The sequence below is a fragment of the Thioclava sp. DLFJ5-1 genome, assembly GCF_002020115.1.
Lineage (GTDB): Bacteria > Pseudomonadota > Alphaproteobacteria > Rhodobacterales > Rhodobacteraceae > Thioclava > Thioclava sediminum.
Genome location: NZ_MPZU01000001.1, coordinates 223,344 through 279,905, shown reverse-complemented (window position 1 = coordinate 279,905; position 56,562 = coordinate 223,344). Strand labels below are relative to the sequence as shown.

The following is a 56,562-nucleotide window of genomic DNA, read 5'->3' as shown; positions in this document are numbered from 1 at the left end:
TCGCTCTACGACGCGATGGACAACCACGCGACGCTGCTGGCGATCCCGTTCTTCATCCTCGCCTCGAGCTTCATGTCGACGGGCGGCGTGGCGCAGCGCATCATCCGCTTCGCAATCGCCGTGGTGGGCCACCTGCCGGGCGGTCTGGCCATCGCAGGCGTCTTCGCCTGTATGCTGTTCGCGGCACTCTCGGGCTCGTCGCCTGCAACCGTGGTCGCCATCGGCTCCATCGTCATCGCGGCGATGCGGCAGGTGGGCTATTCGAAGGATTTCGCTGCCGGTGTGATCTGTAACGCGGGCACCTTGGGCATCCTGATCCCGCCGTCGATCGTGATGGTGGTCTATGCCTCGGCGACCGACGTGTCGGTGGGCCGGATGTTCCTCGCGGGCGTCATTCCGGGCCTGATGGCGGGCGTGATGCTGATGGCCACGATCCTGTTCTTCGCGATCAAGCGCAACCTGCCGAAAGGCGAGTGGCAGGGCTGGGGCGAGGTCGCCGCAAGCTTCATCGACGCGTTCTGGGGCCTGATGCTGATCGCGATCATCATGGTCGGACTCTACGGCATCCCCGGCATCACCGGCGGCATCTTTACCCCCACCGAGGCCGCCGCCGTGGCCGCCGTCTATGCGTGGTTCGTCGCGAACTTCATCTATCGCGACATGGGCCCGCTCGATGAGGGCGAGCAGAAAACTTCGCTTCTGAAGAAGCCGCAGGCAATCTTCACCGCGATCTGGCACAAGGGCACGCGCGACACGCTGTTCGAGGCGGGCAAGCTGACGATCACGCTGATGTTCATCATCGCCAACGCGCTGATCCTCAAGCACGTGCTGACCGACGAGCAGATCCCGCAGAAGATCACCGAGGCCCTGCTCGGCGCGGGTCTGGGCAAGATCATGTTCCTCGTGATCGTCAACATCATCCTGCTGATCGGCGGCCAGTTCATGGAACCCTCGGGCCTGATCCTGATCGTCGCGCCGCTGGTCTTCCCGATCGCGATCGAGCTGGGCGTCGATCCGATCCATCTCGGCATCATTATGGTGGTGAACATGGAGATCGGGATGATCACGCCACCGGTGGGGCTGAACCTCTTCGTGACCTCCGGGGTGGCGGGGATGCCGATCATGCGGGTCGTGAAGGCGGCCGCGCCCTTCCTCGCCGTGCTCTTCGTCTTCCTGATCCTGGTCACCTATGTGCCATTCCTGTCGACATGGCTGCCGACGATGGCGATGGGGCCGGAGACGGTCGTGAAATAAGCCGAGCGGGGCAGGGACCGAACCCGGTCTCATGCCCCGCCTTTCCAACCTGGCGCGCCCGTGGCACCCCCACGCGGCGCGCTTTTCTATGGGGGCAGGTCTAGGGGGCTCTGCCCCCGCGCTGCGGGCCCCCCGGGATATTTCCACCAAGGCGAAAACGCAGGATATTCTTTCGGCTTGGCCGAAATATCCCGGGGTGAATTCGCGCATGCGAAGAGGGGCAGCGCCCCTTTCTCCACATCGCCGCATGGCACCGGCGCAAAATAAAAGGGCGACCCGATCGGCCGCCCCTCCTGCTCTGGCTATCGCCTGATTTTATTTCTGTTCCGACCCCGTCGGCGCCGGTGCTGCGGCGGCGGTCTCGGAGGCCGGGGGCGCGAGTTTCCGCGTGCCCTGACCGGTCTGCAGCGGGTCGTCCTGACGCTGCACCGAACCTTCGAAATGCGCACCGCTCTCGATCGCGATAGTCTTGTGGATGATGTCGCCTTCGACGCGTGCGGTCGAGGTCAGGCGCACCTTCAGGCCGCGCACACGGCCCACGACGCGGCCATTGACCACGACGTCGTCTGCCATGATCTCACCCTTGATCGTGGCGCTTTCGCCGACGGTCAGCAGATGGGCGCGGATGTCGCCTTCGACGGTGCCTTCGATCTGGATGTCGCCGGTCGTCTTGACGTTGCCGGTGATGGTCAGGTCCGAGGAGAGAACCGAGGGCGCGGGCTTCGAGCGCGGCGCGGCGCTCGGCGTGTAGTCGCTCGAGCTGGACGTCGGGCGGCTCGGAGCGGTCGAGCTCTCACCGGTTTTGGGCTTGTCGCCGTCGGCCTTGGGGCCCGGTTCATGGATTTTCGATTTAGAAAACATTCTTACCAGCCTTGATGAAGGTCATCGGGTTAATTGGCTTGCCTCCGAGCCGGATCTCGTAGTGCAGATGCGGTCCCGTGGAGTGTCCGGTATTGCCCATATCAGCAATCCACTCGCCTTGCGACACTTTTTGCCCGACTTTCACGTGGAATTTGTTGAGGTGGCCGTAGCGGGTGGTGATGCCGAACTCGTGGCGGATCTTGACGATATTGCCGTAGCCACGCTCGTGCTCGGCGGCGATCACGACGCCGTCGGCAGGGGCATAGACCTTGGTGCCGATCGGGGCGGCCATATCGACGCCCTCATGCATCCGGCCCCAACGCCAGCCGAAGGGCGACGAGAAGCGGAAATGGGCCTTCACCGGCATCGAGAAGGGCAGTTTGTCGACGGCGATGCGATACATGTTCATCTCGTCGAGCTTGCGCAGGATGTTCTCGGCGCGCGCGGTGTCGCCATCGAGATCGGCCGTGCCCTTGGTTGAGAGCGAGATCGGCGAGAGCGGTCCGCCGGTGCCCGAATAGCCCCGCTTGATTTCCTTGAGGACGTGATCGGGATCCATCCCCGCCTGTTTGAAGACCTTGTCGAGCGGCTCCATCGAGATTTTCACCGCACCTTCGAGCGTGGTGAAGATTTCGTCGTTGCGCTGTTCGAGGAGACGCTTCTGCAGCGCGATCTTGTCCATCTGCAGCTGCGCGGTCTTGGCATCGGCATTCGCCGTGTCGCGTTCCTTCGCGGTCTCGCCGAGCGCGGTGGACAGCATGTCGACCGTCTTCTCCATGTCCTCGGCGCGGGCGATCGGCGTCGGACCTGCATCGGGGCCTTTGCCCTCGGCCTTGGCCAACGCGAGCCGGGCGGTGTCGCGCTCGTCCATGGTGCGGCGCAGGGTCGCCTGGATCACGCCGATCCCGGTCTCCAGCTCTCGCTTGCGCTCTTCCGAGGCGAGCAGCGTGGATTGCATCTTCGAGACCTGCTCGAGGGCGGTCTGGAAACGGTCCTGTGCGGCGAGGGCTTCGGCGGCGCGGGCGTCACGCTCTTGCGAGAGCGCGTCGAGGCGGCGTTCGAAGGCAACCTTTGCAACCTTGTCGTTCTGTTCAGCCCCGCCGGAGGAAATCCCGTCGATGAAGAGCATCGAGGTCGCGGCCATCGACCACACGAACACGCCTGCGCCGATCGCCAGTACACTCGCTTGGGTGAGGGGGCGCAGTCGGACGAACCGCGTGGCGCTGTCTGATTTCAGAAACAGCCGCTGTTCGGGCAGGATGCGCTCGAGACGGGTGTTCAGGCGGTCGAGAATGCGTCTAGGCAAGCCGGTCGGTCCTGTGTTTGTTGCGGATCAGGCGCGGCCACGGGGCCGCACGTCACTTGCGGCGGCGCACCCGTCCTGCTTGTGGATAAGTCCTCCGCCCTTGAGCAATGGGATTACCAAGGGGGGCAGGTCCGGGCAACCTCTTTCCCCCTCGCATTTGGTCACGGTTCCCTCGCGCGCGCGGTATGAGCGGTTTTCTGCCCAAAAGGGAGGGCGGCCCGGCGGTTTCGTCCCAGCTGGTCATCCGGGCGTCACGTTGGTGTGATCCGCACTTGCCGATGGGCGCGCGCCGCACGACGCCCCCGCGGCGCGGCATGAGCCGCCCGCCGGGGTGCCATGCGGGGGGCTGCGCCCGCTTGGCGGCTCAGCCCAGGTCGCGGGCGGCTTCGAGCACCTCTTCGGCGTGGCCTTTGACTTTCACTTTCGGCCAAACCTTCGCCACCTTGCCGTCCGCGCCGATCAGGAAGGTCGCACGAACAATGCCCCAGAAGGTTTTGCCATACATGGATTTTTCTGCCCAGACCCCGTAGCTTTCGCAGGTCTCGCCACCATCGTCCGAGGCAAGGTAGATGCCCAGATCATGCTTGGCGCAGAAATTCTCGTGCTTCTTCAGGCTATCTTTCGAAATGCCGATGACGACCGCGCCAGCCTCGGCGAAGTCCGGGGCGAGCCGGGTGAAATCGAGCGCTTCGGTGGTGCAGCCGGGCGTGTTGTCCTTGGGGTAGAAATACAGCACGACCGGACGGCCCGCAAAGGCCGACAGCGTCAGATTTCCGTCTTCCGTGATCGGATTTCCGAGCGTTTCGAAGCTCTTGCCGCCCGTGGCAGGCAGGGTGAACTCCGGCGCTTTTTCGCCTGACTCGATCATTGGGGAACCTCCTTGCAAGTTCGGGGCTTACTTTCCGCGCCCGCTTGCGCGAGACTTAACCACGAGGCAGGAGACCCGGGCAAGACCGCGCGCGGTGGGCCCGGCAAACGAGACGGGGTCGGCACGCGCCGCCGCCGAGGGAGAAAAAGCCCCGATCCAACGGGCGCAAGACGAACGGTATGGAGAGACAGCGTCCCGATAGTCGCGAAACGTCCGGCACGCCCGAGAGGGCGGGCGAGGCGTCGTTGAGCGATGCCGCGACGCCCAAATCCGGGGCCGAGACCCAGCCCGGGGCAGCGACTTCGGTAAGCCGCGGCCGCCGTGCCCGCACCGGTCTGCTCCTCGTTCTCAGCTTCCTGTTTCTCGGAGTCGTGGCTGCCGGCGCCTTTCTCGTCATCACGCATCGCGCGGTCGCCGTGCCGCAATGGATCGTCTCGCGCATCGAGACCCGCGCAAATGACGCCTTGCAAGGCCAGATGCGGGTCCGGCTGTCCGGCGGGATCGATCTTTACATCGACGATGGCATCCGCCCTAGGATCCGGCTGAACACGGTGCGGCTGGAGCGGCCCTCGGGACTGCCGATCGCGGTCCTGCCGGAATTGCGCATGACGCTCTGGGCGGAGCCTTTGCTGCGCGGGCGGGTCGAGCCGCGCTCGTTTCGGCTGCGCGGGGCGAGCCTGTCGTTGCATCGTCTGCCCGACGGCAATCTGGATCTCGATTTCGGCGGCGGCAATCGCTTCGCCAATATCGACTTGAACAACGCTTCCGATCTCATTGAGACCTTTGAGAAAACCCTGGAGGTTCCGGCGCTGTCCCGGCTGCAGCAGATCAGCGCTGAGGACCTGCAGATCCGGCTGATGGACGAGCGGCTCGACCGGCTCTGGAAGGTCACCGATGGCCGCTTCAAGCTGACTCAAAGCGACAGTGAAATCTCGGTCGCGCTGGGGTTCGATTTGGGCAGCGGGCAGACGAAACCGGCGCAGGTCGCGCTGTCGATGACCACGCAGAAAGCCAGCCGTGAAGCCAGTTTCGGGGCCGCGGTGACTGCGCTTCCGGCGCGCGATCTGGCGGTTCAGGCCCCGGCGCTCGCGGCGCTCGGCGTGCTCGATGCGCCGATCTCGGGGGCGCTGCGCTCGGGGCTCAACGACAAGGGCGAACTGACCGGGATGAACGCGATGCTCGAGATCGGGCGCGGCGCGATCCGGCCCAATGAGGGCGTGAACCCGATCCCGATTGAGAACGGCAAGCTCTATCTCAACTACGATCCGAAACGGCAGCGCGTCGAGGTCTCGACGCTTTCGCTCAACAGCCGGGCGCTGCGCCTGAAGGCGGCAGGCCACACCTATCTGCGCGATCTAGAAGGCGGCGTGCCGAAGAAGATCGTCGGCCAGATCGCGATTTCCGACCTGCAGCTCGATCCGGCAGGCCTGTTCGAGAGCCCGGTGCAATTCGCGCAAGGGGCGGTCGATTTCCGGCTTAACCTCGATCCGTTCCGCATCGATATCGGCCAGCTGGAACTCAACGACCAGGGCGACACGACGATCTCGGCGAGCGGCAAGGTCAGCGCCGAGAAGGACGGCTGGAAAGTCGCGCTCGATGCCGGGATCGACCAGATCGACCAGACCAAGCTGCTCGCGCTCTGGCCGCCTGCGGTCGTGCCGAAGACCCGCGAATGGCTCGAGAAGAACGTGACCACGGGCCAGCTGCGCAATGCCCGCGTGGCGCTGCGGCTCGTGCCGGGCGCGCAGCCGAAACTGGCGCTCGGCTACGAGTTCCGGGGCGCGGATGTGCGGATCATCAAAACGCTGCCGCCCGTGCAGCAGGGCCGGGGCTTTGCCACGATCATCGACACGCGGCAGGCGCTTAAGGTCGAGGAGGGGCATGTGACCGCGCCTTCGGGCGGGCGGATCGAGGTGACGGGCTCGTCGCTCATCGTGCCCGATATCCGCATCAAACCCGCCCCGGCGAAGGTCACGCTGATGACGCGCTCGCCAATCCCGGCGGCTCTGTCGCTGCTCGACCAGCCGCCATTCGAATTCCTCAGCAAGGCGGGCATGAGCACCGATGTGGCTCAGGGTTGGGCCGAGGCGCGCTCGGTGATCCGGTTACCGCTGAAGCCCAATGTGCCGCAGGACGAGATCGATTTCGACGTGACCGCCCGGCTGACCGAAGTAAAGAGCGACACGCTGGTGCCCGACCGGCCGCTGCGGTCCGATTTGTTGACGCTGAAGGCCGATCCCCAAGGGATGACGATCTCGGGCAAGGGCACTCTGTCCGGTGTCGGGTTCGATGCCGCCTGGACGCAGAAATTCGGGCCGGAGAACAAGGGGCGCTCGGAGGTCGCGGGCACGGTCGATGTCAGCCCCGATGGGCTCGACCGGCTGGGGATTGCGCTGCCCAACGGCATGGTGCGCGGTTCGGGTAAGGGCCGTATCGCGCTCGAGCTGCGCAAGGATCAACCGACGCGGTTCACCTTCGCGAGCGCGTTGCAGGGGATCCGCCTGTCGATCCCGGAAATCGGCTGGAGCAAAGCGCCGGGCAGTGCGGGCGATCTGAAAATGTCCGGCACGCTTGGCGCGCCGCCGCAGGTCGACAGCCTGTCGCTGAGTGCTGCGGGGCTGAAGACGCAGGGCGACATCACCTTGAACAAGGGCGGCGGGCTGAACCGGGCGCGGTTCTCGAGCCTGAGCGTCGGCAACTGGTTCACCGGCAGCGTCGATCTGATCGGTCAGGGCAAGGCGCGCCCGCCGAAAGTGAATGTCACCTCGGGCAGGCTGGACCTCGCCAAGGCGGATTTGGGCGGTGGTGCGGGTGCTAGCGCGGGCGGTGCCGGCACGGCGATCAGCGCGGCCCTCGACCGGGTACAGATCACGGATGGCATCGCGCTGACGGGCTTCCGGGGCGATTTCAACACGCGGGGCGGTCTCTCGGGCCGGTTCCAGGGGCAGTTGAACGGCAGCGCGCCGATCGACGGCACGGTGATCCCGGCTGCGGGCGGGCGCGTCGCGGTGCGCGCGCAAACCCGCGACGCAGGCCGCGCGCTGGCGGCGACCGGGATCTTCACCAAGGCCCGCGGCGGGCAGGGCGCGCTGGTGCTGACGCCGCTTGGGCAGAAAAGCTATGACGGCAAGCTCACGGTCGCAAACCTGCGGGTGAAGGACGCGCCGGTTCTGGCCTCGCTGCTGTCCGCGGCCTCGGGCGTGGGGCTGCTGGAGCAGCTCAGCGGCGATGGCATCCTGTTCAGCTCGGTCGACGGCGCCTTCCGCTTGACGCCCAACGGGGTGAGTGTCACACGGGGCGCCGCCGTGGGGGCCTCTATGGGGGTGACGATGACGGGCAACTATTACCCGCAATCGAAGACACTGAACATGAAGGGCGTGATCTCGCCTTTCTATCTCGTGAACGGGATCGGTCAGGTCATCTCCAAGCAAGGCGAGGGGCTTTTCGGGTTCAACTACTCGCTGCGCGGAAGCTCCGATGCGCCGAAGGTCTCGATCAACCCGCTGTCGGTGCTCGCGCCGGGCGGTCTGCGCGAGTTGTTCCGGGCGGGGCCGCCCAAGGTGCTGAGCGAATAAGGCTGACGATGAAGCTAGACGATTTCGATTTCGAGCTCCCCGAGGGGCTGATTGCGACGCGACCTGCGCGCCCGCGCGATGCGGCGCGGCTGCTGCTGGCCGAGGGCGACACGATCCATGACCGCCATGTGCGCGACTTGATCGACATCTTCCGCCCCGGCGACCGGCTGGTGCTCAACAACACCAAGGTGATCCCGGCGCGGCTGGCAGGCACCCGGACCCGGCAAAGCGCGCAGGGCGAGGTGGTCGCGAAGGTCGAGGTGACGCTTCTGGAGCCCGCACCGGGCGGCGAATGGTCGGCGCTGGCCAAGCCTTTGCGCAAGGTGAAGGAGGGCGAGGAGATCGTCTTCTCCGACGCGCTCTCGGCCAGGGTCGAGGCTATCGAGAACGGCCAGCTGCGGCTCAGCTTCAACCTGTCGGGCGAGGATTTCGACGCGGCACTGGCTGAGGCGGGCGCGATGCCGCTGCCGCCCTATATCGCGGCGCTGCGTGCCCCCGATGACGAGGACAAGCGCGATTACCAGACCGTCTTCGCATGCCATTCCGGTGCGGTCGCGGCCCCGACCGCCAGCCTGCATTTCACCCGCGAACTGCTCGAGGCGCTGGCCGCCAAGGGCGTGGAGTTCACCGAAGTCACGCTCCATGTCGGGGCGGGCACCTTCCTGCCGGTGAAGGTCGAGGACGTCACCACGCACAAGATGCATGCCGAATGGGGCGAGGTGAGCGAAGAGGCGGCAGCCGAGATCAACGCGACCAAACAGGCGGGCGGCCGCGTCATCCCCGTGGGCACCACCGCGCTGCGCCTGATTGAAAGCGCCGCGCGCGCCGAGGGCGGCGCGAAAGGCCATATCGTGCCGTTCCGCGATGCCACCGACATCTTCATCTATCCCGGCTTCGAGTTCCGCATCACCGACGCGCTGATGACGAATTTCCACCTGCCGAAATCGACGCTGCTAATGCTGGTCTCGGCTTTGATGGGCCAGGACCGTATACGCGAAATTTACGATCATGCGGTTAAGACGGGCTATCGTTTCTTCTCTTACGGCGATGCGTCGCTTCTAATTCCGTAGAGTCGCTTTCAGGGCTTGGAAATGTCTCCGCTGCGGACTAGATGCCGCGACACGACGCAATCCAAATCAGTCCCCGGGAGTCCAAGACATGTTGTTAGTGCTGCGCCAGACATGGCCGCTATTGCTGGGCATCATGCTCTTGATGGTCGGCAACGGGATGCAGGGCACGCTGCTTGGTATCCGCGGCAAGATCGAGGGTATCGACACTTTCTTCATGTCGCTCGTCATGTCGGCCTATTTCGCGGGCTTCCTGTTCGGGTCGCGCATGGTGCCGGAGATGATCGCGCGCGTCGGTCACGTGCGGGTCTTCGCGGCGCTCGGCTCGCTGATCTCGGCGATCCTCGTCCTTTATGCCGCCTTTCCGAACTGGCCCTCCTGGGTGGCGTTGCGCGTGCTGATCGGCTTCTCCTTCTCGGGCGTGTATATCACGGCGGAAAGCTGGCTGAACGCGGGTTCCACCAACGAGACGCGCGGGCAGGCGCTGTCGCTTTACATGATCATGCAGATGTTCGGCATCGTCACCGCGCAGCTGCTGCTGAACGTGGGTGACCCGGCGGGCTATCTCCTCTTCGTGATCCCCTCGGTGCTGGTGTCGCTGTCCTTCACGCCGATCCTGCTCGCGGCCTCGCCCGCTCCCAGCTTCGAGACGATCCAGCGCATGACCTTCAGGCGGCTCTGGGAAGCCTCGCCGCTGGGCATGGTGGGGATCTTCCTGCTGGGCGGCATCATCTCGGCGATGTTCGGCATGGCCTCGGTCTGGGGCACGGCCGAAGGGCTCAACGTGAAGCAGATATCGGCATTCGTGGCGGCGATCTATGTGGGTGGCCTCTTTCTGCAATATCCCATCGGATGGGCTTCGGACCGGATGGACCGGCGCCGCGTGATCATGGGGGCGGCGCTTGTAGGTGCGGTGGTGACCTTCGCGATCTTCGCGACGAACCCGCCCTTCTGGGTGCTGCTGATCGGGGCGGCGCTGATCGGCGGTGTGGCCAACCCGCTCTATTCACTGCTGATCGCCTATACGAACGATTATCTCGATTATTCCGATATGGCGTCCGCTTCGGCGGGGCTGATGTTCATCAACGGGCTTGGTGCGGTGGCGGGGCCGCTGGTGACCGGTTGGCTCATGAGCGTCATGGGGCCGGGCGGGTTCTTCCTCTATATCGGGGTGCTTTGTGCCGGGATCGCGGGTTATGCGGCATGGCGGATGACGCGCCGCGAAGCGCCTTCGGCGGACGAGACCGGCTCCTACACGCTGCTCTCGCCGACGGCGACGGCGGTCGCGGTCGAGGCTCGTCTCGAAGTCGCTCAGGAAGAAGCGGAAGCCGAAGCCGAAGCGGAAGCCGAGGCCGAGGCGGAAGAGCCGTCCGAGGCCGACAAGCGCACCGAGACCACCGGCTGACGCAAGCCCCCTTTGCCTGCCCCTGCGCTTGCCCTACCATGATCTGAAGATCAGGCGGGGCAGGCACGGCAGGGGAGGGCCGTCACCATGGATCGCATCAACGAGATTATACGCTTCTGGCGTATCGAGGTCGGCGAGAAATACTGGTACCAGTCGAGCGAGCAGATCGACGCCGCGATCCGGCGCCGCTATGCGCCGCTGTGGCAGGTGGGGGCGCAAGGCGCGCTGAGCGAATGGGAGCGGAACGCCGAGGGTGCGCTGGCGCTTTTGCTGCTGCTCGATCAGTTCCCGCGCAACATGTTCCGCGAGGACCCGCGCGCCTTTCAGACTGATCCGATGGCGCGCCGCTATGCCGATCGCGCGATCGCCGAAGGGTTCGACCTGCAGATCGGCCCGCCGCTACAGCAATTCTTCTATCTGCCTTTCATGCATTCCGAGGAACTTGCCGATCAGGACCGGGCGGTCTCTCTGTTCGCCGAGCGCTGGCGCTCGGAGGATAACCTGCGCCATGCGCGCGCACATCGTTCAGTGATCGAACGGTTCGGGCGCTTCCCTTGGCGCAATTCCGCGCTAGATCGCGAAACAACGCCCGAGGAACAGGCATTCATGGAACAGGGCGGCTACCGCAAGGCGCTTGCGGATGCGGATGAGTTGAAGCTGTCCGTAAAATAGTTTAATGCCAAACCAGTTTCTGACCGGAGGGAAGACATGGCATCGAAGAGCTACGACATGATTGTGATCGGGGCAGGGCCGGGGGGCTATGTCAGCGCCATCCGGGGCGCGCAGCTGGGCCTCAAGGTCGCGATCGTTGAGCGCGAGCATCTGGGCGGCATCTGCCTCAACTGGGGCTGTATCCCCACGAAGGCGCTCTTGCGCTCGGCCGAGGTGTTCCACCTGATGGAGCGCGCGAAGGATTTCGGTCTCAGCGCCGAGAAGTTCGGCTATGACCTCGACGCGGTGGTGAAACGCTCGCGCGGGGTGGCGAAGCAGCTCGCCTCCGGCGTCGGCCATCTGCTCAAGAAGAACAAGGTCGATGTCGTGATGGGCACGGCGAAGCTTGCCGGCAAGGGCAAGGTTTCGGTGAAAACCGACAAGGGTAGCGAAGAGTTGACCGCCAAGAATATCGTGCTGGCCACCGGCGCGCGGGCGCGCAACCTGCCGGGGCTCGAGGCCGACGGCAAGCGCGTTTGGTCCTACAAGCACGCGCTCAACCCGCCGCATGAGCCGAAGAAGCTGCTGGTCATCGGCTCGGGCGCGATCGGTATTGAATTCGCCAGCTTCTTCAACACGCTGGGCGCCGAGACGACGGTCGTCGAGGTGATGGATCGCGTGCTGCCTGTCGAAGACGAGGAAATCTCGAAATTCGCCAAGAAGCAGTTCGAGAAGCAGGGCATGACGATCCGCGAGAAGACCACTGTGACCAAGCTCGACCGCAAGGCCGACAAGGTGATCGCGACGCTCGACAAGGGCGGCAAGACCGAGACGCTGGAGGTCGACACGGTGATCTCCGCGGTCGGTATCGTCGGCAATGTCGAGGATCTGGGCCTTGAAGAAGCGGGCGTGAAGGTCGACCGCACCCATGTCGTGACCGACGAATACTGCCGCACCGGCGTCGACGGGCTCTATGCCATCGGCGATATCGCGGGCGCACCTTGGCTCGCGCACAAGGCGAGCCATGAGGGCGTGATGGTGGCCGAGCTGATCGCGGGCAAGCATGCCCATCCGGTCAAGCCGGGCTCGATCGCTGGCTGCACCTATTGCCAGCCGCAGGTCGCCTCGGTCGGCATGACCGAAGCGAAGGCGAAAGAGGCGGGCTATGACATCAAGGTCGGCCGCTTCCCCTTCATCGGCAACGGCAAGGCGATCGCTCTGGGAGAAAGCGAAGGTCTGGTGAAGACCGTGTTCGACGCGAAGACCGGCGAATTGCTGGGCGCGCATATGGTCGGCGCGGAAGTGACCGAGCTGATCCAGGGCTATGTCGTGGGTCGTCAGCTCGAGACCACCGAGGAAGACCTAATGAACACCGTCTTCCCGCACCCGACCCTGTCGGAGATGATGCACGAGTCGGTGCTCGACGCTTACGGGCGCGCGATCCACTTCTGATCGAATGTGCCGAGAGATACGAAAGGCCGGGGGAGACCCCGGCCTTTTTGTTTTGGTGGTAAGGGACGCGCCCGAGCCTCGGGTGGGCGCTGTGCGTCGCCTGTGGCCGGGTGGTTTATCCTGCAAGCCCGCAAGTCGGCTCTGCCCGCGCTGACATCGCCAATGCGCCCTCCCGGGGGGGAGGGTCGGGCGCGGCCCGGGGCTGGTCGCCCCGTGCTGGTCATGACCAAGGCCCGTCTTTTCCCTTCCGCCGTACTCTCGGCATCGAGCGCGCACCGCTCCAGTCGCCCGCTCCCGGTGCCGACGCAGCGCGCTCACGACGCGCACCCGTACCGCCCGCCATCTGGCGCAGCGCGGCCACGCGGTTCTCGGTCGAAGGGTGGGTGGCAAACAGGTTATCCGCGCCGTGCCCGCTCAGCGGGTTGATGATGAACATATGCGCGGTCGCGGGATTGCGCTCGGCGGCGACATTCTCGACCCGGCGCGCGCCTGCCTCGATCCGCTGCAGCGCCGAGGCCAGCCAGAGCGGATTGCCGCAGATCGCAGAACCTTCCTTGTCGGCCGCATATTCGCGGGTCCGCGAGATCGCCATCTGCACCAGCGCTGCCGCCATCGGGGCGAGGAACATCATCGCCAGCGTGCCCATGATCCCCATCCGCTCGCGCGAGCCGCCGAAGAACAGCGCGAAATTCGCCAGCATCGAGATCGCACCGGCGAAGCTTGCCGTCACCGTCATGATCGCGGTGTCGCGGTGCTTGATATGGGCCAGCTCGTGGGCGATCACGCCGGACAGCTCTTCGCGCGACAGACTCTGCATCAGCCCGGCGGTTACCGCCACGGCGGCATTCTCGGGGTTACGGCCGGTGGCGAACGCGTTGGGCTGCGGCGTGTCGATCAGGTAGACGGCGGGCATCGGCAGGTCGGCATTTTTCGCCAGTTGCCCCACCAGCGCGTTCAGCCCCGCGCGGTCGCCCGGCGCCACGAGATGCGCGTTATGCATCCGCAGCACCATCTTGTCCGAATTCCACCACGAATAGACATTCATCCCGGCGGCGAAGATCAGCGCGATCACCATCCCGGTCGCGCCCCCCATCAGGTAGCCCAACCCCATGAACAGCGCCGTCATCGCCGCCATCAGCATCGCAGTCTTGGCATATCCCATCGTGATCATCTCCACGCGAAAACACTCGGTCTCGATATAGGCACGCGCCGCGCTCACGCAATTCCGCGGGGCGTGCAAAACAAAAGGGGCCCCGGCGGGACCCCTTCAAAATCATGCGATGCAGCGCGCGATCAGCGTTCGATCTCGCCGCCGCCTGCGTGCCAGTCGCCCAGACCGCCGATGTTATAGACATGCTCGTAGCCAAGCTGGGCGAGCATCTGCGCCGCACCTGCCGAGCGCGCGCCCGAGGCGCAGTACAGGGCGACTGGCTTCGACGTGTCCAGCTCGGGATGCTTCTCGGGGCTCGACGGGTCGGCCTTCATGCGGATCGTCGCGAGCGGGATATGCAGCGCGCCCTTGGCCTTGCCCGAGCTTTTGACTTCCATGCCCTCGCGCACGTCGACGACGGTCAGTTCGCCGGCTTTCGCCTTGGCCACGGCGTCTTTCGCCGAGATTTTTTCCACGCGGCCACCGCCGGAAGGACGAAGGAAGTTCAGCATCTCAATACCTCTTGCGTTCGCTGGACCCGAAAGATCCGTTTCCCGCCTCATGTGGCAAATGCCGGGAGGCTTTCAAGAGTATTAGCGCGGAACGGAGCGAAAATACATTCAAGAAATGGAATTTAATGCCGATCTGCCACGATTTTGATCGTGCTGCGAGGCGGGCAGGCGGCGCGCGCAAAGCGCGCGACATCCGCGCAGTGCAGAAAGTTCACATTTCGTTCGCAGATTTGGATTGGAGACTCGCACGGAAACACCTATCTAGGGCTGGTGATAAAGGGGGCGTGGATGGCTGAACTGAAGTTCATCGAAGTGCGCGGCGCGCGCGAGCACAATCTCAAGGGCGTGGATGTCGATATTCCGCGCGACCAGTTTGTGGTGATCACGGGGCTTTCGGGCTCCGGGAAATCCTCGCTGGCGTTCGATACGATCTATGCCGAAGGGCAGCGCCGCTATGTCGAAAGTCTGAGCGCCTATGCGCGCCAGTTCCTCGACATGATGGGCAAGCCGGATGTCGATCACATCTCGGGCCTGTCGCCCGCGATCTCGATCGAGCAGAAGACCACGTCGAAGAACCCGCGCTCCACCGTCGGCACCGTGACCGAAATCTACGACTACCTGCGTCTGCTCTACGCCCGCGCGGGCACGCCCTATTCGCCTGCCACCGGCGAGCCGATCGAGGCGCAGCAGGTGCAGGACATGGTCGATATCGTGATGCAAATGGAGGAGGGCACGCGCGGCTATCTGCTCGCCCCCATCGTGCGCGACCGCAAAGGCGAATATCGCAAGGAGTTCATCGAGCTGCGCAAGCAGGGCTTCCAGCGCGTGAAGGTCAATGGCGAATTCTACGAGCTGGAAGAACCGCCGACGCTCGACAAGAAATTCCGCCACAACATCGACGTGGTCGTGGACCGTGTCGTCGTGCGCGAGGGGATGGAGACGCGGCTGGCGGACAGCTTCCGCACCGCGCTCGACCTTGCTGACGGCATCGCAATCTTCGAGAGCGCCCCGCGCGAAGGCGAGGGCGATCCCGAACGCACGACATTTTCGGAAAACTTCGCCTGTCCGGTGTCGGGTTTCACCATTCCCGAGATCGAGCCGCGCCTGTTCTCGTTCAACGCGCCCTTCGGGGCCTGTCCGGTCTGTGACGGTCTCGGCGTCGAGCTGTTCTTCGACGAGCGCCTGATGGTGCCCGATGTGACGCTCTCGGTGCAGGGCGGGGCGCTGTCCCCTTGGGCGCGGACCAAGTCTCCCTATTACACCCAGACGATCGAGGCGCTGTCGAAACATTACGGCTTCGATCCGAAGAAGCCGTGGAAGGACCTGCCGGAAAACGTGCAGGAGCTGTTCCTGCGCGGCTCGGGCGATCAGGAGATCAAGTTCCGCTTCGATGAGGGCGGCCGCGTCTACGAGGTCAGCCGCACCTTCGAGGGGATCATCCCGAACATGGAGCGCCGCTACCGCGAGACCGACTCCGCCTGGTCGCGCGAAGAGATGGAGCGCTATCAGAACAACCGCCCCTGCCACGCCTGCGGCGGCTATCGCCTGCGGCCCGAAGCGCTGGCCGTGAAGATCGGCGGCAAGCATGTCGGCCACGTCGTCGAGATGTCGATCAAGGAGGCCCATGACTGGGTCGCCACCGTGCCGGGCAGCTTGTCAAACCAGAAGAACGAGATCGCGACGGCCATCCTCAAGGAAATCCGCGAACGCCTCGGCTTCCTCGTGAATGTGGGCCTCGATTACCTGACGATGAGCCGCGCGGCGGGGACGCTGTCGGGCGGCGAGAGCCAGCGGATCAGGTTGGCGTCGCAGATCGGCTCGGGGCTGACGGGCGTGCTCTATGTGCTCGACGAGCCCTCGATCGGCCTGCACCAGCGCGACAATGACCGGCTGTTGCAGACGCTGAAAAACCTGCGCGATCAGGGCAATACCGTGATCGTGGTCGAGCATGACGAGGATGCGATCCGTCATGCCGATTACGTCTTCGATATCGGCCCCGGCGCGGGCGTCCATGGCGGTCAGGTCATCGCGCGCGGCACGCCCGACGAGATCGCCGCCGATGCGGCCTCGCTGACGGGGCAATATCTGTCCGGCAAGCGCGAGATCGCGGTGCCCACGGAACGGCGCAAGGGCAACAAGAAGAAGCTCAAGGTGGTTGGCGCGACGGGGAATAACCTCAAGAACGTCACGGCCGAGTTCCCGCTGGGCAAGTTCGTCTGCGTCACCGGCGTTTCGGGCGGGGGCAAATCAACGCTCACCATCGAGACGCTGTTCAAGACCGCCTCGATGCGGCTCAACGGCGCGCGTCAGACGCCCGCGCCCTGCGACACGATCAAAGGGTTGGAGCATCTCGACAAGGTCATCGACATCGATCAGCGCCCGATCGGGCGCACGCCGCGCTCGAACCCGGCGACCTATACCGGGGCCTTTACCCCGATCCGCGACTGGTTCGCCGGTCTGCCGGAGGCGAAGGCGCGCGGCTACAAGCCGGGCCGCTTCTCGTTCAACGTGAAGGGCGGGCGCTGCGAGGCCTGTCAGGGCGATGGCGTCATCAAGATCGAGATGCACTTCCTGCCCGACGTCTATGTCGAATGCGAGACCTGCAAGGGCAAGCGCTACAACCGCGAGACGCTCGAGATCCAGTATAAGGGCAAGTCCATCGCGGATGTGCTCGACATGACGGTCGAGGACGCGCAGGAGTTCTTCAAGGCGGTGCCCTCGATCCGCGAGAAGATGGATGCGCTGATGGAGGTGGGCCTTGGCTATATCAAGGTCGGCCAGCAGGCGACGACCCTGTCGGGCGGCGAGGCACAGCGGGTGAAACTGTCCAAGGAACTGTCGAAACGCGCCACAGGTCGCACTTTGTACATTCTGGACGAGCCGACGACCGGTCTGCACTTCGAAGATGTTCGAAAACTGCTAGAGGTGCTGCACAGCCTCGTGGAGCAGGGCAACACTGTCGTGGTGATCGAGCACAATCTCGACGTCATCAAGACCGCCGACCATATCATCGATATCGGTCCTGAGGGCGGCGATGGCGGCGGTGAGATCGTGGCGGTCGGCACCCCGGAGCAGGTGGCCGAAAATCCGCGCAGCCATACCGGCCATTACCTCGCGCAGATGCTGGGAGTGAAAGTCGCGGCGGAGTGATCCGCCGCGCCGATGACTTCGACCGTGACCGCGGGCTCAGCGCCGCGCGGTGCGGCCGATGACTTCCATGACCTTGTGGTCTTCCGCACCCACTTTGTAGATCACGCCGCGTACTCTGTAGTAGCGCCAGGCGCCGGTCACGATCGGCAGGTCGTAGCGGCGCAGGTTCAGGATCATCGAATGCTGATAGACCGGGAAGTCGTCGCCGACGCTGAACTCGGGCTCCATCTGGCCTTGCAGCACCCAGCGCGCCGTTCCGTTGGTCGTGGCGACCTTGCAGAACGTGTCCCCCGTCGTGAGCGTCTTGCACTCCGGCGCGGCTTTTGCAGCGGTCTTGGTCTCGGCTGTGGCATTGCCCATGTCGATCTTGCCGCCGCGCATCACTTGGACCCCTTGCGCCGATCCTTCGGCGGAGGCGAGGGCGGGCAGGGCGCAGATCAGCGCGATCAGGGCGAGCGGGCGTGTCACGATCCTCATCACGAAAGCCTAGCCACGCAGATACCATCGGGCAATGAAATTGAGAATCGACGCATGTTTCTGTCCTCCAAGCTTTTGAGGACAAGAAAAAACGGGCGGAGTGGTTCCGCCCGTTCGTAACTTTCCGTCTGGACTGTGGCTCAGAAGCCGACGACGTCCGAAGCTTTGCCGATCTGGGCGATCACTTCGCCGTTCTCGGGGCTGACTTCGTAGATGTAGCCAAACGAGCGCCAGTAGGTCGCGTCAGCCTTCAGGCCGAATGCGTCGGGCTGGCGGAGGCGAACGTGGTTCTCGGTGATCTGCTGGCCAACTTGCCACAGAAGGTTGTTACGAACCGAGGGCTTTTCAGCATTTGCCTGGTTTGCGACCGAGACGCTCGAAGCGAGTTTCGAACCTGCGGCGCTCATCGGACCATCTGCGAGAGCTGCCATCGGGGTAAGGGCTGCACCGATCACCGCGATCAGCGCGATACGGGGAAGATAAGTCATGCGCGTTTCCTTTCGTCTTGGTGGACCAAATGCCGCATTGCGGCGAAAAGGTCCATTGCAGATTCCGCATTACCGCTATGCACGCGTTTGTGTGCGATTGTGTGCCGGCGGTTTTGCTAGGGCGCTGAAAATGCTTAAATAAATTCTAATGGTGGTTTCAGAAAATATGAAAGACCCGCGCAAACACGCGCGGGTCTTCACTTTTCGTAACGTCATTTTGAACGTCGTTTCTGCGTTTGCGCGGTCAGTTCCCGAGGATCGAACGCGCGAGTCCGATCAATGCGAGCACTTCGCCGGTCTGACGGTCGACCTGATAGACGTATCCGTTCGAACGCCAGTAGGTCCGATTGTCGTTTAACCCGTAGCGATTCGGGTCGCGGATCAGGACGTAGTCACCAATGATCCGGTCGCCGCGACGCCAGCGGTGGTCGGCGTCTCGCCATGCGTCATCGCGCTCGTCGTCATGGCGATAGCTCTTCTTGGCGAGGCCCGGCGGGCGGCAGCCATTGTTCTTCTTGGCCAGCCCCGGCGGGCAGCCCTTGTAATTGCGCTCCGCGTGGCCGCGGTCGTTCTTCCACTTGCCGTGGCCATGCCCGTCGGCAAGGGCCGCACCGGGCAGAAGGCTCGCCCCGAGGGCGGCGGCGAGGGTAAGCTGGGTCAGGCGTTTCATGTGACCTCTCCTTTCCATAAGCGCCTCAGGCGCGTCTCGGGATATGAATGACCATACCTGCCGAGCCGTTCCATTGCGGAATCGAAACATACCTTCTCACAAGCAAGACCCCGCCGAAGACACGCAGTCCTTCGGCGGGGTCCGGCTCGCCCAAGGGCGAACTTAGGTCGTAGGGGTTACTTCTTGCAGGTGTTGACGCCCAGCATCGAATAAAGCGGGCAGGTGCCCAGCAACCCGGTCGCAAGCGGGATCAACCCGATCCAGTACAGCCAGTGATAGGGGCTGGGCGGGGTGACGAAGAAGCCGATGATCAGGGCCAGCCCGATCACGATGCGCAGAGTGCGGTCGATGCCGCCGACATTGTTCTTGAACATGCAAAGCCCTTTCGGTGGCGCAGTTTCCTTTGATCTTGATACTGTTACGCAAGCTCAAGCGGCAAGGATTAACTGCTGGAGGCGCGGTGACGCGCCCCCGCTCAGCTGCGCGAGCGCTTCTCGAACCGCGGCAGCATGGCCGAGAAATCGCGCCCCTTGCCGCCTTCAGCTTCCACGAAAGCTGTGTAGAGTGCAGAGGCGAGCTTGCCCATCGGCGTGTCGGCATCGGCGCTCTCGGCGGCCTGCTGGCTCAGCCGCAGGTCCTTGAGCATCAGCTCGGCGGCGAAACCCGGCTTGTAGTCGTTGTCGGCAGGCGATTGCGGCCCGACGCCCGGCGCGGGGCAATAGGTGTTCATCGACCAGCTCTGACCGGAAGAGGTCGAGACCACGTCGAACATCTTCTCGCGATCGAGGCCCAGCTTGTCGGCCAGCGCGAAGGCTTCGCAGGTCGCGATCATAGTCACGCCGAGGATCATGTTGTTGCAGATCTTCGCAGCCTGACCGGCGCCCGCTTCACCGCAATGCACGGCCTTCTGGCCCATCACGTCGAAGAGCGGCTTCACGATCTCGAAGCTCTTGTCGTCGCCGCCCACCATGAAGGTCAGCGTCCCGTTGGTCGCGCCGCCTACGCCGCCGGAGACCGGCGCGTCGAGCGAACCGAGGCCACGCTCCGCCGCCATCGCGGCGACCGCTTTCGCGCTATCGACATCGACGGTCGAGCAATCGCACAGCACCGCATCTTCCTGCATCGCCGGGATCACTTCCTTGGCGACGTCGCGCAGGATCTGGCCGTTGGGCAGCATGGTGATGACAACCTCGGCCTCCTGAGCCGCCGCCGCTGCGGTCGTTGCCTGACCCACGCCCTCGGGCGGCGGGGCGGTGAGGTCGAAGCCGATCACCTTGTGACCCGCGGCGACCAGATTGGCCGCCATCGGCCCACCCATGTTTCCAAGCCCGATAAATGCGATTTTCATGGTGTCTCCTCCCAGATGGCCCATTCGGGGCCGAGCGGCTCCAGCATCTGCGCGACCGCCTCTTCCGGCAGCGCATCCAGAGCGTATTTCCATTGCGGATTGCGATCCTTGTCGATGATCTGCGCCCGCACGCCCTCGAGAAAATCACCTAGCTCCGCCGCACGCCAGGTAAAGCGGAACTCATGGGTGAGGGCGGCGCGGATGGTGTTCTCGGCGCGGGTCATGCGGATCAGGCGCAGCGTCGCTTCCATCGAGAGCGCGGAGTTGCGCAGCACCGTCTTGTAGGTCTTCTCGGCGAACTCGCTGCCCGAGGTCTCGAGCTTGGCGACGATCGCGCTGAGGTTCTCGGCCCAGAAGATGCGGTCGATCTCGGGGCGCAGGGCCTCCAGCTTGCCGGCTTCGGGCGGGGTGCGCGGATGGGGTAGGGTGTCGATATTGCCGGTCTCGATGAGCCGGGTCTTCAACTCTTCCCAATCGGTCTCGGGCACGAACATATCGGCAAACCCCGCATAGAGCGCGTCGGCCGCGTTCATCCGCGCCCCGGTCAGGCCGAGATATTCGCCCACATGGCCCGGCGCGCGCGCCAGCAACAGCGTGCCGCCCACGTCCGGGATCAGCCCGATCCCGCTTTCGGGCATCGCCACTTGCGTGCTTTCGCCCACGATCCGGTGGCTGGCATGGCCGCCGACGCCGACGCCTCCGCCCATGACGAAGCCCTGCATGAAGGCGACGATGGGTTTGGGATATTCCGCGATCTTGGCGTTCATCCGGTATTCGTCGCGCCAGAAATCGCGCCCGGGCGCATAGTCGCCCGCGATCCCGGCCCGGTAGACGGCGGCGATGTCGCCGCCCGAGCAGAAGGCGCGATCGCCCACCGCGTCGATCACGACAAGATCGACCTCCGGATCGTCGCGCCATCGATCGAGGGCCGCCTCGATCGCCATGGCCATGTCGTGATCGAGCGCGTTGAGCGCCTTGGGTCGATTGAAGGTCAGCCGTCCGGCGCGACCTTCTTTTCGTGCGATCATCGTTTCTTCGGTCATCCGCGCTCCGCCAGCATCGCGCGACTGACGATCAGCCGCATGATTTCATTCGTGCCCTCAAGGATCTGGTGCACGCGCAGGTCGCGTACGAGCTTCTCGATCCCGTAATCGGCAAGATAGCCGTAACCACCATGCAATTGCAGGCATTGGTTTGCCACATCGAATGAGGCATCCGTCACATAGAGTTTAGCCATGGCGCAGAACTTCGTCGCATCATGGGTCTTATTGTCGAGCTTCCACGCCGCCTGGCGCAGGAAAGTGCGCGCGGATTCCAGTTTCACCTCCATCTCGGCGAGGCGGAATTGCAGCGCCTGAAACTGATCGAGCGATTTGCCGAAGGCCTTGCGCTCGCCCATATAGGCCAGCGTCTTGGTCAGCGCGGCCTGCGCGCCGCCCAGGGCGGAGGCCGCGATGTTCAGACGCCCGCCATCGAGGCCTGCCATCGCATAACTGAAACCTTTGCCCTCTTCGCCCAGCAGATTCTCCGCCGGAATGTGGCAATCGTCGAATTGCACCTGCGCGGTCGGCTGAGCTTTCCAGCCCATTTTGCGCTCCAGCCCGCCGAAGCTGAGCCCCTTTGCGCCGTCCTCGACGACCACGGTGGAGATGCCCTTGGGCCCCGGATCGCCGGTGCGGACCATCGTCACGTAGACATCCGAATAGCCGCCGCCCGAGATGAACGCCTTGGTGCCGTTGAGCACCCAGCCCTCGTTCGAACGCTCGGCCTTGGTGCGCAATGCCGCCGCGTCTGAGCCCGAGCCCGGCTCGGTCAGGCAGTAGGAGAAGACTTTCTTCATGCTGACCAGATCGGGCAGCCAGCGCGCCTTGTCCTCGTCCGAGCCGAACTTGTCGATCATGCCGCCGCACATGTTGTGGATCGACAGGAACGAGCCCACGGCCGGGCAGGACATCGCCAGCGCCTCGAAGACGAGCGTGGCATCGAGGCGCGACAGTCCCGATCCGCCATAGTCTTCGGAGACGTAAATGCCGCCCAGACCCAGCTCGGCCACTTTCGGCCAGAGTTCTTTCGGGATCGTGCCCGCCTCTTCCCACGCCTCGGCATGGGGGGCGATCTCGTCTTGCCCGAAGGCGTAAGCCATATCGAAAATGGCCTGCTGTTCCTCGCTGAGCGCGTAATCCATGAAACTCCTCCCCGAGCTCACTTTCGGCAAAGGCTCGACCTCAACCGGATGAATTGAACACCCGTTTAATTTCGAATCCTTGCGAGAGTTTTGCAAGGGGGGAGCATCGAGGGAAGGGGGCGGGCCGTCAGCCCGCCAGATAATCCGCGATCACCGAGTGCGAGCCGCGCGCCCAGACGTCGTTCAGAAGCGCTGTGAATTTCGCCACGACCTCGGCATTCTCGGCCAGATCGCCGTAGATTTCCGACATTTCCAGCCACGCGGCGGGACGTTCCTTCGCCAGCTTCGACTGCGCGACGAGGTGATCCCAGTTCGGATCGTTCGGCGCGATCTCCGCCCCGGTCTCGCTGGTGCCGTAGCAATAGCGGCACCACAGCGCGCTTTCGAGGATCAGCCCGGTGCAATCGCGGCCCTGCGCGACGCAGTCGTTGATCGAAGTGATGATGAATTTCGGCTGCCGGTTCGACCCGTCGAGGCACAGGCGGCGGATCGTGTCGGCCACTTCCGGGTTCGAGAAGCGGTCGAGGATCAACTGCTTGTAATCGTTCAGATCTGTCTCCGGCACCGGCGGCACGATGGGCAGGATCTCGGTCGTCTCGATCTTGTCGAGATAGGCGCGGATCTGATCGTCGGCCATCGCCTCATGGGCGTATTCGATGTCGCGCAGCCCGGCAGCATAGGCGATGATCGCGTGACCGCCATTGAGAATGCGGATTTTCATCGTCTCGAACCGGTCGACCGCATCGGTGAAGGTCACGCCGACCTTCTCCAGCGCAGGGCGGCCAGCGGGGAAATTGTCCTCCATCACCCATTGGCGGAAGGGCTCGCAGGTGACGGGGGCGGCGTCCTCGATCCCGAAGCTTTCGGCCAATGCGCGCTCGCGCGGGCCGGTGGCCGGGGTGATCCGGTCCACCATCGAGTTCGGGAAGGCGACATTGGCCTTGATCCACGCGCTCAATTCCGGGTCCGACAGTTCCGCCAGCCCGCAGACCGCGTCGCGCGTGACATGGCCGTTATGGGGGACGTTGTCGCAGCACATCACGGTGAAAGGCGGCACGCTCGAGGCACGGCGCGCCTTCAGCGCCGCGATGATCGCGCCGAAGGCGGTCTCGGGGGCGTCGGGGTTGGCCGCATCGGCTTGAATGTCGGGATGGGTCGGGCTGAACGTCCCGGTCTTCGGGTCGATGTAATAGCCGCCCTCGGTCACGGTGAGCGACACGATCCGCACGCTGGGCTGCGACATCGCGGCGATCAGCGGGGCGTTGCCCGAGGCGACCTCGGCGAAGCCGACCATCGAGCCGATCACGCGCGCCGATTTTGCCGCCGGGTCCAGCTCGATCACGCTATACAGACCGTCTTGCGCCAGCACTGCCTCGCGCATCTTGGCATCTCCCGGGCGAACGCCTGCGCCCATGAGCGCCCAGTCATGGCCTTCGCCAAGCTCGAACAGATCGTCGAGATACACCGCCTGATGCGCCCGGTGGAAATTGCCGCAGCCGATATGAACGATGCCGGGGGTGAGCGCGGCACGGTCGTAACCGGGGCGCGCCACGTCTGCGGGAAGCTCGGAGAGGGTGTCGTTGGAAAGTGTCATATCAGCTCATCCAGTTTCCGCCGTCGACATTGTAGGTCTGGGCGACGATGTATTCGGCCTCGTCCGAGGCGAGGAAAACGGCCATGCCGGTCAGATCGGCAGCGGTGCCCATGCGGCCGAAGGGGACGGCTTCGCCCACCTCTTTTTTCTTCTGGCCCAAGGGTTTGCTCTCGTATTTCGCGAAGAAGGCGTCGACGCCGTCCCAATGCTCGCCATCGACCACTCCGGGTGCGATTGCGTTCACGTTGATGCCGTGTTCGATCAGGTTCAGACCCGCCGATTGGGTGAGGCTGATGACAGCGGCCTTGGAGGCGCAATAGACCGCCACCAGAGCCTCGCCACGCCGCCCGGCCTGAGACGCCATGTTGATGATCTTGCCGCCACGGGCTTGCGCGATCATCTCTTTCGCCGCCGCCTGCATCATGAACAGCGTGCCTTCGACATTGATCTTGAAGACGCGGGCGTAGTCTTCGTGGGTGATCTCCACGAGGGGGGCCGCCGTGAAGATCGCTGCGTTGTTGATCAGGATGTCGATCCCGCCCGAGGCGCGCATCTTCTCCATCGCGGCGTCGATGCTGGCCGGGTCGGTCACGTCGAGCTTCAGAGCGACAGCACCGATCTCGGCTGCGGTGTCTTCGGCCCGCGCGATGTCGATATCGCCGATCACGACCTCGGCCCCTTCCGCGATGTATTTCTCCGCGAAGGCGCGGCCGATCCCGCGCGCGGCGCCGGTGATCAGGGCGCGTTTGCCTTTCAGTCGCATCAGATTGCCTGCCCTTGCGCGTCGAATTTATGAAGCTGGCTCAGATCAGGCGTCAGGTAGACATTGTCGCCCGAATGCAGGCCGATCTCGCCACCGCCGCGCACGTTGATCAGGCCATACTCGGTCTCCACATGCAGGAACGTGTCCGATCCCAGATGCTCGGAGACGCCGACGGTGCCTTTCCACGCGCCTTCCGTGGTGGAGACCTCGATATGCTCGGGGCGGATGCCGATGCTGTCGGCCCCGTATTTCGCGGCCTCGTCGCCTTCGATGAAGTTCATCTTGGGCGAGCCGATGAAGCCCGCGACGAACTTGTTGCGCGGCGTGCGATACAGCTCGAGCGGAGAGCCGACCTGTTCGATCCGGCCAGCCTGCAGCACGACGATCTTGTCGGCCATGGTCATTGCCTCGACCTGATCGTGCGTCACATAGACCATCGTGGTCTTGAGCTTCTGGTGCAGCTCGGAAATCTCAAGACGCATGTTCACGCGCAGCGCCGCATCAAGGTTCGACAGCGGCTCGTCGAACAGGAACGCCGCCGGTTCACGCACGATGGCGCGGCCGATCGCGACCCGCTGACGCTGACCGCCCGAAAGCTGGCCGGGACGGCGGTCGAGATAGTCGGTCAAGTTGAGAATGCGCGCGGCATTGTCGACCTTCTCCTTCGCCGCCGCTTGATCGAGCTTCGCCATTTTCAGCGGGAAGGCGATGTTCTTGCGCACCGACATATGCGGGTAGAGCGCGTAGCTTTGGAACACCATCGCCAGACCGCGCTTGGCGGGGGGCAGTTCGGCCGACGGTTGACCGTTGATCTCGATTTCACCGCCGGAGACATCTTCCAGGCCCGCAATCAGGCGAAGAAGGGTGGATTTGCCGCAGCCCGAGGGGCCGACGAAGACGACGAACTCGCCATCGTTGATTTCCAGATCGAGCGGGGGGATGACCTCGACATCGCCGAAGGCCTTGCGGACGCCCTTGAGGGTTATCTGTCCCATGGGTTTAGCTCCTTATTTCACGGCGCCGAAGGTCAGGCCACGCACCAGCTGTTTCTGGCTGAACCAGCCGAGGATCAGGATCGGTGCGATAGCGAGCGTCGAGGCGGCAGAGAGTTTCGCGTAGAACAGCCCTTCGGGGCTGGAATAGGCGGCAATGAAAGCGGTGAGGGGGGCGGCTTTCGCCGCAGTCAGGTTCAGGGTCCAGAACGCTTCGTTCCAGGCGAGGATCACGTTCAGCAGAAGCGTCGAGGCGATACCGGGCACGGCCATCGGGGTGAGCACGTAGAGGATCTCGCCCCCCAGCGTGGCCCCGTCCATGCGCGCGGCTTCGAGGATGTCCTTCGGGATTTCCTTGAAGTAGGTGAAGAGCATCCAGATCACGATCGGCAGGTTCATCAGGCAGAGCACGATGACCAGACCTGTCCGGGTATCCAGCAAGCCCCAGTCGCGGAACATCAGGTAGATCGGGACGAGCACGCCCACCGCGGGCATCATCTTCGTGGACAGCATCCACATCAGCACGTCCTTGGTGCGCTTGCCCGGCACGAAGGCCATGGCCCAAGCCGAGGGGATCGCGATCACCAGCGCCAGCAGGGTGGAGCCGAACGAGATCACCACCGAGTTCATGAAGTGGCGGAAGTAGTTCGAGCGCTCCTGCACGACGTGGTAGCTGTCAAACGTCCAGGACGAGGTCAGCACGTCCCAGGGCGCCTTGATCGCGTTGCCCTCGGTCTTGAACGACAGGATGATCGTCCAGAGGATCGGGAAGAAGATCACGAAGGCCAGTGCCCATGCGATCACCGACATGATCACGCGGCGGCGGTTTGATACTTTGCGCGCCATTGGATTACGCCTCCAGGTTCTTGCCGATCATCCGCATCAGGAAGATCGCGACGATATTTGCGAGGATCACGGCGATCACACCGCCAGCAGCGCCTCCGCCCACGTCGAATTGCAGCAGCGACTGGACATAGACGAGATAGGTCAGCGTGGTGGACGCGTTGCCCGGGCCGCCATTCGTGGTCACGAGGATTTCCGCGAAGGTCGAGAGTAGGAAGATCGTCTGAATGAGGATCACCACGGTCGCGGCGCGCGCCAGATGCGGCAGCATGATGTAGAAGAACCGCGACAGCGCGCCCGCGCCATCCATCTCGGCGGCTTCCAGCTGCTCGCTATCGAGCGATTGCAGCGCGGTCAGCAGGATCAGCGTCGCGAAGGGCAGCCATTGCCAGGCCACGATAATGGTGATCGAGAGCATCGGCGCATGGGCGAGAAAGTCGTATGGTTGCAGCCCTATCGCCTTGGCGAGATAGGCAAAAATGCCGTTCACCGGATTATAGAGCATGTTCTTCCAGACCAGCGCGGACACGGTCGGCATGACGAAGAAGGGCGCGATCACGAGAACTCGCACGATGCCTTGGCCGAAGATCGGCTGATCGAGCAGCAGCGCGAGCAGGATGCCACCGAACACGGTGATCAGAAGCACACCCCCCACCAGTACCAGCGTGTTGATCAACGCGGTGAAGAAGGCGGGATCGGTCAGGAAGTAATAGTAATTGTCCCAGCCCACGAAGCCGCCCTGACCGGGCATCAACAGGTTGTAGCGCTGGAACGAGAACCAGATCGTCATGCCCAATGGCACTGCCATCCAAAGAAACAGCAAGATGACGGATGGCGAAATCATAAGGCGCGCGGCAGAGCGCGAGGCTTGCGTGGACATCGGTCCGGCTCCGGTTATCGGGAGTTGCAAAAAGAGGCACGGGGCGGTCAGACCCAAAATGACCGCCCCGGCCAGGGAGGGGGCAGGTTACTTGATGTAACCGGCCTTCTTCATCTCACGCTCGGTCAGGCTTTGTGCGCTTTGCAGCGCCTGATCGGCCGAGACTTGCCCTGCGAGAGCCGCCGAGAACTGCTGACCGACAGCGGTGCCGATCGCCTGGAACTCGGGGATCGCGACGAACTGGACGCCCGTATAGGGGACCGGCTGGACCGAGGGGTTCTTCGGGTCAGCCGCGTTGATCGAGTCGAGCGTCAGCTTCGCGAAGGGCGCCGCTTCGAGATATTTCGGGTTCTCGTAGAGCGAGGTGCGGGTGCCCGGGGGCACGTTCGCCCAGCCCTCTTTCTCGGCAACCAGCTCGGTGTAGTGCTTGGAGGTCGCCCATTCGATGAAGGTCTTGGCAGCCTCTTCCTTCTGGGTGCCCGCCGGGATCGCCAGCGACCAGGCCCAGAGCCAGTTCGCGCGCTTGTCGACGCCTTCCTTGTTCGGCGCGAGCGCGAAGCCCACCTTGTCGGCCACGGTCGAGTCCTGCGGGTTGGTCACGAAGGAAGCCGCCACGGTCGCGTCGATCCACATGCCGCACTTGCCCTGCTGGAACAGCGCGAGGTTCTCGTTGAACCCGTTGGACGAGGCGCCCGGAGGCCCGTATTTGTTCATCATGTCGAGATAACGCGTCAGGGTCTCTTTCCACGGCGCGGTGTCGAATTGCGGGGTCCAGTTCTCGTCGAACCAGCGGCCGCCCATCGAGTTGTCCATCGCGCTCAGGAAGGCTGCGTTCTCGCCCCAGCCGGCCTTGCCGCGCAGACAGATGCCGTAGACTTCGTTGTCCTTGTCGGTCATCGCCGCGGCGGCTTTCTCGATGTCGGACCAAGTCGGCTTCTCGGGCATTTCCATCCCGGCCTTTTCCATCAGGTCCTTGCGATACATCACGAAGGAGCTCTCGCCGTAGAAGGGCGCGGCATAGAGGTGATCGTCGACCGTCAGGCCCGAACGGATCTGCGGCAGCAGGTCGTTCACGTCATAGCTGTCGGGCATGCCGTCGAGCGGCACGAGCCAGCCCTGCTTGCCCCAGATCGGAACCTCGTAGGTGCCGATGGTCAGCACGTCGAACTGACCGCCCTTGGTGGCGATGTCGGTGGTGACCTTCTGGCGCAGAACGTTCTCTTCCAGCGTGACCCATTCGACTTTGATGTCGGGATGCTCGGCGTAGAAGTCGTCCATCAGGCCCTGCATGCGGACCATGTCGCCGTTGTTCACGGTCGCGACGGTGATGGTGGTCTCGGCGGCCGCGGCAGTCGCAAGCGCGCCAAGAGCACAGGCGCCCATGAGCGCCCGGATCGTGTAAGTCATAGATTTCCTCCCTTGAGTTTTGAGCATATGCCCAAACTGTGAGAAAATATTCACAAACACGACCTAAACTGTCAATCCAGAATTACTGCGATGTCTTGAATAATTGTTAACGCTGACAGTAACGCCTTGTTTCGGCGTCAGTCTTCCAACAGGGCCTGGGCCGTCGGCTCATCGGTCACGAGCCCGTTAAGAAGCCCGCCTGCAAGAGCTGCACGAATCGCGACCAGTTTCGATGGGCCGGCTGCGATGCCGATCACCGGCGCCTCGCGCTTGGGCTCAATCCGGAACGAGCCGAACCGTGCGGTGGTGGGGGTGGCGATGTAATTGCCCTGCGCATCGTAGAACGAGCCCACGAGCTCGCCCACGCCGCCCGCGTCGCGCAATTCCTCCAGCTCGGCAAGGGTGACGAAGCCGTCCTTGTAGACCGGTGCGTCCTCGCCCAACTGACCGACGCCCACGAAGGTCGCATCCGCCGCCGCCGCAAGCCGCTGCACCGCCTGAACCGGCTTGAGCTTGTCGAACATCGCGCGCTCTTCCACCGTCTCCGAGATCACCGGCACCAGCATCGGGTAATGCGGCAGGCGCAGCTTGTCGGCCATGCGCATGATGACGTCGTAGAACGAAGCCGAGCCGTCGGGCGCGATGTTGCCGATCAGCGAGACGATTTTATGCGCGGTCGCGGGGCGCTGCATCACCTCGTTCACCATCGCCGACAGCGAGCGCCCGGTGCCGAAGGCGATCACCTGTGGCTCGGAGCGTGCGAGGATGCGTTCGAGAAGCGTGGCGGCGAAGGCCGCAGTGGCCGCAGAGGGATCGCCCCGTTCGCCTAGCGAGGGCGCGACGCGCGCTGTCTGCAGGCCGAAGCGCCGGATCAGCGCCGCTTCCAGTTCCAGACAGGCCCCGATCTTGTGCTCGATGCGCACCCGCACCAGCCCCTCGGAGACCGCGCGGCTCACCAGCCGCTGCGCGCGTTGGCGCGAGACGCCCAGCTCGGCGGCGATCTGGTCCTGCGTCATTCCGCCGACATAATAGAGCCATCCGGCCCGTGCCGCCTCGTCATCGCGCGAGGTTTCGGCGTCACTCATACGGTTCACGAATCTTTCTCCCTAGTCGGCTCATTCTGGAAGAACTCGGTGAAATGCGCAAATTCGCGATGCGGCTGCGCGTCCTCGGGCGGGGTCAGATCGCGCCCGGCCAGATGGCTGCCGCCGGTGAAGCGCCAGACTTCCATACCGGCCGCAAGCCCGGCGCGGATGCCGTTGAGACTGTCCTCGATCACCAATGTGCGGGCAGGGGCCGCGCCCATCTTCTTTGCCGCATGGAGGAACAGATCGGGGGCGGGTTTGCCATGCGCGACCTCGCTTGCCGTGAACAGCCGGTCGCCCACCCGTTCGCGCAGCCCCGCGATTTCCAGCGAGCGTTCCGCGCGCGGCTGGCTCGACGAGGTGGCCACGCACCACGGCACGTCCAGCCTCTCCATCACATCGGCCACGCCCGGCATCACCTGCAACTCGCGCTCGAACGCGTCCAGCAGTCGCGCGCGATATTGCGCCTCGAACTCCTCCGGCAGATCGAGCCCGAATTCGTAGCGGATCTGCTTCATCACGGTGGGGTAGGAGCGTCCGAGGAAATGCCGCGCGACATAGTCGAGGTCGATCGCCACCCGCAGCTTGGCAAGCTCGTCGATCAGCATCTGCGCCGAGATGATCTCGGAATCGATCAGCACCCCGTCGCAGTCGAAAATCACCAGTTCGGTCATGGTTCCTCCCCCCTGTCCTTCGCGCAGCGATAGCGCGCGAAAGCAGCGATGGCCAGAGGTGGGGAGGGACGGTCAGGCTGCGGCGCCTTGCGCGCCGATCCCGGTCACGCGCAGCACGATCGCGCCCGCGCCGAACAGGAAGATCGCCATCATGCCGAGCCAACCGACCCAGGGGATCATGCAGATGAGCGCCCCGATCAGCGCACCGCCGAAGGCCGCCAGCGCGCATTCTCCATTGGTGACGGGATGGCCGCGCCCGATCAGATCATGCGCCCAGGCGCCGATGACCCAGATGCCCACGATGTAGCCGCCGAAGCCCAGCACCAGCACCCCGAGCAGCGAGAACGGAATAAGCACGATGCCGATCACCGTCATCGCGAGCAGCAGGATCGACCCGACCAGCGCAGAGAGCCCGATGAAGCCCGCAAGCCCTGCGCGCAACGGATGGGCGAGGCTGCGTTGGCGCATCCGGTCCATGAAGCCCGGCGCGAAGACGGCAAGAAGCGTGGCCACGATCCCGACCACGAGCACGCCGCCCAGCCAGTCGCGGGTCTCGATGAGGTAATTGCGCTCCGGGGCTGCGCGCGTCTTCGCCTGCTCGAACTCCTTCGCCTCATGAACGCTGACCTGATCGGCCGGGGCGACGCTGGTAGGTACGCTCACCTCGCCGGGCGTGTCGGTGTAGACTTGGACCTTGCCTGTCACCGTCGCGCCATCGCCCCAGGTGACGGTCTTTGTCCCCAGCACCAGATCGCCCGAGATCTCGGTGTCGATCTGTGCGTCGTCGGCGCCGATGATCACGCTGCCCGCGACCGGGGCCTCAAGCCGGACCTGCTGGCCCATCGCACGCAGGTTGCCCGAGATCGGACCCTTGATGGTGAGCGCCTGACCCGCGAGCGTGGCCGCGCCCGCCACCGGGGCGTCGAGGTCGATATCCTGTCCCGCCGCGTAGAGATCACCGCCCACCTGCGCGCCGATCACGATATTCTGGCCCGCCATATGGGCCGCGCCGGTGATCGGGCTGCCCAATGTCACATGCTGACCGGCGGCGAAAAGATCGTGGATATTCTCGCCCGTGGCGCTCACGGTGCGGCCCGCGAGATAGGCGTCACCGCCGAAGCGCCAGTCCTGAGACTCCTCGGCCATTGCGACCGAGGCGGTCAGCGCGACGGCAAGGCAGGCGAGGGATTTGACGAGGAAACTGCGCAACATGACCGGGGCCCTCCAGCGAAAGTGACGTCGGAGGAGAGCATAGCGCCATTCACTCGCGGCGATGTGACATAGCTCAATGCGCGCGGCGATATTTACCATCTGCGACTTGCGCATGTGAAAAGGGGCGCCCCTTTCGGAGCGCCCCTTCCCATTAGATCCCTGAAGCGGGAACGGCTGATTACATCATGCCGCCCATGCCGCCCATGCCGCCCATGTCGGGGGCACCGCCAGCGCCTTTCGGCTCCGGCTTCTCGGCGATCATCGCTTCGGTGGTGATCAGCAGGCCAGCAACCGAAGCCGCGTCTTCGAGCGCGGTGCGGGTCACTTTAGCCGGGTCGATCACGCCGAACTCGAACATGTTGCCGTACTCTTCGGTCTGCGCGTTGAAGCCGAAGTTCAGGTCGTCGCTCTCGCGGACCTTACCGGCCACGACAGCACCGTCCACACCGGCGTTCTCGGCGATCTGACGCAGCGGCGCTTCGAGAGCGCGCTTGACGATCGCGATACCGGCTTCCTGATCGGAGTTCGCACCGGTGAGACCGGCGAGCACTTTCGCGCCCTGAACGAGGCTGACGCCACCGCCGACGACGATGCCTTCCTGAACGGCCGCACGGGTCGCGTTCAGAGCGTCGTCCACACGGTCCTTGCGCTCTTTCACTTCGACTTCGGTCATGCCGCCGACGCGGATGACAGCAACGCCACCGGCCAGTTTCGCGACGCGCTCTTGCAGCTTCTCGCGGTCGTAGTCCGAGGTGGTTTCCTCGATCTGGGTGCGGATCTGGCTGACGCGCGCTTCGATCTCGGCCTTGTCACCAGCGCCTTCGACGATGGTGGTGTCGTCCTTGGTGATGGTCACCTTCTTGGCGGTGCCCAGCATGTCCATGCCGACGTTCTCGAGCTTCATGCCGAGGTCTTCCGAGATCACCTGGCCGCCGGTCAGGATCGCGATGTCCTGCAGCATGGCCTTGCGGCGGTCGCCGAAGCCCGGTGCTTTCACGGCTGCGATCTTCAGGCCACCGCGCAGCTTGTTGACCACGAGGGTCGCGAGCGCTTCGCCTTCGACGTCTTCACCGATGATGAGGAGCGGCTTTTGCGACTGGATGACTTGCTCGAGGAGCGGGACCATCGGCTGCAGCGACGAGAGCTTCTTCTCGTGGAGCAGGATGTAGCAGTCTTCGAGTTCCGCGACCATCTTGTCGGGGTTGGTCACGAAGTAGGGCGACAGGTAGCCACGGTCGAACTGCATGCCTTCGACGACTTCGACTTCGGTCTCCATGCCGCGGGCTTCTTCCACGGTGATGACGCCGTCATTGCCGACTTTCTGCATCGCGTTGGCGATCATCTTGCCGATGGCTTCTTCGCCGTTCGCCGAGATGGTGCCGACCTGAGCGACTTCGTCCGAGTCCTTGACCGGGCGAGCAGCGCTCTTGATCGCGTCGACGACTTTCGAGGTCGCGAGGTCGATGCCGCGCTTGAGGTCCATCGGGTTCATGCCAGCGGCCACGGCTTTCAGGCCGTCTTTGACGATCGCCTGAGCGAGCACGGTGGCGGTGGTGGTGCCGTCGCCAGCCTCGTCATTGGTGCGCGAGGCGACTTCTTTCACCATTTGCGCGCCCATGTTCTCGAACTTGTCCGAAAGCTCGATCTCTTTGGCGACCGACACACCGTCTTTGGTGATGCGCGGCGAGCCGAACGACTTTTCGATCACGACGTTGCGGCCTTTCGGGCCCAGCGTGACCTTCACCGCGTCGGCGAGGATGTTGACGCCGTCGAGCATACGATCGCGGGCGTCGGTGGAGAATTTCACGTCCTTGGCTGCCATGTTTGTTGGCTCCTTGACTGAGTTGTTCTTGGGATATCAGGGGATCTCGGTAAGGGCAGGGCGCCTTACGAGATGATGCCCATGATGTCGCTTTCTTTCATGATGAGCAGCTCTTCGCCGTCGAGGGTCACTTCCGTGCCCGACCACTTGCCGAAGAGAACGCGGTCGCCAGCTTTGACGCCCGGCGCGATCAGCTCGCCCGATTCCTTGCGCGCGCCGTCACCCACTGCGACGACTTCACCCTCTGCGGGCTTTTCTTTCGCGCTGTCGGGGATGATCAGGCCACCCTTGGTTTTTTCTTCGCTCTCCACGCGCTTGACCAGCACACGGTCATGAAGCGGTTTGAATGCCATCTGGGTCACTCCCTAAAGGTTCCAGGTTCGAAAACTTTTAGCACTCGTCACTGGTGAGTGCTAACGATGGCGGAGTTAGTCATTGGGGCGGGTGGGTGTCAATAACCGGAAGGCGAATTTTTTGCGTCAATTCGAACGATCCGGGCGCGGCGATTTCGCCTCTATGCGGAATGCAGATCGCGTGGCACTCTCGCCGTCATGAAACTCGCCACGTTCCTTCGGCCGCTGCTGGCCCCCGCGCTCTCGCTCTGCCTTGCACTGCCCGCTTGGGCCGAGTGTCGCGGCAAGAATATTTTCGATGCGCTGCCCGCAGCCGAGCAGGAGGCGCTGACCGCCGAGGCCGATTCCGCGCCCTTCTCTCGCGGATTGCTGTTCTCTGCAACCAAAGGCGAAGAAAAGATCACGCTGGCTGGCACTTACCACCTTCCCGATCCGCGCCATGACAAGCTGGTCGGCGCGCTCTCGAAGGCGCTCGACGATGCGTCGCGGCTTCTGGTGGAGGCCGGTCCGGACGAGCAGGGGAAGCTGGAGCATGCGATCAAGACCGACCCGACGCTGATGTTCTCGACCGGCAAGACGCTGCCGCAGATGATGTCGGAGCAGGACTGGAACATGACCAAGGCGGCGCTTGCCGCACACGGGATGCCCGCCTTCCTCGCGGCCAAGATGCGGCCCGCTTTCGTCGCGATGACGCTCTCGCTGCCGCCTTGTGCGACGGCCGAGCTTGCGAAGGGGCAGGGAGGTCTGGACCTGCAGGTGATGACCGCGGCCGAGGCCGACGGCGTGCCGGTCGAGGCGCTCGAGCCGTGGGATACCGTCTTCAAGCTCTTCAACGGAATCACCGAGACCGAAGCGCTGGAGATGCTGCGCGCGGCGGTGATCGGTGCGCCCCTGGCCGACGATATGGGCGTGACGATGGGCGATCTCTATTTCCGGGGCGAGCCGCGTCTGATCTGGGAACTGGCGCGCTATCAGGCGGTCGCGGCGGGCATGGATGCCGACGAGGTCGAGCGCCAGATGAAGCTCTCCGAGGACCTTCTGATGGTCGCGCGTAACCAAAACTGGCTGCCCGAGATCGAGGCGGCGGCAGAGGATGGCCCCGTAGTCGTGGCGGTAGGCGCGCTGCATCTGTCCGGCGAAGAGGGGCTGTTGCGTCTGCTCGAAAAGGACGGCTGGACGATCAAGCGGCTCGATAGCTGATCAGTTGAAATGCCGCCTTTGCGGGGCGCCCGCCCAAGGTTCGGGCGCGCCCATTTCCGCATCGCGAGACCCCTAGGTGACAAGCCCAGACACAGCGCCTATAACCTGCGCCGACAGATGATTATCCGAGAGGATCTCCCCATGACGATCAAGGTTTTTGGCCATAAGGCTCCCGACACCGACTCCACCGGCTCGCCCATCGCCTGGGCGTGGTATCTCAATGATGTCAAAGGCACTCCGGCCAAGCCCTGCCTGCTGGGTGAGCCCAATACCGAGGCCGCTTTCGTCATCGAGCATTGGGGTCTCGACAAGCCCGAGATCATCTCTGACGTGGAAGAAGGCGAGGACGTGGTCGTCGTCGACACCAACAACCCCGCCGAGCTGCCGAGCGGCATCAACGCAGCCAACGTCATCCAGATCATCGACCACCATAAGCTGACCGGCGGGATCGAGACCAAGGGCCCGATCGACATCACGATGCGCCCGCTCGCCTGCACCGCGACCATCCTCTACGATCTGATGGGCGACGACGTGGCCAAGGCCCCGCGCGGCATCAAGGGCGCGATGCTCAGCTGCATCCTGTCCGACACGCTGGAATTCCGCTCGCCCACCACCACCGATCACGACCGCGCCGTCTGCGACGCGCTGGCAGCGGATCTGGGCATCGACATGCACGAGCTGGCCGAGAAGATGTTCGAAGCGAAATCGGACGTCTCCGCCTTCACCGATGCGGAATTGCTGCGGATGGATTCCAAGGAATACCCGGTCGACGGCACGAGCTTCCGCGTCTCGGTGCTGGAGACCACCGCACCGAAGATGGTGCTGGACCGGAAGGCCTCGCTGATGTCCTCGATGGAAGAGGTCGCGAAGGAAGACGGCGTCGATCAGGTGCTGCTCTTCGTGATCGACATCCTGAAGGAAGAGGCGACGCTGCTGGTGCCGAACGATCTGGTGAAGGGCGTGGCCGAGAAGAGCTTCGATGCGACGGTCGAGGGCGACACTGTGGTGCTGCCAGGCGTGATGAGTCGCAAGAAACAGATTATCCCGTCGCTCAAGGTCTGAGCCGTTCGGGATTTGGGATGGGGAAGGGGCGTCTGGTCGGACGCCCCTTTTTCTTGTATGGTCGCGGAGTTGGGCGCGCGCCGGCCGCAATCATAAAGCGGGGGCATTTTGCTCTGGCGCGGGGCGACCAGCCCCGGGCCGCGCCCGACCCTCCCCCCCGGGAGGGCGCATTGGCGATGTCGTCGCGGGTATCACCGTCGTCCGGGCTTGCGAGATAAAGCGCCAAGCCACGCGCGTATCAAAGCGCCCACCCGAAGATCGGGCGCGGCCCTCAGCGCCTTGAGATCGTCAAACCTCCATAGTCCCCGTTTCCACAAACCGCTGGTGCCAGCTCAGCGCCTCGCCCAGCAGGTTCGGGGCGTGATTGGCGAAGCTGCCTTTCTTCGCGCGTTCGAAATAGTCGCGCAGCATCGGGCGATAGGCGGGATGGGCGCAGGTCTCGATGATCGTCTCGGCGCGCTGCTTCGGAGACAGCCCCCGCAGATCGGCCAGACCCTGCTCGGTCACGATCACCTGCACGTCCTGCGCGATGTGATCGACATGGGCGGCCATCGGCACGATCGCGGAAATCTTGCCGCCCTTCGCGACCGACGGCGTCATGAAAATCGACACATAGCCGTTGCGCGCGAAATCTCCTGAACCGCCGATGCCGTTCTGGATCTTCGAGCCCATCACATGGGTCGAGTTCACGTTGCCGTAGATATCCGCCTCGATCAGTCCGTTCATCGCGATACAGCCCAGACGGCGCACCAGCTCGGGGTGGTTCGAGATCTCCTGCGGGCGCAGGATAAGCTTGTCACGGAAATAGGCGGCGTTGTCGTTGAAATACTGCGCCTTCTCGGGCGAGAGCGAAAAGGCGGTGGCCGAGGCCATGCGCAGCTTGCCCGCCTCGATCATGTCGAGCATCCCGTCCTGAATGACCTCGGTGAAGGCGGTCATCTGGTCGAAGGGTGCCTCGATCAGCCCGGCCATCACGGCATTGGGCACGTTGCCCACGCCCGATTGCAGCGGCAGAAGCCCGCGCGGCAGGCGGCCCTGTTTCACCTCGTTGCCAAGGAAGTCGAGGATATGGCCCGCAATCGCCTCGGCCACCGCATCCGGCGGGCTGAAGGGCGCGTTGCGGTCGGGCGCGTCGGTCTCGACCACGGCCACGACCTTCGCAGGGTCCACCTCGAAATAGGTCTGCCCGATCCGGTCGTCGGGTTTCACCAGCGGGATCGGCACGCGGTTCGGGGGCAGGGCGGTGCCGTAATAGATGTCATGCATCCCCTCGAGCAGCGGCGACTGCCAGCGGTTCACTTCGAGGATGATCTTGTCGGCGCAATCGAGCCAGGTCTTGTTGTTGCCGACCGAGCTCGACGGGATCAGCTTGCCGTCCTCGGTGATGCCGGAGATTTCGATCACCGCCGTGTCGAGCTTGCCCATGAACCCCATCCACGCCATCGGCGCGACCTGGCTCAGGTGCATGTCAAAATATTTCATCTGGCCCGCATTGATCCGCTCGCGCGCGATCGGGTCGGAATTGTAGGGCAGGCGGAATTCGATCCCGTCGGCCTTCGCCAGGGCACCGTCCAGCTCGGGGCCCGTCGAGGCGCCTGACCAGATCTTGACCTTGAAGGGACGGCCCGCCGCGTGCTCAGCCTCGATCCGCGCGGCCAGCGCCATCGGTACCGCCTTGGGATAGCCCGAGCCGGTGAAGCCAGACATGCCGATGGTCGCGCCATTGTCGATCAGTTCTGCAGCCTCTTCGGCCGACATGACCTTGGCGGCGAGCCCGGCATGGGCTTTGCGGATCGTATGGTTCATGGACAAGCGCCTCCTTCGCGATGGTTCGGTCGCGATGGCGCGGAACGGGGCTCCTCTCTGCCCCGCATGGCCGCGCGACCTCGTGTTCCGCTGACGAGGAACGCGAGGATGCGCGGGATGTCCATGTTTGGCAGATATGCGCCGAGTGCATAACAAATGTCGCAGGGCGCATGGCATGTCGATCTCAGCGCCAGTGGCGCGGAAATCAGGCTTCGGCAAAACCCATCGAAATCAGGGCATTGGCGAAATCGTCATTGGTGAAGGGCTTGATCAGCATTTTGCCTTCGGGAAAGCCGTCCATCATCACGGATTGTTCATCATATCCGGTCGAGTAGAGGATCGGCACCGCACGTTCGCGCAGTGCCTTGGCAGCTTCCAGCGAGGTTTCGTCGCCAAGATTGATGTCGAGCAGCGCCATCGAGATGTCATTGCCGCCAGCAATATGGAGCAATGCTTCTTCGACAGTGCCGAAGATGACCACATCGCGCGCGCCGAATTCGCTCAGCATCGCGGCCGCATCATAGGCCACGATCATCGCGTCTTCGAGCACCAGCGCGGTGCCGTCGATCCGAGGGGGGGAACAAAGAGTCACGAGGACCGCCTAGCCGCGAGGCGGGCACCGCTTACGCGGATCTCGCTTCGTTCGTGTTGGAAAATCCGGGGCATCAGCTTCCTGTCATTGCAGATTACTGCATTTGGAGGGTGAGAGGGATCGTGGTCGATCCGACGTCAGTATAACGATTTAGGCTTCAGCCCGATTGTCGGTGCACTGAGAGGCCTCTTCAGCCTTCCTGCACCTCGTAATCTCCGGGGTCATTTAACTATGACATACTTCTGCAAAGCGTCTAGCTGGCAGGAATCCCACAGGGCTGCCTGTTACACAAGCGATCGTGAACATGCGGGGCGCAGATAGTGAGGGAAATAAGGGGAAATACGGAATCCACCCACGAAATTTGAAAGGAACCTGCCACGGTCCTCCGCGTTGCCTTATGACGTAAAAGTGAGCCAAGGCATGACACGCAACTTTAGAAATTGTCCCTTCGTCGATAATCCCGCCTTCATGGCGCCCGATGCGCACGAGGAAGCAATCGCCGAAGCCGCCCGCGCGGGCGAGCTACGGATGCCCGCAGGGCAGACCGTCGTGATGGAAGGCAACGAGCCGCAACGCTTCTTCACCTTGCTCGAGGGCCAGGCGATGCGCTACCGGATGCTGGAAGACGGGCGGCGCCAAGTGCTCAATTTCCTCTTCCCCGGCGATCTGATCGGCCTCGACGCCATCATGATGGGCATGGCCTCGCATACGACCGAGGCGCTGACCCCGGTAAAGCTCAGCGTTTTCGACCGTAAACAAGTGTGGGAGCTTTTCTCGAAGATGCCGCAGCGCGCGATGATGCTGACGTGGCAGGTTGCGCGCGAGGAGCATTTCCTGAGCGACGCGCTCGTGACGGTCGGGCAGCGCTCGGCGCGCGAGGCGCTCGCATGGGCCTTCGTCACTCTCTTTGAGCGCGGATCGCAGACCGGGCTGGTGCGCGACGGCAAGATGCCGTTCCCCGTCCGGCAGCAGGATCTCGCGGATGCGCTCGGGCTATCGCTCGTTCACACAAACAAGACACTTGCCCGTCTGCGGTCCGAAGGGCTCGTCAGATGGGCGCAGGGGATTCTCGAACTGCCCGATCTCGAAAGGCTTGCCGATATAGGAGTCGTCGAGCTGGGGGCCGGGCCACCGCGCTACTATTTATAGTCGCGCAGGAGAGTGGCGGAATTCCTCAGGAACGCTGCAGTCGTGCAGCGATTCCTAAAGCTTTTCACATAGGCGAAAAGCGTTTTTCCGCCGGGTGACGCGGAGGAACTTCCGAAAAAATCTGCATCAATGTCCTATGACGTAGCGCGCTAAGCGCTTTCGCGGCAGATGCTGGTTTCTTCGCAGAAATTAACAAAACGGAACCGAGCAAGCTTGGAAAACCTGACTCGAAAACCTGACCTCGCCTATCTGGCGGAGCTGTCCCAATCGCAACGCGCCATTCCTGTGGGAGCGGCGCTTTTGCCCGAGTCCACGCCATTGATCGTGCGGATCGAGCGCGGGATCGCCATGCGCTATACGCTGCTCGAAGACGGGCGCAGGCAAGTCGAAGCGCTGGTCTATCCGGGCGATCTCTGCGGGCTGACGAGCGTACTCTACGGTCCGGGGGCGAGCTATTACGAGGCGCTCACGCCGATGATGCTGTCGAGCTTCGATCCGGCCGATCTGCATCAGCCTCTGCCAGATGGTCCCGACCGCACTACGACGCTCGTGTGGCTGATGACGCGCGAACTGACGCGGCTGTCGGGCTGGCTGGCCTCGGTCGGGCAGCGCAACGCCAATGAGGGGATCGCGTGGTTCGTGATGCACGCATGGGAGCGTGCCGAGGCGGTCGGGCTGATCGAGAAGGACAGCGCGCCGTTCCCCTTCGCCCAGCAGGTCGTGGCGGATTCGCTTGGGTTGTCGCTGGTACATACGAACAAGACGATCCGCCGTCTGCGCGATCAGGGCCTGTTCCGGATCGCCGGCGGGCGGGTGCGGATCTCGTCGCTCCCGGCGCTGCGCCGGGCCGCGGCGCTCTGACCGTTCCCTTCCGGTAATCCTCTCTGACAGCGCGCCGCGGGGTTTCCGCGGCATTGGTTTGTCATGCGCCGGGGGAGGGCGCTGCCCGTTACCGTTAACGCGGGGCGAGGCGGGAGTCTGAGCGGATAGCACCCCTCACGCACCGCGTGACCTCAAGCGTCCGTGATCGGCTAAGTTGCTCATTTTGCTCACGGATCGCTCACTGCTCCATCACAAGCGCGAGAGAAGGGCCCGTTTACCCCTGTATTCGGGCGCGCCCGTTCAAGACCAACCCCCTTTATTTATTGGTTATTTTTTCGTGCGTCGCAGGTGTGTGATGACATTTGTGTATGATTTTCAGACAGTTACGTCTGTTCCTGCGACAATTTGTCAACACCGATTGACCTCGCGGGCGCTGCCCTAGAGTGGGAGGCATCGCGCGGGACGGGAGCCCTCGCGGCCTCCCCCGAGAGACCCCTATGCCCCCGCGCCAAGAAGAGGGAATAGGAAAGGTATTTCCGTGTTGTTTGAAAAAATCTACAAGCGGCCCAGCCGCCTCGCTGCCCCGGTCCTGTTGACCGTTGCGGCTGCATGGCTGTCAGGTTGCGCGGAGAACGGGGTGATGACCCCGCTCGGCCCGGTGGCGGCCGGAGAACGCGCTCACCTGATCAGCTTCTTCCTTTGGATGCTGCCCATTTCCCTGCCGATCCTGATCGGCACGCCGTGGATCGCGATGCGCTATCGCCGTCAGGGTGGGAAAGGTAAATATGACCCGACCTGGTCGCACTCGGTTGCCGCCGAAGTCGTGATCTGGGGCGGTGCCACGCTCACCTTCCTTATCGTCGGCTGGCTCACCTGGGGCCACGTGATGGGCGAAGACCCCTACAAGGCAACGGGCAAAGAGCCGATGCATGTGAAGGTCATCGGGTCCGAATGGAAATGGATGTTCATCTATCCCGGCAAGGTCGCCGCCGTGAACCGGTTGGTCCTGCCCGAGAACACCCCCGTCGAGTTCGACATCACCGCCACCGGCGCGATGCAGAGCTTCTGGATTCCGCGTCTTGCCGGCCAGATCTACGCAATGCCCGGCATGGGCACGAAGATGAACCTGACCACCTCGGAAGATCCGTCGCAGACCTATGGCTTCAACAGCCAGTTCAACGGCGCGGCTTTCCCGCTCAACAAGTTTGAGGTCGACGTGGTGAGCCAGGAGCAGTTCGACGCGTTCCTGCAAGAACCCAAGCACCCCTTCGCCCAGCTCGAAAAAGCTTTCAAGAAGACCGCGACCTGGTCGGGGCCTGAGCTCTTCGAGCCGCCGGAGAAAGGCTACTGGGGCAAAGTAATGATGAACCCTGACATGCTGTCCGATGGCGGCGCAGCGATCCTGCCCGACCACGCGCCCGAGCAGAAGAAGATCGATGACGCGATCCGCGAAGAACTGCATGTCTCGCAAAACCAACATCAAGGGGACGCTCAATGAGTATTCTTGGTAGTCTCGATTGGAACGATATCTTCATCGTTCCCTTCTTCACGGATCCGTCTCTGTCCACCGGGATCGCAGCAGGCGCGGGCGGCATCGTCGTCCTCGGCGCGCTCGCGGTCATGGTGCTCCTGACCGTCAAAGGTTGGTGGAAACCGCTCTGGTCGAACTGGATCACCACGCTCGATCACAAGAAGATCGGTGTCATCTACATCGTTCTGGCGCTGATCATGCTGATCCGCGGTGTCCTCGAGGCGGTCGTGATGCGCGCCCAGCAGGTCTCGCCCGCACCGGGCTTCCTGTCGGTCGAACACCACGCCGAGCTGTTCTCGACCCACGGCACGATCATGATCTTCTTCGTGGCGATGCCCTTCCTGACCGGCGTCATCAACGTCGTCATGCCGCTCCAGATCGGTGCGCGCGACATGGAGTTCCCCTTCATGAACGCGGTCTCGCTCTGGCTGTCGATCGGCGGCGCGGCGCTCGTGATGGCCTCGCTCGTTGTTGGTCACTTCGAGACCGGCGGTTGGACCGCTTACCCGCCTTATACGGGCATCAAGCTGTCGCCGAACGAGGGCGTGGATTACTGGATCTGGTCGCTGGGCCTGACTTCGGTGGGCTCGACGCTTTCGGGCATCAACTTCCTCGTGACGATCTACAAGCAGCGTGCCCCCGGCATGAAGCTGTTCGACATGTCGATCTTCGCCTGGGCGACGCTCTGCACCGCAATCCTGATGATCTTCGCGATGATGCCGCTGACCGTGGCCTCGCTGATGCTGGCGCTTGACCGTCAGGCAGGCTTCCACTTCTTCACCGCCACCCAAGGCGGGAACATGATGAACTTCGCCAACATGTTCTGGCTGTTCGGTCACCCGGAAGTCTACATCCTGATCCTGCCGGCCTTCGGCGTGTTCTCGGAAGTCATCCCGACCTTCTCGGGCAAGAAGATCTACGGCTACACCTCGCTCGTGTGGGCCACCATTGCCATCGCAGTGCTGTCCTTCACCGTCTGGGTGCACCACTTCTTCACCATGGGTCAGACCGCCCACCTCAACGCCATCTTCGGCATCGCGACGATGACGATCGGTGTGCCGACGGGTGTTAAGGTCTTCAACTGGATGCTGACCATGTGGCGCGGCAAGCTGCGGTTCTCGACCGCGATGCTGTTCTCCACCGGCTTCATCTTCACCTTCGTGATCGGCGGCATCACGGGCGTCATGCTCGCCAACCCGACGATCGACTTCGCGACCCACAACTCGCTGTTCCTGGTGGCGCACTTCCACAACATGCTCATCCCGGGCCTGCTGTTCGGTATGTTCGCGGCCGTGAACTACTGGTTCCCGCTCTGCTTCGGCTTCCGCCTGGACGAGAAATGGGGCCGTCGCAGCTTCTGGCTGTGGATGATCGGCTTCTACGGGGCCTTCATGCCGCTCTATGCGATCGGTCTGATGGGCGCTCCGCGCCGCATGGCCTTCTTCACCGAGCCGGCCTACTTCCCGTGGCTGGTGATCGCGATGCTCGGCGCGCTGTGCGTGCTGGCGGGTCTGACCGCGCAGATCATTCAGGTCTGGGTCTCGGTCAAGAACCGTGAGAGCCTGATGGTGCCGGCGGGCGATCCCTGGGACGGTCGTGGTATCGAATGGTCGCTGGGCTGCCCGGTGCCGGAATACGACTTCTCCACCATCCCGGCGATGACCTCGCGCGAGCCGTGGGTTGATGCGAAGGAAGCGGGCAAGCGGGTCATGGATCCGACCGAGTTCGTCGACATCCATCTGCCGAAGCCGACCGGCATGCCGTTCCTGGTGGGCCTCGTCGCGACCCTCTTCGCGTTCGCCATGATCTTCCAGATGTGGCTGATCGCTGCGGTGGGCTTCGTAGCCATGTGGGTGCTGGTGCTGATCCGCTCCTACGACACCGACTGGGAAGAAACCGTCACCGCGGAAGAACTGCGTGAGGGCTATGAAGCCCACAAGCGCCTCGTCGAAACCACGCCGCAAATCCGGCTCGACGATGAGTTCACCACCAAGAACCGCGGCCTGATCATGGAGACGCAGGTATGAGTGCAACTATGAGCAACACGGGGGCAGCGCACGCTGCCTCCCACGATCACGGCCATCACGACAAGACGGGCACGGTGATCTTCGGCTTCTGGATCTTCCTGATGTCGGACCTCATCGCCTTCTCGCTGATGATCGCCAACTACGCCGATGCCGAATGGCACGGCATCGCGAACGGGCCGAGCCCGCATGAGCTGTTCAGCCTCGGCCTGCCGACCATCGAGACGATGGCGCTGCTGATCTCCACCTTCACCTTCGGCATCTGCACGCTGGGGATGAAATACGGCGCGTCGATGAAGCGCACGGTGGGCTGGCTCGTCGTGACGCTGGCGCTTGGCGCGATCTTCCTCGGGATCGAACTCTACGAATTCCACGAGTTCTGGACCGAGGGCAACACGCCGCAAGTGTCGGGCTTCCTGACCGCCTATTACTCGCTGGTGGGTCTGCACGGTCTGCACGTCACCTCGGGTATCATCTGGGGCATCCTGCTGATGGTTCAGATGAAGACCTTCGGGATGAACGACCTGATCAAGTCGCGTCTCGTGCGTCTGGGCCTGTTCTGGCACATGCTGGACATCGTCTGGATCGCGCTCTTCACGAAAGTCTACCTGATGGGGGTGCTGTGATGGATTATATCAACTCCGACGTCGGCATGGACTCGGCCGAGTACAAGCACGACATGGCGCGCTATGTCTGGGGCTTCGCGCTCTCGGTGGTCCTGACGCTCGCAGGCGTCGTGATCGTCGCGGGTGGCGTGTTCTCGACGGGCCTCGCATGGTCCATCGTGGGCATCCTCGGCATCGCGCAGCTGGTGATCCAGTTCTGGGCCTTCATGCACCTCGACTTCTCGAAAGAGGCGCGTCCGGACCTGTATCTGGTGCTGTTCACCTTCCTGCTCATCATCCTGATGGCTGCGGGCACCGTCTGGGTGCTGGCCGATCTGGCAAGCCGGATGGGTATGGGCGCCGGCAGCATGTAAGCCGAGGGGCAGGGGCCTCCGGGCCTCGCTCCGTCAAGCAAAAAGAAACGCGGGCAGCGCAAACTGCCCGCGTTTTTTCATGTCCGCCTGAGAGGCGCGCTTACATCGGGAAGAGCTGGTAGCCTTGGCTTTCCAGCACGGGCACGGCGGCCAGAGCCGAGAGCGCCACATCGACATTCGGCCCGACCTGATCCTCGGTGAAGCCGTGATCGGCCAGCGCCTGCCCGCAGACATAAAGCGTGACGCCGGCATCCGCGAGTTCCTGCTTCAGCTTGGTGTCGGGATCGTCCTTGCCGAATTTCTTCTTATACGCCTCGGGCGAGAGCGCGAGCGGGGTTGCCGCGCCATGCAGCACCACCGCGAATTTGCGATGTTCCTTGTCGACGCCCGCATGGCCGTAGACGTTCACCGCGCGCGCGACATGCCAGAGCGCTGCGTTCACGCCGCCGTCCATCGTCTCGCCCATCCCGACATCGAAGACGATCTTCCAGTCCTTGTTCGGGTCGGGGCTGAGCGCGCCATCGGGCACGGGGTGCATCTTGCCGTAGTCCTTCACGACCGGGTTGATCCATTCGGTTTTCGAGCCGTCGTTGCTCGAGGAGGCGGCGAACGCCGCGCCCGAACCGAGGGCAAGGGCGAGGGCGGCGGGAAGAATGAAGCGGGTTGCGCGCTGCATGAAACTCTCCTGTGAAATCGATTTGAGGGCCGGGACCGGGGATGTCCGCGCCCGGTGAGGCTCAGCGCGGGGCGCCAGCGCTTCGTTCCTCGCCGCACCGCTCACGGCAGATCAGGGCTGCGTGATGCGCGCCGCACCTCCGCGCGTGCCAAAACCGATGCGACAGTAAGTCACGCAAAACTCACGAAATGTCGCATCCCCGTGATCGACACATTCACGCTAAGCAATGTGAGTAACCAGTAGTGAGCCAGTCGGAGCATCGATGACACAGAGTGCATTGCGGATTACGGCATTCGTCTCAGCCGTGATTTTGGGCCAGCTTCCCGCCTACGCGCAGGACGCGGCCGGGGAGGAGACGCCCGCAATCGGTGCGCAATCGACGCCTGTCGCGCAAGGCGCGTCGAAGGCCGCCCATATGAGCGATCCGGTGAAAGAGCTCACTGCCGACCACTCGAAATTCGATCAGCTCAAAGGGCCGTTTGCCTCGGGATCCGAGGTGACGGAAGCCTGCCTGTCGTGCCATACCGAGGCCTCCAATCAGGTGATGCATTCGATCCACTGGACATGGGAATACCAGAACGAAGCCACCGGCCAGACGCTCGGCAAAGCGCATGAGATGAACGCGTTTTGCGGCAATGTCGCCTCGAACGAGGTGCGCTGCACCTCGTGCCACACGGGCTATGGCTGGACGGATGTGCGCGAGCCGATGCCCGACGATCCGACCAAGGTCGACTGCCTCGTCTGTCACGACAAATCCGGCCAATATACCAAGCAGGACAACCTCGCAGGCGAGCCGCCGCTGGAACCGGTGGCCGCGGGCGCGAAGACGATCACCGGCGCGGCCGCCTGGCCCGTCGATCTGGCCGAGGCCGCGCGATCGGTGGGCGCACCGCCCGGACGCGACAATTGCGGCAACTGCCACTTCTATGGTGGTGGCGGCGATAACGTGAAGCATGGCGATCTCAGCTCGGCGCTGTTCAACCCGCCGCGCGACGTCGATGTCCATATGTCGCCCGACGGTCAGAACTTCACCTGCGAGACCTGCCACGTCTCGGACAAGCACGTCTTTGAGGGCTCGCGCTACGAGACCGATGTGATCGACCCGCATCCCGATCGAATGGCGGGCTCGGCGCACAATGCGGCCGCCTGTCAGTCGTGCCACACCGACAGCCCGCATGAGGGGCCGAACCCGCTGATCGCGGCGAAGCTCAACGATCACACCGACACGGTGGCCTGCCAGACCTGCCACATCCCCAGCTTCGCGCGGGGCGGGGTGGCGACGAAGACCGTCTGGGACTGGTCCACGGCGGGCAAGCTCGACGAGAACGGCAAGCCGATCACCGAAGAGGGCTTCACCCAATCTGACGGCAAGCACCTTCACACCTACATGTCGAAGAAGGGCAATTTCGAATGGGGCGAGAACGTCACGCCCTATTACGCATGGTCCAACGGCGAGATGACCTTCACCCTGCCGGAGGAAGAGATCGACCCGACGCAGGTGGTCGAGATCAACAAGATCGGCGGAAATCCCGGTCAGCCCGACAGCCGCATCTTCCCCTTCAAGCGGATGGTCGGCACGCAGGCCTACGATACCCAGCGCAATGTGCTGGCCTATAACAACGTCTATGGCCCCGGCAACGGCACCGCGCTCTGGTCCTATTACGACTGGGAGAAATCGCTCAAGGCGGGCATGGATTATGCCGGTGTGGAGTATTCGGGCGAGTTCGATTTCGTCCATACCTACATGTACTGGCCGATCACCCACATGGTCGCGCCCGCCGACGATGCGCTGCAATGCGAAAGCTGCCACGCGCAGGGCGGTCGGATGGCTGATCTGGCAGGGATCTACGTTCCCGGCTCGGAAATCAATCTCGGCGGCAAGCTGGGGCTCGCTATGTTCCTGATGGCGCTTCTGGGGGCCGTGGGCCATGGCGCGCTGCGCCTGATCAACCGCGGCAAGAAGAATGGAGGCCACCATGGCTGAGCATTGCGTAAAGGTCTATTCGCGCTTCAACCGGCTCTGGCACTGGAGCCAGGTTGGCTCGATCCTATTGCTGTTCTTCACCGGCGCGCGGCTTCTGGGGCTGCATCCGATCCTGCCCTTCGGGGCGGCGGTGCTGATCCATACGGTCGTCGCGCTGGCGCTGCTCCTCTTGTGGGCCTTCGCGACCTTCTGGCTGTTCACCACGGGCGGCTACAAGCAGTTCATCCCGCGCATGCAGGGCATGTGGGAGGTCAGCCGCTTCTACGCCTACGGTGTCTTCAAAGGCGAGGAGCATCCTTATGTGAAGAGCTACGAGCGGCGGCACAACCCGCTGCAGGCGGCGGCCTATTTCGCGCTCAAGATGATGCTCTTCCCGGCGATCTGGATCTCGGGGCTGGCCTATCTCAGCTACGGGTTCTGGGATCACCTCGACGGCGGCTCGTTCTGGCTGGAGATCATCGCGAATTTCCACGTCCTCGCGGCTTTCGCCATTGCGAGCTTCGTGGTGGTCCATGTCTACCTGCTCACCATCGGCCACGGCTTCCGCCAGCATGTGCGCCCCATGGTCTCGGGCTATGAGAAGGTCGATCTGACCCCCGAGGCAGAGGCCTATTTCCGCCAACAGGGTCGCGTGCTCGACTGAGCATCGCTACGCACGACTGATCAAGGCCCCCCATGCGGGGCCTTTTTCTGTCTGCGGTTTGGGGCAACCCCCAGCAGGGCAGGCAAAGAAAAACGCCGCTCGAACGAGCGGCGCTATCGGTAACCCCGAAAGGAAGGGGAGCGGCTCAGGAGCCCCAGTGCCGCACCGGGCCGCAATCCATGTGAACGAAGTTCGAGCGCGAGTATTTGCCAACGCCACCGGCGTGGCAGGCGGTCGCCGCCTTGTACATCTGGCTGACCGAGCGCGATTTCAGCCGCAGGTCCATCGCCAGACCCTGCATGTGCAGCGAGTTCTTCGCGACGCCTTTCGAGCGGGAGCGCAGCATGGCGTTGGTCTTGGGCGAGCGGTAGCCCGACAGCAGCATGTAGGGTTCGCGCGAGTCCATCAGATTGTGCGCTGCCGCCGCGATGTCCACGGTGCGCGCGTCGATGTTCTTCAGCTGGTTGGTGCGCCAGTCGCGGGCGAAGTAGGTGATTTCCTTCAGCGCGTCGGGGATATACTCGCCTTCGATCCAGTAAACGGTGTCGAGCGTCTCGCCGGTACGACCGTTATACATCTTGATCCGTCGGATGTCCCCTGCGCCCTTGAGTAGACCGAAAGCGTTACTCATGGTGGGGGCTGCCGTCACCATGGTCGCAGCAAATGCGCCCAGAAGGCCGCGCCGGGAAATCGTCGTCATAGCAAGTTCCTGTGTTCGCCTGTCTCTCGATTTTCCCGCCCTGTTTCGGGCGGTTGAGGGATGGTAGACCCAAACTTCTTACTCCTTATGGCATAGACAGATTAATCGATAAAGAACGGAACTGATGCATCTTTGCCATGTTGGGGCATGTCGGCAAAAAATCGCCTGCCGGTAGTAAAAATACGCTCACGTCCTTGTGGGGGCGGTGTGTGTGCGGGGTGAGAGGCGGCGGAAAGGCGCTGTTGCGCCCCTGCATCGTTCCGGGCGGGTCCGCTCAGTTCGTTGCGCGCAGGCAACGCTTCGCTGGACAGATGCAGGTAAGTTTGGAACATCTGGAACGATGGGTCCGGGCAGGGGTTTAGACGCTATGACGCGCAATTTCCGTAAGATAGGGCTGGCCTTCGCGCTAGCTACGCTCGCCGCCGGCGCTCAGGCGCAAGGCACTGCCCAGATTGCTGCCCAAGGGGCCATGTCGCCGCTGGCTGGCGTCGAGCTTTCGGGCTTCACTCAGGCCGTGGCCGAAGCTGCCGCTGACAATCCCGCTCTGGCCGCCTTCTATGCCGCCCGCGATTACCGGCCGATCTGGACCGCCGCCGAGGATGCGGGCCGCCGCGCGGCTTTCATGCGCGCGCTCGATCTGTCGGCGATGCAGGGGCTGCCCACGGCGCATTACGACCCCGAGGGGCTGCGTGTCGCCTTCGCTGCCGTCCAGTCCGAGCGTCAGCGCGGTCTGCTCGAAGTGAAGATGAGCCAGATTTTCCTCGATTACGCCCATGACCTGTCGCATGGCGTGCTCGACCCGCATAGCGTCATCTCCGATATCAAGCGCGAACCCAAGCGCGCCGATCCCGAAGCCCGGATGACGGCCTTCGCCGCTTCGACCAACCCGGCGCTGTTCCTGCGCGAGCTGGCGCCCCAGATGCCGCAATATGCGCAGCTGGTGAAAGCGCGCCTCGATCTGGAGCATCAGATCGAAGCGGGCGGCTGGGGGCCGACGGTGCCCGGCACCAAGCTCGAGCCCGGCGACAGCGGGCCGAACGTCGTGGCGCTGCGCGACCGGCTGCAGCGGATGGGCTATCTGGGCCGCTCTGCCAGCGCGACCTATGACGCCGAGATGCAGAAGGCCGTGCAGGCCTACCAGACCGATCAGGGGCTTGCGACCGATGGCGTGGCCGGGCCGAGCACGCTGGGCGAGATCAACAAGAGCCCCGAAGCGCGGATGAAAGCCATCCTCGTCGCGATGGAGCGTCTGCGCTGGATGAACGGCATCGATTTCTCGGGCCGTTACGTCTGGGTCAATATCACCGATTTCTCGGTTCGCGTGGTCGACAATGGCAAGACCACGTTCCGCTCGGTGACGGTGGTTGGGCAGAACAGCTCGGACCGCCGCACGCCGGAGTTTTCCGACGAGATGGAGCGGATGGTCATCAACCCGGCCTGGCATGTGCCGCGCTCGATCGTGACCAAGGAATACCTGCCGCAGATGAAGCGCAATCCGAACGCGGCGAGCCAGCTTCAGCTGATCGACAGCCGGGGCCGGGTCGTGCCGCGCTCTGCGGTGAATTTCGCCGCCTATAACGCGAGCAACTTCCCCTTCGCGATGAAGCAGCCGCCGTCGAACCGCAACGCGCTGGGGCTGGTGAAATTCCTGTTCCCGAACCGCTGGAACATCTACCTGCACGACACGCCGTCGAAATCGCTCTTCAAGAAAGAGACGCGGGCGTTCAGCCATGGCTGCGTGCGCGTCGGCGATCCCTTCGATCTGGCCTACACGCTTCTGGGCGCGCAAAGCTCCGACCCGGAAGCGGAGTTCAAGCGCATCCTCAACTCGGGGCGCGAGACCGTCGTGCCTCTGGAAAAGCACGTCCCGGTCCATCTGACTTACTTCACCGCCTGGCCGACCGCGTCGGGGCATGTCGAGTATCGCCGCGACGTCTATGGGCGTGATGCGATCCTCTTCAATGCCTTGCAAAAGGCCGGGGTGGAATTGGGCACGCAGGACAGCTAAATCTCTGGCAACGGGGGCGGCAAGCGCGCCCTCATGCGACCATGAGAGGATCGGCCATGTCCCAGACAATCGAGCATATCGCGCAGGCGCTGAACGCCCGCGCCGAAGGCGACCTGTCGATCGAGGTGACCGGCGCGTCCGAGCCTGCGACGGCGGAACCCGACCAGATCGCCCTCGCGATGAGCGAGAAATACGCCGAAGGGCTGCGCGAGGGTAAGGCCCGCGCGGCGCTTCTGTGGGAGGGCGCGGACTGGCGCGCGCTCGGGCTGGAGGCGGCGGTCTTCGTGACTCGCCCGCGTCTCGCCATGGCGGGGCTGTCGAAAGCCTTCGATCCCGGCCCCAATGTCGAGCCCGGCATCCACCCGACCTGTGTGATCGACCCGACCGCCATCATCGGCAAGGATGCCGCCATCGGCCCCTTCACCGTGATCGGCAAGGAGGTGAAGATCGGTCCGAATGCGCGGATCGTGGGGCAGGTGACCATCGCGGAAGGCGCGCAGATCGGCTCTGACGCGCTGATCTATCCGGGTGCGCGGATCGGGGCGCGGGTGCTGATCGGCGACCGGCTGGTCTGTCAGCCCGGCGCGGTGATCGGCTCGGACGGATTTTCCTTCGTCACGCCTGATCCTTCGGGGGTCGAGGAAATCCGCCACACGCTGGAGCAGCGCGAAGAGATCACGGAGCAGAAATGGTTCCGCATCCATTCGCTCGGCACGGTCGAGATCGGCGACGATGTCGAGATTGGCGCCAACGCCTGTATCGACCGCGGCACGGTGCGCGCGACCGCGATCGGCTCGGGCAGCAAGCTCGATAACATGGTCCATATCGGCCATAACGTGCAGGTGGGCGAGGATTGCCTGCTTTGCGGTCAGGTCGGCATCGCGGGCTCGACCCGGATCGGGCACCGCGTGGTGCTGGCCGGCCAATGCGGCGTCTCGGACAACATCACCGTGGGCGACGACGTGATCGCGGCGGGCGGCACCAATATCTATACCAACGTTCCCAAAGGCCGTACGATCTGGGGGAGCCCGGCGGTGAAGATGGAAACGCAACTCGAGATCAACAAATCTGTCCGCAGATTGCCGAGATTGTTTGCGCAAATGGCCGAGCTTCGAGAAACTGTTACGAAACTCACGCAAAAAGGCGGCACGGAGTAACCCCAGATATGAGGCCAGACGTGCAAGACCAGGTTTTCTCGATCATCGCCCGCGAAGCCCTTCGTGAGCCCTCCGAACTTTCGCCCGAGATGACGCTCGACGAGTTGGGGCTCGACAGCCTCGGCCTCGTCGAAGTGATCTTCGCCATCGAAGAGGCCTTCGACGTCTCGGTGCCGTTCAACGCCAACGAACCCGCCGCCTCGCAATTCGATATGTCCTCGATCGGGGCGATCGTGGGCGCGGTGGAGCGTCTCGTCTCTGGCGGCAAACCGTCGACCGCCGTCGCCTGATGCGGCGCGTCGTGATCACGGGCGCGGGCACGATCAACGCGCTCGGCGAGGGTGTTGCGGCGACCAAGGCGGCCATGGCGGAGGGGCGCAGCGGCATCGGGCCCCTCAGCTTTCAGGATGTGGAGCGGCTGAGCATCCGCATCGGTGGCCAGATCCACGGCTACGATGCATCTGCCCGCTTCACCTCGGCGCAGCTCGCGCAATACGATCCCTTCACTCAATACGCGCTGATCTCCGGCGCGGAGGCGATGGCGCAGGCGGGGCTGGAGGCAGCCCCGGATCCCGCCCGCTGGGGCTGCATCATCGGGTCGGCAGGCGGCGGGCACACCACCGCGAATAACGCCTATCGCGCTGTTTTCGCAGATCAAAAGAACCGCGTCCATCCGCTGACGGTGCCGAAGCTGATGGCCAACGCCGCGCCCTCGCACCTCTCGATACGCTATGGGCTGCAAGGGCCGAGCTTTGCCGTCGCCACTGCCTGCGCCAGCTCCAACCACGCCATCGGCCTCGCGTTCCAGATGGTGCGTTCGGGCATGGCGGAAGGGATGCTCGCGGGCGGCTCTGAAGCAATGCTCAATTTCGGCGGGCTGAAAGCGTGGGAGGGGCTGCGGGTGATGTCGCCCGATGGCTGCCGCCCGTTCTCGGCGGATCGCAACGGCATGGTGCAGGGCGAGGGCGCGGGCGTCTTTGTGATCGAGACGCTGGAGAGCGCCGAGGCGCGTGGCGCGCAGCCCTTGGCCGAGATTGCGGGCTTTGCGATGAATTCCGATGCGAGTGATATCGTGATGCCCTCGCTCGACGGGGCCTCCGCGGCGATCACCGGCGCGTTGAGCGACGCGGGCATGGCGCCTGAAGAGGTCGGCTACATCAACGCCCACGGCACCGGGACGGCGGCCAATGACCGGATCGAGACCGCCGCGATCCGCGCGGCGCTCGGCCCAGCGGCCGATCACGTCGCGGTGTCTTCGACCAAGGCGCTACACGGCCATTGCATCGGCGGCACGGGGGCGGTGGAGCTGATCGCCTGCCTCATGGCGCTTGGCGATGGGGTCATCGCGCCGACGGCGAATTACGCCACGCCCGATCCCGACTGCGATCTGGATTATGTGCCCAACACGGCCCGCAAGGCGCAGGTCGGCGCGGCGCTCTCGAATGCCTTCGCTTTCGGCGGGCTCAACGCGGTTCTGGCCTTGCGTACGATATGAAAACGCCGCGCCCGGGTGGGCGCGGCGCCTTTGATTTCAACCGGTTGCGAGCCGAAGCTCATCCATCCAGCTTACTGCTGAACGCCGTTTTCCTTGTTGGTTTTCACGGTTTCGTCGAAGGCTTTGGTGAAGCCCTTGAGCGAGATATCCGCTTTCACCTTCTGCTGCGGGTTGGCCAGCGGCGTGATCGTGATCGTCGCCTTGCTGCCCTTCTTGAGCGAGTTGAGCTCGGCGCTGCTGACGCCGAAGCGGGCGAAGCAGCCCATCATGCGCGGGTCGCAGAAGGAATAGGGGTAGACCATCGCCTTGCCGCCATCGACCTGCATCACGAGGTTCTGCGACAGCAGGGTCTGCATCGGCACCATGATGGTGAGACCGGCAGCGGCCTGGCTGCCATCGGGCAGACCGATCACCGAGATGTCGGCCACGTTGCCGCCATTCTGGTCCTTGATCACCTGATACATCTGGCAGGGATCCTTGCCGTCGGGCGACTTGGCGCATTGCAGCTGCCAGTCTTCGTAGGTCGCCTTGATGTAGGTCTGCGGCTCCTGCGGCTTCTGGGCCTGCTGGTCGGCGCCGGGCATCGTCGGCGCAGTCTGGCCGTCGGCCGCCTGATCGGTGCCGCTGGTGTCTGCGTCTGCGCCCGCATCCGCCGCCGGGGTCGCCGCGCCATCGGTGGTCGCGCCATCGGTAGTCGCGCCTGCGGTCGCATCCGCCGGCGGAGTCGTGGTCGTATCGCTCGAGGTGGTATCTTGCGCCCACGCCCCGCTTGCAAGGCCGAGGGCCAGAGCGAGGGCGAGCGGTTTCGTCAGTTGAGACATATTACTCTTCTCCTGAAACGTATTGGGCGAAGGCTTAACACGGGGCTGCGCCCCTGTCAGTGGCGAATTCCGCAGCGGCGCTCACGGATCGGCGGCAAACTGCCACAGTTTCGTGAGCCGTTCGACGGCCTTCATAAGAGGCGGGGAAGGCGGAGGATTTCGCCGAAAGAGCGGGAGCGATTCAGCCGCGTCTCGCGCGGGCCGGATCGGGGGTTCCGGGGGCGCGAAAGCTGGGCTTTCCAAGCGAAAGGGGCCCGTTCGGGACCCCTTCCTTTTCCCCCTGTCGGACTGGCCGACTTCGTCATTGCCGGTACGCTAGGCCGTAATTTTTCACAGGTCAACAGGCAAAGTTGAGGAAGTGTGACAGGCGGTGAGGCGATGAACTCCGGGACGCAATTCCTTGGCACAGAAGAAAAAGACCGCGCCAAGCGTGGCGCGGCCAGTTCAACAGGGAGGAAGTGCCCCCATCCGCGCAAAAGCGCACTCCGGAGGCAGGATCAGACTGGCGCAAAAGGGTTAAGGTAGTATTGTCGGAGCCGAATTTGTTTGACGAGGGCAAGATGACCGGTGTTCTGACCGAAGAGGGTGTGTTCGTTGGGGGCGGTGGGGAAGGCTACGCAAGCCCGCAGGAATTGAAGCTCCAATACGGCAACCGTCACGGGCTGGTTGCAGGCGCGACCGGCACCGGCAAGACGGTGACGCTGCAGATCCTCGCGGAAGGCTTCTCGCAGGCGGGCGTGCCGGTCTTCATGGCCGATGTGAAAGGCGATCTGTCGGGCATCGCGGCCACCGGCTCGACCGAGGCCAAGCTGCACAACGCCTTCATGGAGCGCTCGCAGACCATCGGTTTCGATCTGGAATATCGCGCCTATCCGACGGTCTTCTGGGACATGTTCGGCGAGAAGGGCCATCCGGTGCGCACGACCGTCTCCGAGATGGGTCCGCTGCTGCTGAGCCGCCTTCTGGGGCTGACAGAGGCGCAGGAAGGCGCGCTCAATATCGCCTTCCACATCGCCGACAAGGAGGGGTTGGCGCTGCTCGACCTCGACGACCTGCGCGCCATGCTTCGCCATATCGGCGAGCGCGCGGACGAAATCGCGCTGGAATACGGCAATGTCGGCACCGCGACGATCGGCGCGATCCAGCGTGACCTTCTGGTGCTGGAAAATCAGGGCGGGGCGCAATTTTTCGGCGAACCCGCGCTGGACCTCGCCGACCTGATCCAGATCGATGAAAACGGCATGGGTCAGATCAACATCCTCGCCGCCGACAAGCTGATGGGCAGCCCGCAGCTTTACGCGACCTTCCTGCTGTGGCTGCTCTCGGAGCTGTTCGAGGAGCTGCCCGAGGTCGGCAACCCCGACAAACCGAAGCTGGTCTTCTTCTTCGACGAGGCGCATCTGCTGTTCGACGACGCGCCCAAGGCGCTGGTCGACAAGGTGGAGCAGGTGGCGCGATTGATCCGCTCAAAAGGGGTGGGGGTGTTCTTTATCACCCAGAACCCCGGCGACGTGCCCGATGGCATTCTCAGCCAGCTTGGCAACCGGGTGCAGCACGCGTTGCGCGCCTTCACGGCGAAGGATCAGCGCGATCTGCACCGCGCGGCCGAGAACTACCGCGCCAATCCGAGCTTCGACACCGAGATAGCGATCAAGGAGGTCGGCACCGGCGAGGCGGTGACCTCCTTCCTCGAGAAGAAGGGCGTGCCGGGCATGGTCGAGCGCACGCTGATCCGCCCGCCGCAGTCGCGCCTCGGCCCGCTCAGCGATACCGAGCGCGCCGCGGTGATCGCTTCAAGCGGTCTGGGCGACAAATACGACACGCCCGTGGATCGCGAGTCGGCGCAGGAGATTCTCGCCAAGCGTGCCG

The 56,562-nt window shown here is 63.7% G+C and carries 51 protein-coding genes (2 of these 51 running past the window's edge); 22 read left to right on the top strand and 29 right to left on the bottom strand.

The window, feature by feature from the left end:
• Positions 1–1,254: the 3' portion of a TRAP transporter large permease subunit gene (locus BMI86_RS01355; protein ID WP_078539433.1), read on the top strand. 135 nt of this gene lie to the left of the window's left edge; the window shows 1,254 of its 1,389 coding nt (coding positions 136–1,389); its start codon lies off the left edge, out of view; it ends in the stop codon at positions 1,252–1,254.
• 315 nt (positions 1,255–1,569) lie between these two features.
• On the opposite strand, the gene BMI86_RS01350 is transcribed toward BMI86_RS01355, so the two are convergent.
• The 3 genes from BMI86_RS01350 to BMI86_RS01340 all read right to left on the bottom strand — a co-directional run bounded on the left by BMI86_RS01350 (position 1,570) and on the right by BMI86_RS01340 (position 4,289).
• Complete coding sequence (locus BMI86_RS01350) at positions 1,570–2,115, bottom strand: polymer-forming cytoskeletal protein (RefSeq protein ID WP_078519318.1); 546 nt, start codon at positions 2,113–2,115, stop codon at positions 1,570–1,572.
• Entirely contained in the window at positions 2,105–3,421 is a 1,317-nt protein-coding gene (locus tag BMI86_RS01345; RefSeq protein WP_078539432.1) for a M23 family metallopeptidase, read from the bottom strand. Before BMI86_RS01345 ends, BMI86_RS01350 begins: the two co-directional genes overlap by 11 nt.
• A 364-nt stretch (positions 3,422–3,785) precedes the next feature.
• Positions 3,786–4,289, bottom strand: a complete 504-nt coding sequence (locus BMI86_RS01340; protein WP_078539431.1) for a peroxiredoxin — start codon at positions 4,287–4,289, stop codon at positions 3,786–3,788.
• 179 nt (positions 4,290–4,468) lie between these two features.
• On the opposite strand from BMI86_RS01340, the gene BMI86_RS01335 reads away from it, so the two are divergent.
• The 5 genes from BMI86_RS01335 to lpdA all read left to right on the top strand — a co-directional run bounded on the left by BMI86_RS01335 (position 4,469) and on the right by lpdA (position 12,439).
• The gene (locus BMI86_RS01335; RefSeq protein WP_078539430.1) at positions 4,469–7,864 is read left to right on the top strand and encodes an AsmA-like C-terminal region-containing protein; all 3,396 of its coding nucleotides are present in this window, start codon (positions 4,469–4,471) and stop codon (positions 7,862–7,864) included.
• Positions 7,865–7,872: 8 nt separating this feature from the next.
• Entirely contained in the window at positions 7,873–8,934 is a 1,062-nt protein-coding gene (gene queA / locus BMI86_RS01330) for a tRNA preQ1(34) S-adenosylmethionine ribosyltransferase-isomerase QueA (protein ID WP_078539429.1), read from the top strand.
• Between the two features lie 88 nt (positions 8,935–9,022).
• The gene (locus BMI86_RS01325) at positions 9,023–10,336 is read left to right on the top strand and encodes an MFS transporter (RefSeq protein ID WP_078539428.1); all 1,314 of its coding nucleotides are present in this window, start codon (positions 9,023–9,025) and stop codon (positions 10,334–10,336) included.
• An 87-nt stretch (positions 10,337–10,423) separates the two neighbouring features.
• Positions 10,424–11,008, top strand: coding sequence for a DUF924 family protein (locus BMI86_RS01320; RefSeq protein WP_078539427.1), 585 nt, complete (start codon positions 10,424–10,426; stop codon positions 11,006–11,008).
• A gap of 36 nt (positions 11,009–11,044) precedes the next feature.
• The gene (gene lpdA, locus BMI86_RS01315; protein ID WP_078539426.1) at positions 11,045–12,439 is read left to right on the top strand and encodes a dihydrolipoyl dehydrogenase; all 1,395 of its coding nucleotides are present in this window, start codon (positions 11,045–11,047) and stop codon (positions 12,437–12,439) included.
• A gap of 220 nt (positions 12,440–12,659) precedes the next feature.
• Here the strand turns inward: lpdA and htpX are convergent, their stop codons facing one another.
• Entirely contained in the window at positions 12,660–13,601 is a 942-nt protein-coding gene (htpX, locus tag BMI86_RS01310) for a zinc metalloprotease HtpX (protein ID WP_078540395.1), read from the bottom strand.
• Positions 13,602–13,732: 131 nt separating this feature from the next.
• A complete protein-coding gene (locus BMI86_RS01305; RefSeq protein WP_078539425.1) occupies positions 13,733–14,101 on the bottom strand; it encodes a rhodanese-like domain-containing protein in 369 nt (122 codons plus the stop codon).
• Between the two features lie 288 nt (positions 14,102–14,389).
• Here BMI86_RS01305 and uvrA point away from each other — a divergent pair, with 288 nt between their 5' ends.
• Positions 14,390–17,251, top strand: a complete 2,862-nt coding sequence (gene uvrA, locus BMI86_RS01300; protein ID WP_078539424.1) for an excinuclease ABC subunit UvrA — start codon at positions 14,390–14,392, stop codon at positions 17,249–17,251.
• Positions 17,252–17,287: 36 nt separating this feature from the next.
• On the opposite strand, the gene BMI86_RS01295 is transcribed toward uvrA, so the two are convergent.
• The 18 genes from BMI86_RS01295 to groES form a co-directional block, all read right to left on the bottom strand.
• A complete protein-coding gene (locus BMI86_RS01295; RefSeq protein ID WP_078539423.1) occupies positions 17,288–17,728 on the bottom strand; it encodes a hypothetical protein in 441 nt (146 codons plus the stop codon).
• Positions 17,729–17,868: 140 nt separating this feature from the next.
• On the bottom strand, positions 17,869–18,216 hold the full coding sequence (locus BMI86_RS01290; protein WP_078539422.1) for a hypothetical protein: 348 nt from the start codon (positions 18,214–18,216) through the stop codon (positions 17,869–17,871).
• Between the two features lie 244 nt (positions 18,217–18,460).
• Positions 18,461–18,886: a hypothetical protein gene (locus BMI86_RS01285; RefSeq protein ID WP_078519306.1), complete on the bottom strand. Its 426-nt coding sequence runs from the start codon at positions 18,884–18,886 to the stop codon at positions 18,461–18,463.
• 176 nt (positions 18,887–19,062) lie between these two features.
• Complete coding sequence (locus BMI86_RS01280) at positions 19,063–19,260, bottom strand: DUF2892 domain-containing protein (RefSeq protein WP_078539421.1); 198 nt, start codon at positions 19,258–19,260, stop codon at positions 19,063–19,065.
• 101 nt (positions 19,261–19,361) lie between these two features.
• Positions 19,362–20,234 (bottom strand): 3-hydroxyisobutyrate dehydrogenase, encoded by an 873-nt coding sequence (gene mmsB, locus BMI86_RS01275; protein ID WP_078539420.1) that lies wholly within the window; start codon positions 20,232–20,234, stop codon positions 19,362–19,364.
• Positions 20,231–21,277 (bottom strand): enoyl-CoA hydratase/isomerase family protein, encoded by a 1,047-nt coding sequence (locus BMI86_RS01270; protein WP_078539419.1) that lies wholly within the window; start codon positions 21,275–21,277, stop codon positions 20,231–20,233. Before BMI86_RS01270 ends, mmsB begins: the two co-directional genes overlap by 4 nt.
• Entirely contained in the window at positions 21,274–22,419 is a 1,146-nt protein-coding gene (locus BMI86_RS01265) for an acyl-CoA dehydrogenase family protein (RefSeq protein ID WP_078539418.1), read from the bottom strand. Before BMI86_RS01265 ends, BMI86_RS01270 begins: the two co-directional genes overlap by 4 nt.
• Positions 22,420–22,546: 127 nt before the next feature.
• Positions 22,547–24,013 carry a mannitol dehydrogenase family protein gene (locus BMI86_RS01260; RefSeq protein ID WP_078539417.1) on the bottom strand — a complete coding sequence of 489 codons (1,467 nt, stop codon included), beginning with the start codon at positions 24,011–24,013 and terminating at the stop codon, positions 22,547–22,549.
• Between the two features lies 1 nt (position 24,014).
• Positions 24,015–24,779 (bottom strand): L-iditol 2-dehydrogenase, encoded by a 765-nt coding sequence (locus BMI86_RS01255; protein ID WP_078539416.1) that lies wholly within the window; start codon positions 24,777–24,779, stop codon positions 24,015–24,017.
• Positions 24,776–25,771 (bottom strand): ABC transporter ATP-binding protein, encoded by a 996-nt coding sequence (locus BMI86_RS01250; protein WP_078539415.1) that lies wholly within the window; start codon positions 25,769–25,771, stop codon positions 24,776–24,778. The genes BMI86_RS01255 and BMI86_RS01250 overlap by 4 nt, the downstream gene beginning before the upstream one ends.
• 12 nt (positions 25,772–25,783) lie before the next feature.
• The gene (locus BMI86_RS01245) at positions 25,784–26,614 is read right to left on the bottom strand and encodes a carbohydrate ABC transporter permease (RefSeq protein WP_078539414.1); all 831 of its coding nucleotides are present in this window, start codon (positions 26,612–26,614) and stop codon (positions 25,784–25,786) included.
• A gap of 4 nt (positions 26,615–26,618) precedes the next feature.
• On the bottom strand, positions 26,619–27,491 hold the full coding sequence (locus BMI86_RS01240) for a sugar ABC transporter permease (RefSeq protein ID WP_078519297.1): 873 nt from the start codon (positions 27,489–27,491) through the stop codon (positions 26,619–26,621).
• An 87-nt stretch (positions 27,492–27,578) separates the two neighbouring features.
• The gene (locus tag BMI86_RS01235; protein WP_078519296.1) at positions 27,579–28,898 is read right to left on the bottom strand and encodes a sugar ABC transporter substrate-binding protein; all 1,320 of its coding nucleotides are present in this window, start codon (positions 28,896–28,898) and stop codon (positions 27,579–27,581) included.
• Between the two features lie 137 nt (positions 28,899–29,035).
• On the bottom strand, positions 29,036–29,983 hold the full coding sequence (locus BMI86_RS01230; RefSeq protein ID WP_078539413.1) for a sugar-binding transcriptional regulator: 948 nt from the start codon (positions 29,981–29,983) through the stop codon (positions 29,036–29,038).
• Positions 29,984–29,988: 5 nt separating this feature from the next.
• The gene (locus BMI86_RS01225; RefSeq protein WP_078539412.1) at positions 29,989–30,657 is read right to left on the bottom strand and encodes an HAD family hydrolase; all 669 of its coding nucleotides are present in this window, start codon (positions 30,655–30,657) and stop codon (positions 29,989–29,991) included.
• Between the two features lie 72 nt (positions 30,658–30,729).
• A complete protein-coding gene (locus BMI86_RS01220) occupies positions 30,730–31,869 on the bottom strand; it encodes a hypothetical protein (protein WP_078539411.1) in 1,140 nt (379 codons plus the stop codon).
• Between the two features lie 178 nt (positions 31,870–32,047).
• Positions 32,048–33,691 carry a chaperonin GroEL gene (groL, locus tag BMI86_RS01215; protein WP_078539410.1) on the bottom strand — a complete coding sequence of 548 codons (1,644 nt, stop codon included), beginning with the start codon at positions 33,689–33,691 and terminating at the stop codon, positions 32,048–32,050.
• 65 nt (positions 33,692–33,756) lie between these two features.
• Positions 33,757–34,044 (bottom strand): co-chaperone GroES, encoded by a 288-nt coding sequence (gene groES, locus BMI86_RS01210; RefSeq protein ID WP_075774612.1) that lies wholly within the window; start codon positions 34,042–34,044, stop codon positions 33,757–33,759.
• A gap of 198 nt (positions 34,045–34,242) precedes the next feature.
• Here groES and BMI86_RS01205 point away from each other — a divergent pair, with 198 nt between their 5' ends.
• Complete coding sequence (locus tag BMI86_RS01205) at positions 34,243–35,244, top strand: TraB/GumN family protein (protein WP_078539409.1); 1,002 nt, start codon at positions 34,243–34,245, stop codon at positions 35,242–35,244.
• 141 nt (positions 35,245–35,385) lie between these two features.
• Positions 35,386–36,306 carry a manganese-dependent inorganic pyrophosphatase gene (locus tag BMI86_RS01200; protein WP_078539408.1) on the top strand — a complete coding sequence of 307 codons (921 nt, stop codon included), beginning with the start codon at positions 35,386–35,388 and terminating at the stop codon, positions 36,304–36,306.
• A gap of 288 nt (positions 36,307–36,594) precedes the next feature.
• Here BMI86_RS01200 and BMI86_RS01195 read toward each other — a convergent pair whose 3' ends face one another.
• Entirely contained in the window at positions 36,595–38,112 is a 1,518-nt protein-coding gene (locus BMI86_RS01195) for an acetyl-CoA hydrolase/transferase family protein (RefSeq protein ID WP_078539407.1), read from the bottom strand.
• A gap of 205 nt (positions 38,113–38,317) precedes the next feature.
• Positions 38,318–38,704 (bottom strand): response regulator, encoded by a 387-nt coding sequence (locus BMI86_RS01190; RefSeq protein ID WP_083075284.1) that lies wholly within the window; start codon positions 38,702–38,704, stop codon positions 38,318–38,320.
• 468 nt (positions 38,705–39,172) lie between these two features.
• Here BMI86_RS01190 and BMI86_RS01185 point away from each other — a divergent pair, with 468 nt between their 5' ends.
• The 6 genes from BMI86_RS01185 (at position 39,173) to BMI86_RS01160 (ending at position 45,209) form a co-directional block, all read left to right on the top strand.
• Positions 39,173–39,853 carry a Crp/Fnr family transcriptional regulator gene (locus BMI86_RS01185; RefSeq protein WP_078539405.1) on the top strand — a complete coding sequence of 227 codons (681 nt, stop codon included), beginning with the start codon at positions 39,173–39,175 and terminating at the stop codon, positions 39,851–39,853.
• Positions 39,854–40,066: 213 nt separating this feature from the next.
• Positions 40,067–40,714 (top strand): Crp/Fnr family transcriptional regulator, encoded by a 648-nt coding sequence (locus BMI86_RS01180; protein ID WP_168173761.1) that lies wholly within the window; start codon positions 40,067–40,069, stop codon positions 40,712–40,714.
• A 601-nt stretch (positions 40,715–41,315) separates the two neighbouring features.
• Positions 41,316–42,173 carry a hypothetical protein gene (locus tag BMI86_RS01175; RefSeq protein ID WP_078519285.1) on the top strand — a complete coding sequence of 286 codons (858 nt, stop codon included), beginning with the start codon at positions 41,316–41,318 and terminating at the stop codon, positions 42,171–42,173.
• Positions 42,170–44,233 (top strand): cbb3-type cytochrome c oxidase subunit I, encoded by a 2,064-nt coding sequence (locus BMI86_RS01170; protein WP_078539403.1) that lies wholly within the window; start codon positions 42,170–42,172, stop codon positions 44,231–44,233. The genes BMI86_RS01175 and BMI86_RS01170 overlap by 4 nt, the downstream gene beginning before the upstream one ends.
• Positions 44,234–44,241: 8 nt before the next feature.
• A complete protein-coding gene (locus tag BMI86_RS01165; RefSeq protein ID WP_165756923.1) occupies positions 44,242–44,856 on the top strand; it encodes a cytochrome c oxidase subunit 3 in 615 nt (204 codons plus the stop codon).
• Complete coding sequence (locus BMI86_RS01160; protein WP_078539402.1) at positions 44,856–45,209, top strand: cytochrome C oxidase subunit IV family protein; 354 nt, start codon at positions 44,856–44,858, stop codon at positions 45,207–45,209. The genes BMI86_RS01165 and BMI86_RS01160 overlap by 1 nt, the downstream gene beginning before the upstream one ends.
• Positions 45,210–45,309: 100 nt before the next feature.
• Here BMI86_RS01160 and BMI86_RS01155 read toward each other — a convergent pair whose 3' ends face one another.
• Positions 45,310–45,885: a DsrE family protein gene (locus tag BMI86_RS01155; protein WP_078539401.1), complete on the bottom strand. Its 576-nt coding sequence runs from the start codon at positions 45,883–45,885 to the stop codon at positions 45,310–45,312.
• Between the two features lie 262 nt (positions 45,886–46,147).
• Between BMI86_RS01155 and BMI86_RS01150 the strand changes: the two genes are divergently transcribed.
• A complete protein-coding gene (locus BMI86_RS01150; RefSeq protein ID WP_210402682.1) occupies positions 46,148–47,869 on the top strand; it encodes a tetrathionate reductase family octaheme c-type cytochrome in 1,722 nt (573 codons plus the stop codon).
• Positions 47,862–48,512, top strand: a complete 651-nt coding sequence (locus BMI86_RS01145) for a cytochrome b/b6 domain-containing protein (protein ID WP_078519280.1) — start codon at positions 47,862–47,864, stop codon at positions 48,510–48,512. Before BMI86_RS01150 ends, BMI86_RS01145 begins: the two co-directional genes overlap by 8 nt.
• A 145-nt stretch (positions 48,513–48,657) precedes the next feature.
• On the opposite strand, the gene BMI86_RS01140 is transcribed toward BMI86_RS01145, so the two are convergent.
• Together BMI86_RS01140 and BMI86_RS21145 are read right to left on the bottom strand one after the other, a co-directional pair.
• Positions 48,658–49,212, bottom strand: a complete 555-nt coding sequence (locus BMI86_RS01140) for a DUF882 domain-containing protein (RefSeq protein WP_078539400.1) — start codon at positions 49,210–49,212, stop codon at positions 48,658–48,660.
• Positions 49,213–49,313: 101 nt separating this feature from the next.
• Positions 49,314–49,544: a hypothetical protein gene (locus tag BMI86_RS21145; RefSeq protein ID WP_168173760.1), complete on the bottom strand. Its 231-nt coding sequence runs from the start codon at positions 49,542–49,544 to the stop codon at positions 49,314–49,316.
• A 35-nt stretch (positions 49,545–49,579) separates the two neighbouring features.
• Here BMI86_RS21145 and BMI86_RS01135 point away from each other — a divergent pair, with 35 nt between their 5' ends.
• From BMI86_RS01135 to BMI86_RS01120, 4 genes are read left to right on the top strand one after another with little or no spacing between them, the layout of a single operon-like run.
• Positions 49,580–51,220: a L,D-transpeptidase family protein gene (locus BMI86_RS01135; protein ID WP_078539399.1), complete on the top strand. Its 1,641-nt coding sequence runs from the start codon at positions 49,580–49,582 to the stop codon at positions 51,218–51,220.
• A gap of 56 nt (positions 51,221–51,276) precedes the next feature.
• Complete coding sequence (locus BMI86_RS01130) at positions 51,277–52,377, top strand: UDP-3-O-(3-hydroxymyristoyl)glucosamine N-acyltransferase (RefSeq protein WP_078539398.1); 1,101 nt, start codon at positions 51,277–51,279, stop codon at positions 52,375–52,377.
• Positions 52,378–52,385: 8 nt separating this feature from the next.
• Positions 52,386–52,667, top strand: a complete 282-nt coding sequence (locus tag BMI86_RS01125; protein WP_078519276.1) for an acyl carrier protein — start codon at positions 52,386–52,388, stop codon at positions 52,665–52,667.
• The gene (locus BMI86_RS01120) at positions 52,667–53,872 is read left to right on the top strand and encodes a beta-ketoacyl-[acyl-carrier-protein] synthase family protein (RefSeq protein WP_078539397.1); all 1,206 of its coding nucleotides are present in this window, start codon (positions 52,667–52,669) and stop codon (positions 53,870–53,872) included. The genes BMI86_RS01125 and BMI86_RS01120 overlap by 1 nt, the downstream gene beginning before the upstream one ends.
• A 71-nt stretch (positions 53,873–53,943) precedes the next feature.
• On the opposite strand, the gene BMI86_RS01115 is transcribed toward BMI86_RS01120, so the two are convergent.
• A complete protein-coding gene (locus tag BMI86_RS01115) occupies positions 53,944–54,693 on the bottom strand; it encodes an invasion associated locus B family protein (protein ID WP_078539396.1) in 750 nt (249 codons plus the stop codon).
• 560 nt (positions 54,694–55,253) lie between these two features.
• Here BMI86_RS01115 and BMI86_RS01110 point away from each other — a divergent pair.
• Positions 55,254–56,562: the 5' portion of a helicase HerA-like domain-containing protein gene (locus BMI86_RS01110; protein ID WP_078540393.1), read on the top strand. Its footprint extends 275 nt past the window's final position; only the first 1,309 of its 1,584 coding nucleotides appear in the window; it begins with the start codon at positions 55,254–55,256; the stop codon falls past the right edge of the window.

What these genes read in the sequence shown, in the direction of transcription:
- BMI86_RS01325 (WP_078539428.1), top strand. Translation starts at nt 9,023, where the DNA reads ATGTTGTTAGTGCTGCGCCAGACATGGCCGCTATTGCTGGGCATCATG.
- BMI86_RS01235 (WP_078519296.1), bottom strand. Translation starts at nt 28,898, where the DNA reads ATGACTTACACGATCCGGGCGCTCATGGGCGCCTGTGCTCTTGGCGCG.
- BMI86_RS01260 (WP_078539417.1), bottom strand. Translation starts at nt 24,013, where the DNA reads ATGACACTTTCCAACGACACCCTCTCCGAGCTTCCCGCAGACGTGGCG.
- BMI86_RS01155 (WP_078539401.1), bottom strand. Translation starts at nt 45,885, where the DNA reads ATGCAGCGCGCAACCCGCTTCATTCTTCCCGCCGCCCTCGCCCTTGCC.
- BMI86_RS01220 (WP_078539411.1), bottom strand. Translation starts at nt 31,869, where the DNA reads ATGTTGCGCAGTTTCCTCGTCAAATCCCTCGCCTGCCTTGCCGTCGCG.
- BMI86_RS01320 (WP_078539427.1), top strand. Translation starts at nt 10,424, where the DNA reads ATGGATCGCATCAACGAGATTATACGCTTCTGGCGTATCGAGGTCGGC.
- lpdA (WP_078539426.1), top strand. Translation starts at nt 11,045, where the DNA reads ATGGCATCGAAGAGCTACGACATGATTGTGATCGGGGCAGGGCCGGGG.
- BMI86_RS01185 (WP_078539405.1), top strand. Translation starts at nt 39,173, where the DNA reads ATGGCGCCCGATGCGCACGAGGAAGCAATCGCCGAAGCCGCCCGCGCG.
- BMI86_RS01250 (WP_078539415.1), bottom strand. Translation starts at nt 25,771, where the DNA reads ATGGGACAGATAACCCTCAAGGGCGTCCGCAAGGCCTTCGGCGATGTC.
- BMI86_RS01200 (WP_078539408.1), top strand. Translation starts at nt 35,386, where the DNA reads ATGACGATCAAGGTTTTTGGCCATAAGGCTCCCGACACCGACTCCACC.
- BMI86_RS01130 (WP_078539398.1), top strand. Translation starts at nt 51,277, where the DNA reads ATGTCCCAGACAATCGAGCATATCGCGCAGGCGCTGAACGCCCGCGCC.
- BMI86_RS01140 (WP_078539400.1), bottom strand. Translation starts at nt 49,212, where the DNA reads ATGACGACGATTTCCCGGCGCGGCCTTCTGGGCGCATTTGCTGCGACC.
- BMI86_RS01265 (WP_078539418.1), bottom strand. Translation starts at nt 22,419, where the DNA reads ATGGATTACGCGCTCAGCGAGGAACAGCAGGCCATTTTCGATATGGCT.
- BMI86_RS01150 (WP_210402682.1), top strand. Translation starts at nt 46,148, where the DNA reads ATGACACAGAGTGCATTGCGGATTACGGCATTCGTCTCAGCCGTGATT.
- htpX (WP_078540395.1), bottom strand. Translation starts at nt 13,601, where the DNA reads ATGGGATATGCCAAGACTGCGATGCTGATGGCGGCGATGACGGCGCTG.
- BMI86_RS01335 (WP_078539430.1), top strand. Translation starts at nt 4,469, where the DNA reads ATGGAGAGACAGCGTCCCGATAGTCGCGAAACGTCCGGCACGCCCGAG.
- BMI86_RS01165 (WP_165756923.1), top strand. Translation starts at nt 44,242, where the DNA reads ATGAGCAACACGGGGGCAGCGCACGCTGCCTCCCACGATCACGGCCAT.
- BMI86_RS21145 (WP_168173760.1), bottom strand. Translation starts at nt 49,544, where the DNA reads ATGTTCCAAACTTACCTGCATCTGTCCAGCGAAGCGTTGCCTGCGCGC.
- uvrA (WP_078539424.1), top strand. Translation starts at nt 14,390, where the DNA reads ATGGCTGAACTGAAGTTCATCGAAGTGCGCGGCGCGCGCGAGCACAAT.
- BMI86_RS01115 (WP_078539396.1), bottom strand. Translation starts at nt 54,693, where the DNA reads ATGTCTCAACTGACGAAACCGCTCGCCCTCGCTCTGGCCCTCGGCCTT.
- BMI86_RS01240 (WP_078519297.1), bottom strand. Translation starts at nt 27,491, where the DNA reads ATGTCCACGCAAGCCTCGCGCTCTGCCGCGCGCCTTATGATTTCGCCA.
- BMI86_RS01285 (WP_078519306.1), bottom strand. Translation starts at nt 18,886, where the DNA reads ATGAAACGCCTGACCCAGCTTACCCTCGCCGCCGCCCTCGGGGCGAGC.
- BMI86_RS01225 (WP_078539412.1), bottom strand. Translation starts at nt 30,657, where the DNA reads ATGACCGAACTGGTGATTTTCGACTGCGACGGGGTGCTGATCGATTCC.
- BMI86_RS01305 (WP_078539425.1), bottom strand. Translation starts at nt 14,101, where the DNA reads ATGCTGAACTTCCTTCGTCCTTCCGGCGGTGGCCGCGTGGAAAAAATC.
- BMI86_RS01160 (WP_078539402.1), top strand. Translation starts at nt 44,856, where the DNA reads ATGGATTATATCAACTCCGACGTCGGCATGGACTCGGCCGAGTACAAG.
- BMI86_RS01350 (WP_078519318.1), bottom strand. Translation starts at nt 2,115, where the DNA reads ATGTTTTCTAAATCGAAAATCCATGAACCGGGCCCCAAGGCCGACGGC.
- groL (WP_078539410.1), bottom strand. Translation starts at nt 33,691, where the DNA reads ATGGCAGCCAAGGACGTGAAATTCTCCACCGACGCCCGCGATCGTATG.
- BMI86_RS01290 (WP_078539422.1), bottom strand. Translation starts at nt 18,216, where the DNA reads ATGACTTATCTTCCCCGTATCGCGCTGATCGCGGTGATCGGTGCAGCC.
- BMI86_RS01205 (WP_078539409.1), top strand. Translation starts at nt 34,243, where the DNA reads ATGAAACTCGCCACGTTCCTTCGGCCGCTGCTGGCCCCCGCGCTCTCG.
- BMI86_RS01230 (WP_078539413.1), bottom strand. Translation starts at nt 29,983, where the DNA reads ATGAGTGACGCCGAAACCTCGCGCGATGACGAGGCGGCACGGGCCGGA.
- BMI86_RS01195 (WP_078539407.1), bottom strand. Translation starts at nt 38,112, where the DNA reads ATGAACCATACGATCCGCAAAGCCCATGCCGGGCTCGCCGCCAAGGTC.
- BMI86_RS01280 (WP_078539421.1), bottom strand. Translation starts at nt 19,260, where the DNA reads ATGTTCAAGAACAATGTCGGCGGCATCGACCGCACTCTGCGCATCGTG.
- BMI86_RS01270 (WP_078539419.1), bottom strand. Translation starts at nt 21,277, where the DNA reads ATGACCGAAGAAACGATGATCGCACGAAAAGAAGGTCGCGCCGGACGG.
- BMI86_RS01125 (WP_078519276.1), top strand. Translation starts at nt 52,386, where the DNA reads ATGAGGCCAGACGTGCAAGACCAGGTTTTCTCGATCATCGCCCGCGAA.
- BMI86_RS01175 (WP_078519285.1), top strand. Translation starts at nt 41,316, where the DNA reads ATGACCCCGCTCGGCCCGGTGGCGGCCGGAGAACGCGCTCACCTGATC.
- BMI86_RS01340 (WP_078539431.1), bottom strand. Translation starts at nt 4,289, where the DNA reads ATGATCGAGTCAGGCGAAAAAGCGCCGGAGTTCACCCTGCCTGCCACG.
- BMI86_RS01120 (WP_078539397.1), top strand. Translation starts at nt 52,667, where the DNA reads ATGCGGCGCGTCGTGATCACGGGCGCGGGCACGATCAACGCGCTCGGC.
- mmsB (WP_078539420.1), bottom strand. Translation starts at nt 20,234, where the DNA reads ATGAAAATCGCATTTATCGGGCTTGGAAACATGGGTGGGCCGATGGCG.
- BMI86_RS01295 (WP_078539423.1), bottom strand. Translation starts at nt 17,728, where the DNA reads ATGAGGATCGTGACACGCCCGCTCGCCCTGATCGCGCTGATCTGCGCC.
- BMI86_RS01135 (WP_078539399.1), top strand. Translation starts at nt 49,580, where the DNA reads ATGACGCGCAATTTCCGTAAGATAGGGCTGGCCTTCGCGCTAGCTACG.
- BMI86_RS01245 (WP_078539414.1), bottom strand. Translation starts at nt 26,614, where the DNA reads ATGGCGCGCAAAGTATCAAACCGCCGCCGCGTGATCATGTCGGTGATC.
- queA (WP_078539429.1), top strand. Translation starts at nt 7,873, where the DNA reads ATGAAGCTAGACGATTTCGATTTCGAGCTCCCCGAGGGGCTGATTGCG.
- BMI86_RS01170 (WP_078539403.1), top strand. Translation starts at nt 42,170, where the DNA reads ATGAGTATTCTTGGTAGTCTCGATTGGAACGATATCTTCATCGTTCCC.
- BMI86_RS01145 (WP_078519280.1), top strand. Translation starts at nt 47,862, where the DNA reads ATGGCTGAGCATTGCGTAAAGGTCTATTCGCGCTTCAACCGGCTCTGG.
- groES (WP_075774612.1), bottom strand. Translation starts at nt 34,044, where the DNA reads ATGGCATTCAAACCGCTTCATGACCGTGTGCTGGTCAAGCGCGTGGAG.